At 33.4% G+C, this 57671-nt stretch carries 47 protein-coding genes, 1 tRNA gene and 1 pseudogene; 17 read left to right on the top strand and 32 right to left on the bottom strand.

What is annotated here, in order from left to right; all coding sequences use genetic code 11:
* Positions 1 to 132 precede the first annotated feature (132 nt).
* Positions 133 to 1200 (bottom strand): 3-dehydroquinate synthase, encoded by a 1068-nt coding sequence (gene aroB, locus CLV00_RS13075; protein ID WP_099715597.1) that lies wholly within the window; start codon positions 1198 to 1200, stop codon positions 133 to 135.
* 92 nt (positions 1201 to 1292) lie between these two features.
* On the opposite strand from aroB, the gene CLV00_RS13070 reads away from it, so the two are divergent.
* Positions 1293 to 2462, top strand: a complete 1170-nt coding sequence (locus CLV00_RS13070) for a proline dehydrogenase family protein (RefSeq protein WP_099715596.1) — start codon at positions 1293 to 1295, stop codon at positions 2460 to 2462.
* A 99-nt stretch (positions 2463 to 2561) separates the two neighbouring features.
* Here CLV00_RS13070 and CLV00_RS13065 read toward each other — a convergent pair whose 3' ends face one another.
* On the bottom strand, positions 2562 to 4349 hold the full coding sequence (locus tag CLV00_RS13065) for an ABC transporter ATP-binding protein (protein ID WP_099715595.1): 1788 nt from the start codon (positions 4347 to 4349) through the stop codon (positions 2562 to 2564).
* Positions 4350 to 4560: 211 nt separating this feature from the next.
* Here CLV00_RS13065 and CLV00_RS13060 point away from each other — a divergent pair.
* Positions 4561 to 4635, top strand: a tRNA-Val gene (locus tag CLV00_RS13060).
* Here CLV00_RS13060 and CLV00_RS13055 read toward each other — a convergent pair.
* From CLV00_RS13055 to mobA, 4 genes are all read right to left on the bottom strand, one after another.
* Complete coding sequence (locus CLV00_RS13055; RefSeq protein WP_099715594.1) at positions 4626 to 6149, bottom strand: recombinase family protein; 1524 nt, start codon at positions 6147 to 6149, stop codon at positions 4626 to 4628. The two genes, CLV00_RS13060 and CLV00_RS13055, sit on opposite strands and share 10 nt — an antisense overlap.
* The gene (locus CLV00_RS16415) at positions 6133 to 6288 is read right to left on the bottom strand and encodes a hypothetical protein (protein ID WP_158234603.1); all 156 of its coding nucleotides are present in this window, start codon (positions 6286 to 6288) and stop codon (positions 6133 to 6135) included. The genes CLV00_RS13055 and CLV00_RS16415 overlap by 17 nt, the downstream gene beginning before the upstream one ends.
* A 280-nt stretch (positions 6289 to 6568) precedes the next feature.
* On the bottom strand, positions 6569 to 7858 hold the full coding sequence (gene mobB / locus CLV00_RS13050; protein WP_099715593.1) for a conjugal transfer protein MobB: 1290 nt from the start codon (positions 7856 to 7858) through the stop codon (positions 6569 to 6571).
* On the bottom strand, positions 7855 to 8286 hold the full coding sequence (mobA, locus tag CLV00_RS13045) for a conjugal transfer protein MobA (RefSeq protein WP_099716346.1): 432 nt from the start codon (positions 8284 to 8286) through the stop codon (positions 7855 to 7857). The genes mobB and mobA overlap by 4 nt, the downstream gene beginning before the upstream one ends.
* Positions 8287 to 8502: 216 nt before the next feature.
* Here mobA and CLV00_RS13040 point away from each other — a divergent pair, with 216 nt between their 5' ends.
* Both CLV00_RS13040 and CLV00_RS13035 read left to right on the top strand, forming a co-directional pair.
* Positions 8503 to 9183 (top strand): nucleotidyl transferase AbiEii/AbiGii toxin family protein, encoded by a 681-nt coding sequence (locus tag CLV00_RS13040; protein ID WP_099715592.1) that lies wholly within the window; start codon positions 8503 to 8505, stop codon positions 9181 to 9183.
* A gap of 39 nt (positions 9184 to 9222) precedes the next feature.
* Positions 9223 to 9540, top strand: a complete 318-nt coding sequence (locus CLV00_RS13035) for a hypothetical protein (RefSeq protein ID WP_099715591.1) — start codon at positions 9223 to 9225, stop codon at positions 9538 to 9540.
* Positions 9541 to 10377: 837 nt separating this feature from the next.
* On the opposite strand, the gene CLV00_RS13025 is transcribed toward CLV00_RS13035, so the two are convergent.
* The 3 genes from CLV00_RS13025 to CLV00_RS13015 are packed head-to-tail and all read right to left on the bottom strand — an operon-like array spanning position 10378 to position 17387.
* Entirely contained in the window at positions 10378 to 12960 is a 2583-nt protein-coding gene (locus CLV00_RS13025; protein WP_099715589.1) for a prolyl oligopeptidase family serine peptidase, read from the bottom strand.
* Positions 12961 to 12964: 4 nt separating this feature from the next.
* Positions 12965 to 14374 (bottom strand): RagB/SusD family nutrient uptake outer membrane protein, encoded by a 1410-nt coding sequence (locus CLV00_RS13020; protein ID WP_099715588.1) that lies wholly within the window; start codon positions 14372 to 14374, stop codon positions 12965 to 12967.
* Positions 14375 to 14393: 19 nt separating this feature from the next.
* The gene (locus CLV00_RS13015) at positions 14394 to 17387 is read right to left on the bottom strand and encodes a SusC/RagA family TonB-linked outer membrane protein (protein ID WP_099715587.1); all 2994 of its coding nucleotides are present in this window, start codon (positions 17385 to 17387) and stop codon (positions 14394 to 14396) included.
* A gap of 852 nt (positions 17388 to 18239) precedes the next feature.
* Here CLV00_RS13015 and CLV00_RS13010 point away from each other — a divergent pair.
* The 3 genes from CLV00_RS13010 (at position 18240) to CLV00_RS13000 (ending at position 20273) form a co-directional block, all read left to right on the top strand.
* Positions 18240 to 18566, top strand: coding sequence for a helix-turn-helix transcriptional regulator (locus CLV00_RS13010; protein ID WP_099715586.1), 327 nt, complete (start codon positions 18240 to 18242; stop codon positions 18564 to 18566).
* A 377-nt stretch (positions 18567 to 18943) separates the two neighbouring features.
* On the top strand, positions 18944 to 19543 hold the full coding sequence (locus CLV00_RS13005) for a hypothetical protein (RefSeq protein WP_143394897.1): 600 nt from the start codon (positions 18944 to 18946) through the stop codon (positions 19541 to 19543).
* A 4-nt stretch (positions 19544 to 19547) separates the two neighbouring features.
* Entirely contained in the window at positions 19548 to 20273 is a 726-nt protein-coding gene (locus CLV00_RS13000) for a superoxide dismutase (protein WP_099715584.1), read from the top strand.
* A gap of 373 nt (positions 20274 to 20646) precedes the next feature.
* Here CLV00_RS13000 and CLV00_RS12995 read toward each other — a convergent pair whose 3' ends face one another.
* The 13 genes and pseudogenes from CLV00_RS12995 to CLV00_RS12935 all read right to left on the bottom strand — a co-directional run bounded on the left by CLV00_RS12995 (position 20647) and on the right by CLV00_RS12935 (position 35775).
* The gene (locus CLV00_RS12995) at positions 20647 to 21423 is read right to left on the bottom strand and encodes a phosphatase PAP2 family protein (protein ID WP_099715583.1); all 777 of its coding nucleotides are present in this window, start codon (positions 21421 to 21423) and stop codon (positions 20647 to 20649) included.
* A 38-nt stretch (positions 21424 to 21461) separates the two neighbouring features.
* On the bottom strand, positions 21462 to 21887 hold the full coding sequence (locus CLV00_RS12990; RefSeq protein ID WP_099715582.1) for an EamA family transporter: 426 nt from the start codon (positions 21885 to 21887) through the stop codon (positions 21462 to 21464).
* A gap of 19 nt (positions 21888 to 21906) precedes the next feature.
* Positions 21907 to 22788, bottom strand: coding sequence for a diacylglycerol kinase family protein (locus CLV00_RS12985; protein WP_099715581.1), 882 nt, complete (start codon positions 22786 to 22788; stop codon positions 21907 to 21909).
* Entirely contained in the window at positions 22788 to 24749 is a 1962-nt protein-coding gene (locus tag CLV00_RS12980; RefSeq protein WP_099715580.1) for an LTA synthase family protein, read from the bottom strand. The genes CLV00_RS12985 and CLV00_RS12980 overlap by 1 nt, the downstream gene beginning before the upstream one ends.
* A 96-nt stretch (positions 24750 to 24845) precedes the next feature.
* Entirely contained in the window at positions 24846 to 25277 is a 432-nt protein-coding gene (locus tag CLV00_RS12975) for a PepSY-like domain-containing protein (protein WP_099715579.1), read from the bottom strand.
* Between the two features lie 175 nt (positions 25278 to 25452).
* Positions 25453 to 25542, bottom strand: a pseudogene (locus tag CLV00_RS16680) (hypothetical protein); the annotation flags it as partial.
* Positions 25543 to 26033: 491 nt separating this feature from the next.
* Positions 26034 to 27440, bottom strand: coding sequence for a DUF5982 domain-containing protein (locus tag CLV00_RS12965; protein ID WP_099715578.1), 1407 nt, complete (start codon positions 27438 to 27440; stop codon positions 26034 to 26036).
* A gap of 101 nt (positions 27441 to 27541) precedes the next feature.
* Positions 27542 to 28570 carry an AraC family transcriptional regulator gene (locus CLV00_RS12960; RefSeq protein ID WP_233206905.1) on the bottom strand — a complete coding sequence of 343 codons (1029 nt, stop codon included), beginning with the start codon at positions 28568 to 28570 and terminating at the stop codon, positions 27542 to 27544.
* Positions 28571 to 28634: 64 nt separating this feature from the next.
* Positions 28635 to 29258: a hypothetical protein gene (locus CLV00_RS12955; RefSeq protein ID WP_099715577.1), complete on the bottom strand. Its 624-nt coding sequence runs from the start codon at positions 29256 to 29258 to the stop codon at positions 28635 to 28637.
* 10 nt (positions 29259 to 29268) lie between these two features.
* Complete coding sequence (locus CLV00_RS12950) at positions 29269 to 31683, bottom strand: outer membrane beta-barrel protein (RefSeq protein ID WP_233206904.1); 2415 nt, start codon at positions 31681 to 31683, stop codon at positions 29269 to 29271.
* A 61-nt stretch (positions 31684 to 31744) separates the two neighbouring features.
* Positions 31745 to 33034, bottom strand: coding sequence for a HAMP domain-containing sensor histidine kinase (locus CLV00_RS12945; protein ID WP_099715576.1), 1290 nt, complete (start codon positions 33032 to 33034; stop codon positions 31745 to 31747).
* Positions 33003 to 33680, bottom strand: a complete 678-nt coding sequence (locus CLV00_RS12940; RefSeq protein ID WP_099715575.1) for a response regulator transcription factor — start codon at positions 33678 to 33680, stop codon at positions 33003 to 33005. Before CLV00_RS12940 ends, CLV00_RS12945 begins: the two co-directional genes overlap by 32 nt.
* A 637-nt stretch (positions 33681 to 34317) precedes the next feature.
* Positions 34318 to 35775 carry an NAD(P)/FAD-dependent oxidoreductase gene (locus tag CLV00_RS12935; protein WP_199074798.1) on the bottom strand — a complete coding sequence of 486 codons (1458 nt, stop codon included), beginning with the start codon at positions 35773 to 35775 and terminating at the stop codon, positions 34318 to 34320.
* Between the two features lie 388 nt (positions 35776 to 36163).
* Between CLV00_RS12935 and CLV00_RS12930 the strand changes: the two genes are divergently transcribed.
* A complete protein-coding gene (locus CLV00_RS12930; RefSeq protein WP_099716342.1) occupies positions 36164 to 36601 on the top strand; it encodes a PepSY-like domain-containing protein in 438 nt (145 codons plus the stop codon).
* A gap of 94 nt (positions 36602 to 36695) precedes the next feature.
* Here the strand turns inward: CLV00_RS12930 and CLV00_RS12925 are convergent, their stop codons facing one another.
* From CLV00_RS12925 to CLV00_RS12890, 8 genes are all read right to left on the bottom strand, one after another.
* Positions 36696 to 36986 (bottom strand): hypothetical protein, encoded by a 291-nt coding sequence (locus tag CLV00_RS12925; protein WP_099715574.1) that lies wholly within the window; start codon positions 36984 to 36986, stop codon positions 36696 to 36698.
* Positions 36987 to 37243: 257 nt separating this feature from the next.
* Positions 37244 to 38176 carry a transglutaminase gene (locus tag CLV00_RS12920; protein ID WP_099715573.1) on the bottom strand — a complete coding sequence of 311 codons (933 nt, stop codon included), beginning with the start codon at positions 38174 to 38176 and terminating at the stop codon, positions 37244 to 37246.
* A 21-nt stretch (positions 38177 to 38197) separates the two neighbouring features.
* Positions 38198 to 39049 carry a substrate-binding domain-containing protein gene (locus tag CLV00_RS12915; RefSeq protein WP_099715572.1) on the bottom strand — a complete coding sequence of 284 codons (852 nt, stop codon included), beginning with the start codon at positions 39047 to 39049 and terminating at the stop codon, positions 38198 to 38200.
* Positions 39049 to 39576 carry a GNAT family N-acetyltransferase gene (locus CLV00_RS12910; RefSeq protein WP_099715571.1) on the bottom strand — a complete coding sequence of 176 codons (528 nt, stop codon included), beginning with the start codon at positions 39574 to 39576 and terminating at the stop codon, positions 39049 to 39051. Before CLV00_RS12910 ends, CLV00_RS12915 begins: the two co-directional genes overlap by 1 nt.
* 114 nt (positions 39577 to 39690) lie before the next feature.
* Entirely contained in the window at positions 39691 to 40815 is a 1125-nt protein-coding gene (locus CLV00_RS12905; RefSeq protein WP_099715570.1) for an SDR family oxidoreductase, read from the bottom strand.
* 94 nt (positions 40816 to 40909) lie between these two features.
* Positions 40910 to 41779 carry a nucleoside phosphorylase gene (locus CLV00_RS12900; RefSeq protein WP_099715569.1) on the bottom strand — a complete coding sequence of 290 codons (870 nt, stop codon included), beginning with the start codon at positions 41777 to 41779 and terminating at the stop codon, positions 40910 to 40912.
* Positions 41780 to 41851: 72 nt separating this feature from the next.
* Positions 41852 to 42181 carry a translation initiation factor gene (locus tag CLV00_RS12895; protein WP_099715568.1) on the bottom strand — a complete coding sequence of 110 codons (330 nt, stop codon included), beginning with the start codon at positions 42179 to 42181 and terminating at the stop codon, positions 41852 to 41854.
* 147 nt (positions 42182 to 42328) lie between these two features.
* Positions 42329 to 43279 carry an isopenicillin N synthase family oxygenase gene (locus CLV00_RS12890; protein ID WP_099715567.1) on the bottom strand — a complete coding sequence of 317 codons (951 nt, stop codon included), beginning with the start codon at positions 43277 to 43279 and terminating at the stop codon, positions 42329 to 42331.
* A gap of 172 nt (positions 43280 to 43451) precedes the next feature.
* Here CLV00_RS12890 and CLV00_RS12885 point away from each other — a divergent pair, with 172 nt between their 5' ends.
* Positions 43452 to 45428 (top strand): thiamine pyrophosphate-dependent enzyme, encoded by a 1977-nt coding sequence (locus CLV00_RS12885; RefSeq protein ID WP_099715566.1) that lies wholly within the window; start codon positions 43452 to 43454, stop codon positions 45426 to 45428.
* Between the two features lie 214 nt (positions 45429 to 45642).
* Here the strand turns inward: CLV00_RS12885 and CLV00_RS12880 are convergent, their stop codons facing one another.
* Positions 45643 to 46536 carry a LysR family transcriptional regulator gene (locus CLV00_RS12880; protein WP_099715565.1) on the bottom strand — a complete coding sequence of 298 codons (894 nt, stop codon included), beginning with the start codon at positions 46534 to 46536 and terminating at the stop codon, positions 45643 to 45645.
* Positions 46537 to 46633: 97 nt separating this feature from the next.
* Here CLV00_RS12880 and CLV00_RS12875 point away from each other — a divergent pair, with 97 nt between their 5' ends.
* On the top strand, positions 46634 to 47227 hold the full coding sequence (locus CLV00_RS12875) for an NAD(P)H-dependent oxidoreductase (RefSeq protein WP_099715564.1): 594 nt from the start codon (positions 46634 to 46636) through the stop codon (positions 47225 to 47227).
* Between the two features lie 2 nt (positions 47228 to 47229).
* The gene (locus CLV00_RS12870) at positions 47230 to 47520 is read left to right on the top strand and encodes a putative quinol monooxygenase (RefSeq protein WP_099715563.1); all 291 of its coding nucleotides are present in this window, start codon (positions 47230 to 47232) and stop codon (positions 47518 to 47520) included.
* Positions 47521 to 47614: 94 nt separating this feature from the next.
* Here CLV00_RS12870 and CLV00_RS12865 read toward each other — a convergent pair whose 3' ends face one another.
* Complete coding sequence (locus CLV00_RS12865) at positions 47615 to 49159, bottom strand: hypothetical protein (RefSeq protein WP_099715562.1); 1545 nt, start codon at positions 49157 to 49159, stop codon at positions 47615 to 47617.
* A 154-nt stretch (positions 49160 to 49313) separates the two neighbouring features.
* Between CLV00_RS12865 and CLV00_RS12860 the strand changes: the two genes are divergently transcribed.
* From CLV00_RS12860 to ilvC, 6 genes are all read left to right on the top strand, one after another.
* Complete coding sequence (locus tag CLV00_RS12860; protein WP_099716341.1) at positions 49314 to 50489, top strand: 2-isopropylmalate synthase; 1176 nt, start codon at positions 49314 to 49316, stop codon at positions 50487 to 50489.
* Between the two features lie 38 nt (positions 50490 to 50527).
* Complete coding sequence (gene leuB, locus CLV00_RS12855) at positions 50528 to 51643, top strand: 3-isopropylmalate dehydrogenase (protein ID WP_099715561.1); 1116 nt, start codon at positions 50528 to 50530, stop codon at positions 51641 to 51643.
* 273 nt (positions 51644 to 51916) lie between these two features.
* A complete protein-coding gene (ilvD, locus tag CLV00_RS12850; protein WP_099715560.1) occupies positions 51917 to 53590 on the top strand; it encodes a dihydroxy-acid dehydratase in 1674 nt (557 codons plus the stop codon).
* A gap of 80 nt (positions 53591 to 53670) precedes the next feature.
* Entirely contained in the window at positions 53671 to 55365 is a 1695-nt protein-coding gene (ilvB, locus tag CLV00_RS12845; RefSeq protein ID WP_099715559.1) for a biosynthetic-type acetolactate synthase large subunit, read from the top strand.
* A 73-nt stretch (positions 55366 to 55438) separates the two neighbouring features.
* Positions 55439 to 55963 (top strand): acetolactate synthase small subunit, encoded by a 525-nt coding sequence (gene ilvN, locus CLV00_RS12840; RefSeq protein WP_099715558.1) that lies wholly within the window; start codon positions 55439 to 55441, stop codon positions 55961 to 55963.
* Between the two features lie 65 nt (positions 55964 to 56028).
* Positions 56029 to 57498, top strand: coding sequence for a ketol-acid reductoisomerase (gene ilvC, locus CLV00_RS12835; protein ID WP_099715557.1), 1470 nt, complete (start codon positions 56029 to 56031; stop codon positions 57496 to 57498).
* Positions 57499 to 57671: the final 173 nt, after the last annotated feature.

Here is a 57671-nt window from a genome sequence, read left to right as displayed (position 1 = left end):
TCAATATTCTTAGAAAAGACATATTGTTTCGGGTTTTATTAGAACTATAATTTCGCTTGTTTTGACTTTTTTTCATCGATGCAAATGTAAAAAATATTATATACGCAATGCAATCCTTTTTATAAAAAATAATTAAGATTTATAATCTTGAAACGCTTCAAGAATTAATTCATTTTCAACAGATTGATTGATTTTTATTTTTCCGATACCTTCTATTAAAGCAAACTGTATGTTTCCGTACTCGTTTTTTTTGTCGTGTATGAGTAATTCCATGATAGGTTCGATGTCATTTTCATCAAAAATAATGTCGTCATATATAGACTTTATGCTTGATTTTATCTGAAAATACTCTTCTTGACTGATGAGTTTTTTATGTAATGAAATGTAGCTTTCCAATATCATCCCAACGGCAATAGCTTCTCCGTGCAATAAAGTGGTTTTATTTTCATTTTCTAGAAAATAACTTTCAATGGCATGACCTAAAGTATGACCAAAATTCAATGATTTCCGAATGTTTTTCTCAGTAGGATCTTGAATTACAATTTCATTCTTTATTTCGACAGAACGGTAAATTAATGCATCAAAATCAGCAAAATCTATAGATTTTAAATCTAAAAATTGCTCCCAATATTCCTTATCATATATTAAACCGTGTTTTAGCATTTCGGCAAGACCGGAACGCATTTCGTTTTGTGGTACTGTTTCAAGATATTGGGTATCGATAAGCACCATTATTGGAACATTAATAACACCAATTTGGTTTTTTAAATTTCCTAAATCAACCCCATTTTTTCCGCCTACAGAAGCATCAACCATGGATAGTAGCGTGGTAGGAATGTGAATAAAATCAACTCCTCGCTTGAATGTTGAAGCAACAAATCCGCCTAAATCAGTAACAACACCGCCACCCAGATTAATTACAAGACTTTTTCTGTCAGCACCTAGTTCTGTTAATACATTCCAAATTTGGACGCAAGTCTCAATATTTTTATTCTCTTCACCGGCATCAAATTCAATGATTTCAATAGTAAGATCCGTTTCTAAAAAAGGGAGAAATTTTGGTATGCAAAATTCATTTGTATTACTGTCTACAATAATAAAAAGTTTGGAATACTTATTTTCTGTCAAATGAAGGTTTAAGGCTTCATATCCTTTTTCGTTGAAATGAATCGGATAACTGTTGGCTTGAATTGATTGCATCTGTATTGATTAATTGGAACCGCAAAATAAGGCAATTTTTGCTAAATAATATTCAAAACTCTGTCTATATTTGTACAAAAATTTAACAAATAATGGAAAAAATATTCAATAATACGCAAGTTGCCTTTTCATTAAAAAGTGATACGGAACTTGATAGAGCTTATTTTCTTTTCAAAATGATTGATAATCAACCTCTAGTTCGAATAGGAACTGCGGTTACTAATTTTGCCCTAAAAGCGAATCTTCCTGTGGAAGGTTTGATACGTGCTACGGTTTTTGACCATTTTTGTGGCGGAGTAAACGAAGTGGACTGTCTTTCGGTTGTTGATAAAATGTACACTAAAGGAGTTTCATCTGTTTTGGATTATTCTGTAGAAGGAAAAGAGGAAGAAGATCAGTTTGATGCTGCACTTGAAATGACTTTAAAAACCATTGAATTTGCCAAAGAACGTCAAGCAATTCCTTTTGCAGTTTTTAAACCAACCGGTTTCGGTCGTTTTGAATTGTATGAGAAATTGGGCGAAAAACAAACGTTAACTCCTGAAGAGCAGGCAGAATGGAATAGAGTAGTGGCTCGTTTTGATTTGGTTTGTAAAGATGCTCATGCAAAAAATGTTGCCTTACTCATTGATGGTGAAGAAAGTTGGATGCAAGATGCGGCGGATGATTTAGTGACCGAAATGATGCGCAAATACAATAAAGAAAAAGCCATTGTTTTCAATACGTTGCAAATGTATCGCTGGGATCGTTTGGATTACCTGAAAAAATTACACGAGCAAGCCAAAAAAGAGGGATTCTTCATTGGTATGAAATTAGTTCGTGGTGCTTACATGGAAAAAGAAATTGCACGTGCAGAAGAAAAAGGATATCCATCGCCAATATGCGCTTCAAAAGAAGCTACCGATGAAAATTATGACGCTGCAGTTCGCTATATGATTGAACACTTAGATACAATGTCTATTTTTGCAGGAACCCACAATGAGTTAAGTACCTATACGTTGATGGAATTGATGCAGCAAAAAGGGATTAAAACAAACGATGATAGAATTTGGTTTGGTCAATTGTATGGAATGAGTGACAATATAAGCTACAATTTGGCCGCTCATGGCTATAATGTTGCTAAATACCTGCCTTTTGGTCCTGTAAAAGATGTGATGCCGTACTTGATTCGTCGTGCTGAAGAAAATACTTCGGTAGCGGGACAAACCAGTCGAGAATTGACATTAATTAAAACAGAACGTAACAGAAGAAAAGGGAAATAAAGTTCTCAGTGTTCAGTTTTTAGTATTCGGTTATATTAAAATCTATAAAAAAACTCCATTAGTCCTTTGATTAATGGAGTTTTTTATTGGAATTAAAATTTAAGAATTGCTAAATTGTAAATTGCTTAAATTTTTATAAATACCATTTTCTAAAGCTATTAATTCTTGATGCGTTCCTTGTTCAGTAATTTTTCCTTTATCCAAAACCAAAATTTGATCGGCACTTCGAATGGTCGAAAGACGGTGTGCTATAATGATGCTGGTTCTTCCTTCCATCAAAATTTCCAACGCTTCTTGAACTAGTTTTTCACTTTCACTGTCTAATGATGATGTGGCTTCATCCAGAATCAATATACTTGGGTTTTTCAATAAAGCTCTCGCAATTGCAATACGTTGTCTTTGTCCTCCGGAAAGTTTAATTCCTCTTTCTCCCACAATAGTTTCAAATTTTTCAGGAAAACTTTCGATAAAATTATAAGCATTTGCTTGTTTTGCAGCTGTAAGAATTTCTTCTTCGGTTGCATTTGGTTTACCATACGCAATATTTTCTCTGATGGTTCCTCCAAATAGAATAACATCTTGCGGTACAATACTCATGTTTCCGCGAAGGTTTTCTAAATCAAAACCATAAATATTTTTTCCGTCAACTAATATTTCTCCTTCATCAATATTATAAAAACGTAATAATAGGGAAGCAATAGTCGATTTTCCAGTTCCACTTGGACCTACAATAGCAATTTTTTGGCCAAAATTAGCCGTAAAACTGACGTCTTTCAATACTTTAATTTCTTTTCTGGAATGGTAACTGAACGCTACATTGTTGAACGTAACATTACCTTTTATTTTCTGGGTTTCAGCAGCCTCTTGAACTGAATTAATTTTTTCAGGAGTTTCATCCAATAATTCAAAAACTCTTTCCGTGGCACCAATCGCTTTTTGGATTTGAGCATAAAGTTCTGCGATTCCTCCAAAAGAAGCTCCTACAAATGTAGAATACAATACGAAAGAAATCAATTGTCCCACGCTCATTTCGCCGCTAATGCTCAATCGAACACCAAACCAAACTACGGCTACAATAGCTCCAAAAAGACAGAAAATAATGAAGGAAGCAAAGTATCCTCGGTATTTTCCACCTTTGATGGCTAATTTCACAACTTCTTTAATTTTACCATTATAGCGGGCAATTTCATACCATTCATTGGCGAAAGCCTTAACAATACTGATTCCTTGCATGGTTTCTTCAACAATTACCTGGCTTTCGGCAACTTGATCTTGTACTTTTTTAGAATATTTCCTGATAAATCGTCCAAAAATAACGGCAGCAACAGCCACAAGCGGAACTACTGATAACATCAACAATGTCAATTTGATGCTTTCATTTGCTAATAAAAGAACACCTCCAATGATTAGAATAAATTGTCTTAAGAATTCGGCAATTGTAGATGTTAATGTGTCTTGTATTTGTGTTATATCAGAACTGATTCTACTGTTTAATTCTCCAACACGCTTTTGTGAGAAGAAAGACATGGGTAGTTTTACTAAATTACTGTAAAGCGATAATCTAAGATTAGCTAAGGTGTTTTCAGTGAAATTGACAAATAAATACAATCTGAAAAACGAAAATATTGATTGAAGAAATAAGATTATTATTAAACCTCCTGCAATCATGTTTGCCTGAGCGTTATCCTTATTTTTCACGCAATCGATAAGCATCCCCATCAATTTTGGAAAAGCTAAAGCAGTAGCACCGGTAAATAATAAAAAAATTAAACCTACATAAAATTTCCAACGATGATTTCCAGCATACTGAAATATTAGAATTGCTTTATTGAGTGAACTTGCAGTTATTTTTGATTTTGGTAAATCATTTTCTTTGAACCTTGCCATTATGTATTGTTTATGTCACAAATGTAAGACTATAACGAATCAATACAAAAAAATAGTAGTGTTTCATGCGAAACATAAAGTACTATGATAGAGCGTAAAAGCAAATAGGCTCAATATTTTATTCATTTTTTTTACAGTTTTGCTTGCAGATACGATTTCTAGCTGTATATTTGCACTCGCAATAAGGAAATGAAAATGACTGCATTGTTTAGGGCGATTAGCTCAGCTGGTTCAGAGCACCTCGTTTACACCGAGGGGGTCGGGGGTTCGAACCCCTCATCGCCCACTTTGAGGGATAATCTTTAGATTATCCCTCTTTTTTTGATATATAAGATATCCCTTTTCCTCCATTTTACTGGCATTATGAGATAACAGATCTAACATTGTAGGTGTTCGATATATACCCTTTTCATAGTACAAATTGCCATCGAACACCATGTTTACAAACTGACGTTTTTGCAAAACATCTGACTTTGTATATATGTGTCTGATATCACCCAATAAATCCAGATTGCTGTCCAAAACCTCGAAAGCTTTACCTTTATTTGTACTGAATCTTTCTATTGCAGCTGTAAGGTTTAATATATGATCACTGTAGGTAGAATACCATCTGTCGTAAGTATCTTTGTTTATCTCGTCCCTAAACCATTTTTCTTCTACCGCATTTAATCGCTGCTGAACTTCTTCCAGTTCATTTTTTTTGTCTGCTGCCTTTTTCCTGTTTGCTTTTACTTCCTGTTCAAGTGAAGCGTAACAGCCATTTCTTATATCCTTAATCTGTCTTTCGGGAACGCTCATAAGGTCACAGGCATTTAAGAACTGCTCATGTGCTTTGATTGCACTTATATTGTTATGTTTTGAATGCTTGCATTTATAATAGTAGAAGTATTTTCCAGATTTACCACGAGAAGGCGCACCAGTAAGCGGAGTTCCACAATGGCATTTTACAACTCCTCGTAGCGGTATTTCATCATCGATAACTACCTTTACTTTATCAACTTTCTTCATTTTAGACTGTACCATTGTCCATGTTGTCTTATCAACTATTGGCTCATGAATGGCTGGGAAAAGACCTCCCGGCAAATCTTTGAACGGCTCAACCCTTACAAGCCCTGCATAAACGGGATTTGCAAGCACACGATCAATAGCCATGTTGCCTTTCCTGTCAAAACCTGATTGATAAGCTATTTCTTTGATTTTATATAACGGCACATCACGCAGATACATATCATAAATTGTTTTGACAATTTTAGCTTCTATCTCATTTACTTCAAGGTGGCGCTGTTTTCCTTCTCCAACCTTGCTGTAGCCGAAAGGTTTTTCTCTAGTAAGGAAACGACCTTCTTTAGCACGGGCGGTATAGAGTCCGCCACGCACTTTTATACTCCTGTTGATATTGTCTTCTTCAGCTAGCAACAATTGTAAGCCTGCTCGGAAAAAGCTTCCCGGTGTATCATAATCAAAAACTATCCCTTCGGTCACGCTGATAATCTGAATACTGTATTTTTTTTGGAATTGTTTGACCAAACTCATAGCTTCACCCGCATCCCTGCTGAAACGGTCAAGCTGGTCTACAAGTAGGTAATCCACTGATTTATAATGTTTGGCAATGAATGCCTGTAATTTTATAAAATCGGGACGGTCAAAAGTCTTGGCACTTTTACCCCTGTCGATAAAGGAATCTACCAACTGTATATTATTATATTGCAGGTATTGGTCGGTATACAATTCCTGTCTTTCAATCGAGCCATTACTTTGCCCTAATTGACTAAATCTTAAATATCTAATCGCCCTCTTCATATAATTCTTTCAATGTTAATGATACAATAATTTCAATCATTAAATCTACGAATTTTTGTTCTTTTTCCTGTTCTATATCTTCATAATTTTTCAATATATATTCTTCTATATCAGTCTGTTTGACATCTTCATGCTTCATTTTGTACCTCCTTTGCCTTTTGTTAAAACAATGTTTGTTTTTAAGTCTTATGAATTTAACCCATCTGAAAGCTTAGGAGTAATTACAGTCTCACCGAGGAACTCTTTGGCTGTATTAGTCTCAAGACAACATTGAATACAGTTATAAAAAAACAAAGACAATCCCTCCTTATCGTCGGGACAGTCTTTGTTTTTAAAAATTGTTGGTACAGCCAATTTGATGAATCACTCCTTTGTCGTGAATCAACAAAAAGGCTGGCGATTAAAATTGATAGTATGCACTATCTTTTTTTGCGTCTGGCTTTCTTTTTCATTTGGTTGACAAATAATTCTTCATCATAGTCTTCTGCTTTTCCATTGGATAATAACCCTCCAAAGACTTCAATAAGGTTGTTTTCTTCATGGCTATAGGACATATTTTCCTTAACCAAAAAGTCAAACAGCTTGTGTGATTGTTTGATATCTTCATTTATAGTGGCATTGTTCTTTGAAGCAAGATTTCCTTGTACTGGCTGCTCCATTTTATTGCCATTATTCCACCAGTCATTGAATACGTTAGCCGAAAGGTTTTTGCCTAATTGCGAACCATTCCACACGGATTTTGAACTATGGTCAATAAAGGTTATTCCATAAACTCTGCCTTCGGTATTTCGTCTTACAACGGTATTAATACCTCGTTCCAACAACCTTTTTTTGAATTCTTTTTCATCCGATGCCGTCTGTAAGCACATCTCAATGGTTGTCTTAAGCAAAGCTTTGGATGGCTCATTTTTCAACAATTCTTTGGACTTCCCATAGTGTTGTTGAAGCTGAACATATCCTGCCTGTTTACCGAATAGCGAAGCCTTAAAAGGATTGCTTGCTTTTTCTCCCTTTTCATTTAATGCAAAATATACCAGTCCTTGTTTTGGGATTCCATTAAATTCCCCCTTGACTTCTTCGGCGGTAATATTGAAAAGGGAAAGCAGGGCATTGTAGGTGCCGAAACCCTCAAATTTGTAGTACTTTGGCAAATGACGGATTACCGAAGCCATCTGGCTCTTTATGTCCCCAGCCTTATAATCAACGGGTTTGAATATTTGATTTTGTGGATTTTGCTTTTTCTCGATAGCCGATATCAGGCAGTATTCTTTTTCCAATTCACGACAGACATCCATCGAACGCCTTTTTTCAAATTTATCAGATATTTTTCTTCCCTCTTCATCCACGCAAACCGATACAATATGAATATGGGTACGGTCAATATCAGTATGCTTGAATACCACAAAAGGCTGTTCAGCGTAACCCATTTTCCGCATATACTCCTGAGCCATCAGTTTGAATTTTTCATCACTTACCTTATCCTTCGGATCAGGATTGAGAGAGACATGTAATATTGGTTTTTCAGTCTTTCGATTGGCCAGCAGGTACGGTTCAAAAGAACGCAACAGTTGACCGACTGCATAACTGCCATCAGGAGTTTCAATTATCTTATTGGTATACAAAACCTGCCCGTTTTCCTTTTCCACTTTGAGCTGATTGTACACCAACGCACCATACAGATTGTTGCCTCTTCCGATTTTCGCTATCATTTTTTCAGGTATTTTGCTTCAAACTCCTCAGTTAGTAGAATGATTTTTTGGCACAATACCGCCATTTCTGCTGTCTGCTTTTCCAATTTATAGAGATAGGCTGCGGCTTTCTTTTCAGAAAAATTGCGGTAAAGTATTTTTACTACTTGGTTATAATTGGTTCCTACAGCCCTGAACTGGCCGAATAAAGTGGTCAGGCGCATATAGTAATCCATGGTTGCCTTGTCAACCGTTATGGTCGTAATTCCTTTTTGGAAAATACATGCCGTAATAAAATGCGCCATTACATCCATGCGTGAAGCTTCATAGAGAGAAAGGAAACATGCATTTTCCTCAGCACTAAGGCTTATAGAATAGCGGTGAACGGCGGGATCTTTCTTGGGATTCCTGCCTCCTTTATGCGGGGTGGTTTTGCCGTTGTCTTCCATAACCATTTTTACTGGTTTCGTCTAAATAATTTTAAAACCAATATACTTAATCATTAGTGATCGCTTCTGGATATTGCAGAATATGGAAGCATTTGGCTTATTATTTCCGCATGTGGATTTTCGCTTTAAGGACAACTCCCGTCAAATAAAGCCACGACAGGACAGTATGTAAGAGTGCCCCGCTTTCGGAATTAATTTCATGAAAAACGTGAAATTATGCTCTACAAAGAAACAGTCAGCAAGGAGATGTGGGAACTTCTCCAGAAACTTATGAAAGATGAAAAGCTGAAAGACTTCAGCCTTGTTGGAGGCACGGCTCTTAGCCTTATGATAGGCCATCGGCTAAGCATAGATATTGACCTGTTTACAATTAGAGATTTTGATGAACTGGCAATGCTTTCCCATCTTAAAGATCAACATCCGGTAAAAATCAGGGAGATACTTGAAAACACCATGCTTTTAGATATAGGCCTGGTTAAGGTAGATATCATTGCCCACCGATATCCGTGGCAGGAACCAATTCGGACTGAAGAAGGTGTACGTCTGGCATCTTTATATGACATCGGTGCTATGAAGCTTCATGCGATTTTCCAAAACGGCACAAGGATAAAAGACTTTGTTGACATGTATTTTCTTTTGGAACACCATTCCCTTAAAACCTATTTAGAAACTTACCAAAACAAATATAATGGAAATCCGAGACTAGCTGCTCTTGCATTAATGGATCATAGAAATATAGACAAAGAAGAAAAAGTCAAACTCCTGAAAGGCAAAGAAACCAATTGGAACAAAATGACCCAGCGACTAAAAAAAGCAGTTTTCAATCCTTCCATTTCATTTTCTGAATCAAAAAATCAAATTCCTCCACCCAATAAAGGAAATGGATTTAGACGCTAAGCGTTTGAATAAGAAGTTAAAAAATCGTATATTTACTTCATGGCACGAGTTAAAAAAAATAAGGCATTCCCAAATCTAAACCCAGTATTTTTTTGGGATTTCGATATAGATGCAATGGACTTTGAGAGAGCCTATAAAACTATTATTGCCCGTATCGTAGAGCGTGGAGGAAAAGAAGAAATCGACGAAATTGTTCGTTTCTACGGCCTTGAAAAGGTGGTGAAAGCGATTCGTGACGAAATTTATTTTCTTCCAAATTATGCCATTGACAAGGCTTTAAAATTGTTTCCTGAACTTAAAAAGGAAGAGATGTACTGCTATCTTAACCGTAAAGATAAACCCTACAGCTGGATCTAGTTTTTATACTATAAGCCATTCTTACGAACAAATAAATAAAAAGAAAACGAAGTTAGGCCAAGCATTAAACTTAGCAAAAGACTACGGCATAATGTCTTGCTCGTTCCTCACAATCCACCCTTACGGGACTTATTCCGTTTCCTTTTGCTAAGTTTACTGCCAGCCCTGTGAAATTGCTTTCTTTTTCTTTTTTACGGTTTTTCTGTTTTCTTTTGAATTTATATTTATGCCTTTGCATATGCACATACAGCAATATTTGAAAGCTTAAATATTTACTCATGTCCACATTCATATTTATATGTAAAAGCGTATATACATAAATACAGTTTTAAAAGCATATGTATATATTTCAATCTGTAGCTATTAACAACTATGCTTACATGTTTACTTTTGTAAAGTAGTGCGTTGCTACAGAGCTTTGTGCTTATGGGGTGACAAGCGTAAATACATAAATACGTAAATACATAATTAGGTAAGTTTGATTTCCAAACTTGATTGTGATAAACAATCATAATCCTTATACTTCGATGATTATACTGGTCTGAGATTTGAAATCGAACGCTTTTTAAATTAATTTATTGAATTAATTTACCTTCCAGTTTAGCTATATCAAAAAAAGGGCATCAAGCCCTTTCAATTAAAACCATCGGTAAGAATATTTTCGAGAGAAAATAGCAAGTTGTGTTTTGAACTGCTTGAAATACTTTCCGCAGCTCAAAACCACTTGCCCTTGCAGGGGGCTGGAAAACGTCTCCAAAGTCGGCGTTTTATCAAAATTCTAAATGGATTTACGATTAACGAATAAGTGCAGTTTGAAAAAACTGCACTTATTTATTTTTATTCCTTTAAATATCGGTCAAACCAATTGGTAATTCGTTTTGTAAGGTCCATTTTATTCTCCTTGATTACAATTACATGCTGGTCTTTTGGATATACTAATAAAACATTCTTTTTCTTGGCTCTCCTCAACGCATTATAAAAAAGTAAACTCTGTTCGTAGGGTAAATTAGTCTCCATTTTACCCACCCAAGACAGTAATGGTGTAGTAACATTATCTGCATAAAGTATTGGTGAATTTTTTAGGTACAACTCTTTGTCTTTAAAAATAGACTTTCCTATTCTCCATTGTTGCGTTTCACTTCGCCATAATTCTGGAATATTGAGACTTTTTGAGTTACTAAAATACCAACTTACCATGTCTGAAATTGCTGCACCCGATACTGCAGCTGCAAAAATTTTCGATTTTGTAATGATGTAATTTGTTTCATAACCTCCGAAAGAATGCCCTATTAAGCCAATATGTTTTGCGTCAATCATTCCTGTTTTTACAACTGCATTGTTTGCAGCAACAACACAATCCAGTGCACTATTGCCGGTTTCTCCTTCATAATATTTCACATCAGGCATTAGTACAAAATAATTCTGTTGCACAAAATGTTTCACATTAAAACCGGTATCGTTGTATAAAGTCGGAATGCAATATTCATGCAATGAGTTAGTGATTTGTGAGTACACATTGATTATCATCGGATATTTTTTACCTACTTCATAATTTACTGGATAATATAATAATCCTTGCAGTTTGTCTCCTTTTGAATTTGAAAATGAAATTAGTTCTACCTTTCCTTGATTAAAGTTTTTATCATGGGTATTGCTTTCAAACAGAACCTTATTTACACCGTTTTTAAATGATACAATTCTTGGAGACTCATTATGCGATTGTTCTCGATAGACATAGACTTCATTATTGGCTCTACGCAATTCATCTGATTTTGTAGCATTATTTGCTAGTGGAATTAAAGTGTTGGATGTAGAAACTAATTTGAATTGTTGTGCTTTGGTGGTCGCATTTCTTGCTGAAACAATTAAATCATTAGCTGAATTAATTTCAGTTAGTGCCCAGCCATTGTAATTATCATTTCCTATTTGCTTGATATTTGAACCATCTACAGTGAAGTAAGTACCGCTTTCTCGACCTTTTGTAATCCGTTTTAGTTTACTTGTTTTGATATCAAATTTAAAAATATCAAACTCATCTTGTAGCAAAAGGTATTCTCCATTATCACTCCATCCTTTCATTCCAAAAACATGTGGTCTTGTTATGTACTTTAAATCATTTGAAACCCATTCGGAGCCTGCAGGTGGCACAATTGACACCGTAGATTGTTTTTTTATATTGTAGAGCCACCAATTTTTATCTTTAAAATAGCATATGTATGCTCCATTTGGAGAAAAAGACAATAAGTAATTTTCACTAGGTTGCTTTTCCAAAAATAGCTTTTTGGTACCATCAGCCAGATTGTACAAGAAATAGTCAACCTCACCATAGCGCTTAAAATGAGGAGCATATGCCGTTGGATTGTAAAGTAATGCAACTGATTTACTGCCGTTAAGCTGTACAAAAGGGAGTTCTTTACTTGTAATCGTATTCCAGCGCTTTTCTTCAATAAACCAAACCGATAAAGTGGAATACCCTTCTAAATTTTCCCTACTTGCTTTTGGATAAATCCATAAATCTTCTGTATCCCAAACCTCGACATCGTCTTTTTTTGGTGTTGCCTCTTCTTTGACTTTCGCGATTCCAAAAAATACCCTTTTACCATCACTTGAAATTTTGAAAGATTTTGTGGTAACAATTTCATGCTTTTCTGGAAAATTTGAGAATGATTTTGGTTCAAAGGTTTGAATACTGTTATCTTGGTTTTTGTAGAAGTTCAGTTTTGTGTATTTCCCGTTGATGCCCTCTTCGAGCCAAAAAACACCTTTTCCATATTCTGCCAATGTAAGACCAAATAACTTGTGTGGCGTTGTGTGATATTCTGTTTTTTGGTTTGTCCTAAGATTTATTGTTCCGAAACTACTTTTCCCATTATTGTTAGTGAGATAAGTCAGGATATTGTTAGGCTGGTCCAATTGGTATTCTGTTACATTTGGAAGTTGGATGATTTCTTTATTTTTTATGATCCTCACCATTAATTCCCCATCATTGGAAAAGCTCACAATAATTTTTCCGCTGTTGGCAAATTCAAAAGCAGTACAATTTGATATACTAATGTTTTCACTATTTTCTAAGTTAGTTACTATTACTTTATCTCCTTGAAAGGCACCAAATGCAATTTCACCACCAAATTTGCCTTGTGTTCCTTGTGGAAAACTAAATCCAATATTTTTCTGCGTATGTTTCACAAAGAGTGTATCTGAACCATTGCTGTACTGCATATCAAATGATATCCAGTTTCCCTTTTGGGAAATAGCTCTGTTTTCTAATTTGCCCCACCTTTCATACTCTGCTGCAGCAATATTCTTTTTGGAATGATCCTGCCCGTAAATAGAGCAGGATAATACTATCCAAAATGACAAAATTGTTTTTTTACAAGAATAACCTAAAGCAGTATTACTATGGTTTTTTAATAGCTTCATAACTTTAATAACCTGTGTTTTGTGGTTGTAAATTTGGATTTGCGTTCAATTCTAGCTCTGGAATAGGCCACAAAATATCTGAACTATTCCAACCTGGTTTTGAAACAGATAATACTCCATCAGCTGTTCCACTGCGCTTTAAATCAAAAAAGCGATGCCCATGTTCCGTAAAAAACTCAAATCTTCGCTGTTTTTGAATTTCAGACAAAATTTCAGAAGTGATAGTTGATGTAATTATTGGTAAACCAGCGGTCGTTCTTATCTTATTTAAATCTTCTTTTGCGCCTGCTAAATCGCCTTGTTTTGCTCTTGCCTCGGCTCTGATCAAATATTGTTCTGCTAAGCGCAACACAATAGAATATTCCTGCGAACTTGTTGTTGCGGTGCGCAGTTTGTATTTATTGGGATGATACCAAGTATTCAGTCCGGTGGTAACTGACTTTGTCCAATTCACTTTGCGTTGGTCGCCCGTTTCAAATGCATTCATAAAATCGGTACGAAGTGCACAAACTGGTGGCGGTCCTGATACGAAAATAAAAGTTGTACCTTCATTACTATTTCGTACCGCTGTTGCTGATGCTAATTGCCAAATAGTAGTTTTACTATTTCTTAGAAAAATTTTGTTTAAATCCGTTTCCCAAGCATAAAGTGGACTATTGATAACCGTAGTTGCTTCATTTGCTGCTGCTGTATTTTTATTCATGTATAAATATACTCTGGCCAGCATGGCTTTGGCCACCATTTTATTGGGTTTGGCGCGATCCGAAGAACTATAATTTTCAGGCAATCTAGAACTGGCAATTTCTAAATCCTTCGCGATTGCTGTATATACTTCATCTGCAGAACTGCGCGTAACTTTTCTATTAATTTCATAATTGGTTCCTGTAATATAGGGGATGCTACCATAAATTTGCAACAGATAAAAATGCACGAGAGCACGAACGAATAGTGCTTCACCCGACACTCTGTTTTTAACCGCAATAGGTAACCCGGTCGAATTTTCAACACCTTGAATAACTGAATTTGCGTTATATATTTGACTATAGCTTGAAGTCCAAAGTGACGCCACAGTAGCATTATCAGCCGTAAGCGCATTGTTGTAAATAGGTAGGGCAATTGTAGAGTTGGTATAATCTTGTAATTCATCCGCATACAATCCCATTCTAACAGATGCACCAGTAGGTAATCCAGATAGGATGCCGCCGTCACGAAGTTGTGCATAGATTTGTGCCATTGCTGCATTTGCTGTCAATTCACTTTCAAACACTGTAGTTCCTGTAAGCTGAGAATTAGGTAATGGAACCTCTACAAAATCACTACAGGAACTTGAAAAAAGTATCACTGTCAAAACCAAAAGAATGCGATACACCTGATATGGCTTTGTTTGTACCGTTATAAATTGTAAATTTTTCATATTACTATTTTTTTGAGGATTAAAAGTTTAATGTCATTCCGCCACTGATCACTTTTAGCGGAGGGAGGAATCCTGAGAACTTAAACTCGGGATCACCTGCTTTGTAAGATGTAAATGTCAGTAGGTTTTGACCTTGAATAAAAAGTTTACATTTTACATTAGTGGTCGCTTGTAACGGAATATCATAGGAAAGTGAAATATTTTTTAGTCTGATAAAAGAGCCGTCTGTAATTACAGCATCGCTTTCTATGTACCTATAATAAGTGCTTACCGCTGCACCATTTAGTCCCGTAGTGTGCAGTTGCGAACTGCTTTGATCCCCAATTTGCTGCCAAGCATCACCACTAGTGTTGCTTTGGTTTACTTGACCACCTCCCGGAACATTTGAAATGTAATCGTAATTATCTCTTTTTACGAACTGCAATAAAAAATCCAATTGCCAATTTTTATAGTCCAATTGGTTTTGGATGCCTCCAAAATATTTAGGAGATAAGTCCTTGCTAATTTGCTTGTCGCCTGCTGTTATGCTTCCATCCCCATTTAAATCTTCAAAATCGTATAATCCTGTTTGTGGATTAACACCTTTACTTTGGTATAATTTTACAATATCAATGGATTGGCCAATCACATACCGATTTGCAAAAGTAGAACCTGAAAGATTCGGGAAAGAAAGTAATTTATTTTTTGCAACGGCCACATTGAAGTTTGTTGACCATTTAAAAGAGTTTGAATCAATATTTAGGGTTCTTACGGAAAATTCAAAACCTGAATTTTCAACGGTAGCATCAAGATTCGCATTCAATGACAAGAAACCTGTTGTAGCTGGCATAGGAATACCCACCAATTGATCCGACGAACGATTTCTATACAAAGCTAGCGTACTAAAAATTCGGTCTTTAAAAAAACCAGTTTCTAAAGCTAATTCTAGTTTACGATTGGTTTCCCATCCAAAATCGGCATTATAAAGTCGTGTAGGTTGTAACCCAATTATGCCCTGATAATTTGCACCAGTTGTACCGTAAGTATCATAAAACTGATAATCTCCAATTTGATCATTACCTGTAGTTCCATAACTAAAACGGAGTTTTCCAAAACTCATTTTACTATTTTCTGGATTGAATTTTTCTTTGCTAAAAATCCATGCAGCTCCAATAGCACCAAAATTAGCATATTGTTTGCCTGGTCCAAATCGGCTGGAGCCATCCCGACGACCTGTAAAGTTTAAAAAGTATTTTTCGTCGTAACTGTAATTGATGCGACCAAAAAAAGCTTGATAACGGTACAAAAAGGTATCGCTATTGGTTGTGTTTTTTGTAATTGCAGAAGCTAAGTTGTTAATCAGATTGTTGTTTGCAAAACCAATACCCGATTGGAATAGGCGTTCTGTACGTTGCTGTTGGCTTGTCATCCCCACTAGTACATCAAATTTGTGGTTTCTAAAATTTTTGAAACCTCTTAGTTGTGGCTCTATAATCCATGATTGTCTGCTGGTAAGGTTTAAGTACATTAAGGAATTGTCACTCCCAACTTCGTAAACGGGATTGTAAATGGTGGATGGTATTGTTCGAACTTCTTCGGTTTTTAAATCGGTAAAACCAAAATTTGATTTTATTTCTAAACCTGGAATTAGTTCATAAGACAATACGCTGTTGGCCACCAAGTCATTAGTATTTGCACGGTAGGTACTTTTTAGAGGTGCCAAAGGATTTTCGAAGGTATCATTTTCCCAATTCAGATTTCCATTTGAATCGTACAGTGCGGGAGCGTTTGGTGCCAAATAACGCGCTGTTAACGTCAAATCTGTCGCTGCTTGTAGATTATCTTGTGCCGTGTAATTTCCCGAAAAAGAGATTTTGAATTTCTTATCTAAAGAAGTGTGGTTTATTGAGCTAAGAATCCCTCCTTTAATGTACCTGAAATCTCCCGGAAGGACTGTTCCCTCGGTTCTGTAGTTCCCACTAATCAAGAATTGTGTTGTTTCACTACCACCAGAGATACTGGTTCTAAAGTCATTGATTGTTGCTGAACCGCCTAATAATTCCTTTTGCCAATTGGTATATCGAGTTTGATCCCAAGTTCCATTTATATCATAATCGGTATCCGATATTGGAATTCCATCATTGATAAATGCTTGTTTACGCATCGACAGATACTGCTGCGTATTCATCAGCTCTACAAATTTAGTAGCTGTACCAACGGCCGTTGAGGCCGTTACTGAAATGTTTGTTTTGCCTGATTTTCCTTTTTTTCGGGTAATTAATACCACACCATTTGCTCCCCTTGAGCCATAAATTGCCGTTGCATCGGCATCTTTTAATACTTCGATGCTTTCAATGTCATTTGGGTTAATACTGTTGAGCGGGCTGGCTTGGCTTGGTAATGCCGTTGAAGTATTCGTGCTTCCTATGGACTCGTTTGAATAGGGTACTCCATCAATAATATATAATGGTTCATTTCCATCAAGACGAATACTATTGCGACCTCTAATTTTAATTTGGAAACCACCGCCGGGAGTTCCTCCATCTTGAATGATATTGACACCTGCCAATCTTCCTTGCATTGCAGCTAGTACATTTGTGACAGGTTGCTTGTCGATGTCTTTTGCAATCATTCTTACAATACTACCGGTTTGCTCTTTTTCTTTAATAGAATAATATCCGGCATTTATTACGATTTCCTTTAAAGTCGTTGCATCTTCAGTCAATTTTACATTGATAGTTACTTGATCTGCAACTACAATTTGAATCGTTTTATAGCCTAGATAGGAAAAAACCAAAACATCATTCTCCGCTGCTAGTATGGTGTAATTTCCATTTTCATCAGAAAATGCTGTTGGTGGCTTATTTTTAACCTTTATGGTTACACCAGGAACTGTGCTGGTATCATCGGTAATTATACCTTTGATAGATCGTGTTTGCGCATTTAATCCTGTTATGAAGCACAGGAAAAGGATGCAGGACAGTTTGGACAGTTGTGTTGTTGTCCAAAACTTCAAAAATGATTTTTTTTTCATACTTTTGAATTGGTTTAGTTAGACTTCGGTTTAGTTTGCTTTGGTCCTCTATTCGTCCGCCAAGAAGAGTTAGAGGGCCTTTTTTTTCTGATTAGCCTCGAAAGCGCTAAGGCATAGATTTTTATTTTTTAAGTCATAGGCGTTATCAGTATTTTATTAGGTGTTGTCACATCGAAGCAAGCCGTGTGATGTGAAAATAAATAGTTAGTTTTCTTAGTTATTGCTGTTTATATAAAAGCATTGGAACCATAAAGCCAACAAATTATCAGTGTAATTAAAGCTAGAATTAAAGTAACTTTTATAGTTTTATAGTATTTCATCTATTCGTTGTTGTTTCCTGTTTTTCAATTTATTATTTCGATTTGCGCCATTGCTGTTACCACAGATCTTGAGAACACTCTTTTTTGGGTACAAAGGCTTTTGAATTTATATTGTTGTTTTTTTAGGAAAGTACACTGCCGTTGCCAGTTGCAGCCCAACTCAGGCAGTGCGTTTCCAAACTAACTAATTCAATTAATTGATTTACGATACTGTAAAAAAGAAGATTTGCTAAGAATAAAAGGGAGTAACTTTTGCGCATAAAAAATGGCATGGAACTCAGCTTATTGCATCAGAGGCATTGGCATACCTTAACCACAAATAAGTGAGCCCACGCCATGGGACGTGAGCATCTTACTTATCATCTCGTGGTTATAAAACGCCAATTTTCTGATACGAGATTCTAAGCGAATGCTTCAAATATTTTATATGAAGGATCGCAAATATATAAATATGTTACAAATATAACAAACTTATTCAAAACTAGCACTATCGTGCCAATAAAATTCGTAAATAATATTTTCTTTTGCCATAATGGGTAATAAGAATAGTGATAGCAATAAAAGTAACGAAGCAAAAATATTTTTGCTCGATAGATTTGTTTGTAACTACATTAAAAAAGAATGGATTTCAGATACTAAATCAAATTTATCTCAAAGCCAAGAACTTGGTATACATCCTCATGTTCTAACTAAGATTAAAAATGATGATGGGTACCGAATACCTTTATCAACACTAGCAATTATCTGCTTTTACAAAAAAATTGATTTATCTGAATTTTTCAAATTAATTGAAAAACAATATGGTTCTAAGATTAATGATGATTTTGTTTTGAAAACGAACACAAAAAAAGATGCCTAAGCATCTTTTTTTATTGCCTTTAAGGACAACCATAAAGAATTTTAGAAAGGATTTTGTATGGTAGTTATTGCGTATAAATTATCGAAATGAACTTTCTGTAATTTAACCAAAAAGGATTCAACAAATAAAAAGTCCATTTGATGATTTGTAAGATAATAATTAAAATGTATATTTGAAAGTAATACGCTACTCAGTAGCGCCTATCTACCCCAAATAAGGTGTATATGCGCTACTTTGTAGCGCATATATACAAGTTAGTGGCAAGCGTCCGAGAACCGAAAACTAACGAGAAACAAATCTTAAAAATGCCGAAAACAGCTTCAATATTTTTAATTTTCTTTGTATTTGCAGGATGCAAATACAAAGAAAATTCTTGGTTGAATAATTACAAAGAAATTAAGTGCAAATACGCAAAAATCGAAGAATTAAGAAGTAATGATAGTTTAAATAAAATCAATAAGTTAGGAAAAGAATTATCCGAAATTAAAACTGAAATTAGCAAAATAGACAAACCAATTATTGAACAAATAACAAAATTAGAAAATTCAAGAAGTGAAATTGTTGTTGAATATTTAAGTAAAAGTAATCAAATTACAGACCAACAAACTGACAAATTTGGTCATAACTCAACACCTGAATTTGAAAAGAAACTTTCCCAAAATGAAAAAGAAGCAAATTCAAAAACCAAAGTTTTTGAAAACAAAATTGAGTTTTTATATCAAAAATTAGCTAAAAACAATAAATATCAAGAACTAAAAGCTAAAGAAAGTAAAATTAAATCCGAAATAGACGAAGAATATATTTCTATAAAAGAAAAATATTCAAAGCAATTAGAAAATTTACAATACGATTTAAATTATCTGAATGCTCAATTCAAAGAATTAACTGCAAATTTAAATACTCAAGAATTAAAAACATTAACTAAAAACAGAGATAGCATTAAACAAAATCCGTGTAACTTTACAATCAAAAATTAACAAAATGAACAGAAAAGATTTTTTAAAAAGTGGATTAATATTAGGCGGAGCAACATTGTTACCAACAAATTCTGTTTTTAGCCAAAGTCTAATTGAAAACAAAACTGATTTGTTAGTTGACAAAGACGGAAATTTTTTTCAACAACCTTTACTTTATACTGAAAGTTTTCTTGAACCTTTTATGGACGCAGAAACTTTACATTTGCATTACACTTTTCATCACGGAGGAGCTGTAAAAGGAGCAAACAAAGATTTGCAAATGATAAAAAAATCTTTAGAAGAGAATAATCTTGAAACTGTCGATTATTGGACAAAAAAATTATCGTATCATCTTTCTTCTCACATTTTACATTCTATATTTTGGACAAACTTAACCAATAAAGCAAATTTACCAAAAGGCGATTTATTAAAACGAATAGAAAAAGATTTTGGAAGTTTTGATAAACTAAAAATGTATTTAGCAAAAACTTCAAAAGACGTTGATGGAAATGGTTGGGGAATTTTAGGTTATCAACCTTACACCGATAAATTGACAATTTTACAATGTGAAAATCACGAAAAACTGACACAATGGGGCGTAATTCCATTGCTTGTAATTGACGTTTGGGAACACGCATATTATCTGAAATTCAGAAATAAGCGAACCGATTTTGTTGACAATTTATTCAGCATTATAAATTGGGATAACGCATCAGAAAGATTAGAAAACGCATTAAAAATGATGAAATAGAAAACGGAAAAACGAAACCGCCCAAAACGCCAGCCACCAACAGCAGTTTGGCAATATGGCGGGTTTTGGCTTAATTTGAAGTTGGTTTTGTACTTGAAAGTTAGTGTTAAACCGAAAGTTTTGGCTTCCTTAATCCGCCACATCGCCAAGCTGCAAAACGTCAGGCTGTGAAAAAACCTCTTTTTTGCGATAGTGTCCAGAATTCCATTTATATCTGAATATTTAAAAAAATATTGCTTTCAATACTAAGTGTCAATTATACTTATACATTAGAAACCAATTAAAATTAGTATTTTAGGCTAAATCAGATAATAATCTAAAAAAAAACCACTTCTCTTTAACAAAAAGTATCTTTTAAAAATAATTACAAATATTAAAACGTTTTAATGAAGCCTACACCTAATTGTTTGCCATTATAGAAAGGTGCTATAGCTGACATACTATTTTTTTCTTTGGATTTGAATATTTTTTCTTGTATCCATGGATTGATCCAATAGGCAACTTTTGTACTTAAAATTCCAATTCCAGCACCTGCAACCACATCTGTTAGCCAATGTTTGTCGTTGTAAATTCTGAATGCTCCTGTACCAGTAGCAATTATATATCCTGAAATTCCATACCATATTGAGACATCTTTATACTCTTGCCAAAGGAACTCTGCGCCTGCAAAAGCCGTGGCTGTATGTCCAGATGGAAAAGAATTGAAACCACTACCATCAGGTCTTTCGACTTGTGTAATTGATTTTAAACTTAAAACTGATGCTGAGATAATTAAATAAGAAGTACCGAGTATTATGGTTCTGTCTTTAAAATTATGTTTTCCTTTTATGCCCAAAGCATTTAATCCGTAAACTGATAAAGCTGGTGCATATTGCGAGAAATCGTCAATGGTTACTTTTTTATCGATATCTTCATTTACTTCTTCTTTTATTTGAGTATTGAAGAGTTTTAATTGATCACTTTCAATACCAATTACACCATAACCTATTAAAACGGACGGAATGATTAGTTGTTTTAATTTGAATTTATGCGTGCTGTCGGTTTTCGGAATAGTATCTGTATCAATTTTCTTCTCTTGAACACTTTCAATCTGGTTCTGTGCATGCAATGTAGCTATACTTAATAATGAAAATAAAATGGTTTTAAACATGGTAAATAATTTAAAAGGTTACGCGTAGTTTTATACCATTATGATTTCATTGTTAAGATTAGTATTCCGCCTATAATCATCAAACCACCCAAAGCTATGCGCCAAGTAAATTGTTCGTTTAGAAATATAAAAGAAAGTACTAGTGTGATAATTATACTTCCTTTATCGATTAATGCCACTTCGGAGACTGTGCCTATTTTTATTGCTCTATAATAAAAGACCCAAGAAATTGCCGTTGTTAGAGCCGAAACACCTAACAACAAAACATCTTTTTTGGTAAGATTAGAGAAATCTTTATAATTATTAAAAACTATGATGTTAAACCAAATAAAAATAAATACGAATGAAGTCCGAATAGCCAAGCCTGTATCGGAAGCTACATTCTTTAAACCTGCTTTAGCAACTACCGATGTCAAACCAGCGAAGAACATCGATATTAGAGCAAAAATTTGATACTGTTTCATAACTTAATTAGTTTAAATTTTATTCTGTCAAAACTTCTAATCCACTTTTTATTATTGTAACTTCTATTTTATTTGTTCTCAAATTATGAAATTCTCCGTCAATTTGCGTGTCTACGAAGATTTTCTTAGGCATTTCTATATTTATTTTTTCGATTAATGTGTGTCGTGCTTTTTCGAATTTTTCTATTTTATTTGATATTACTCTCATACCTAAAATTAGTTTATCAAATAAGTTTAGTTTAGAAATTACAACTAAATCTAATAGACCATCATTTAAACTTGCTTTAGGTGTTAAACTCATTCCATATCCCATTTCATTTGAATTAGAAATAAAAATCATGAAGGCATTTGTATTGACAATATGATTGTTAAATGAAAGTATCGTTTCCATCGGATTAAATTGAATACTTGATGCTATAGAAGCCCGAACATAAGAAAACAATGTTCTCTTACTGTAACTCTCATATTTTTTTATAATCGTTGCATCAATTCCAACCCCCACATTGCTAAAAAAATAATGGTCGTTTACTTTTCCAACATCAATAAATTGTGTGTTGCCTTTACGTATAATTTCCGTTGCTTTATCCAATGATTTTGGAATGTTTAGATTAGAAGCTAAACCATTTCCAGAACCAACTGGAATAATTCCTAATTTTATTTTGGTATTAATTAAACACGACGCCACTTCATTTATGGTGCCATCTCCGCCACATACTACAATACAGTCCGGATTGTTAGAAATTGCATTTTGGGTAAGGATGATTGCGTGTTTTTTATAATTTGAATAGTCAACTGCAATCTTATAAGTTTCCTTTGGAAAATGCTTTTCTAATTCGGTTTTGCCAATATTATGTTTTCCACTACCTGATATTGGATTAACAATAAAATGAATGTAAACCATTATTCAAGCAGCTTATTAGTAAATAAATAATCAGCAGTTTGATACCAAGAAATGGTTTCATTTAGGAAATTTTTGTCCAATGGCAATGGTTTTAATCTATTATCGGTTTTATTCCAAGTATAAAATGCTTGCTTCTTTTGGTCAGACAAAATCATTACTTTTTCTTTTTTCATCAATACTAATTTTCTGTATGTTCCTACTAATGCGCGTTCTTCAAAGTTTGGATTAAATACATTTTTACCAAAGAAATTGCTTTCGTAACTCCAATTCATCATTGAAAAAAATGTTGGAAAAACATCTATTTGAGAGCATTGTTTTTTTACTTTTTGGTTTATTGCTTCTGGAAAATTTATTATAAATGCCGGGATGTGATAATTGGCAACATCAATTTCATCTTTACCTGCACTACTAGCGCAATGGTCGGCAATAATTATAAAAACAGTATTCTTGAACCAAGGTTTGTTTTTGGCTTTTTGAAACATTTTTTTTAAGGCATAATCAGTATATTTTACAGCTCCTTCACGACCAGTTCCTGATGGAATATCAATTGCATTGTCAGGATAAGTATACGGTCTGTGGTTGGAAGTTGTCATTACAAAATTGAAAAATGGTTTGTTGTTTTTGTAATGTTCATCAGCCACTTTAAGCATTTTAGAGTAAATGTCATCATCACAAATACCCCAAGCATTTTCAAAAGTCACTTCGTTATCATTAATATTATTTCGTACCGTTTTAATTTTATCACTTAAAACGCTACCTCGTCCACGATCATAAATTGTAAATCCGTTGCCACCAAAATACGCGTTCATATTATCAAAATAACCATCGCCGCCATAAAAGAAATTTGAGTTATATCCTTTGGTTTTAAAAACATTTGAAACGGTATATAGGTTTTGATTTTCGGGACGTTTTACGATACTTTGTCCCGGTGTTGGTGGAATACAAAGTGTCATTGCTTCCATACCACGAACGGTTCTAGTTCCTGTGGCATATAAATTGTCGAAAAACACACTTTTTTGAGCTAAACTATCTAAAAAAGGTGTAATATTTTCTTTATTTCCAAACTCGTTCATAAAACTACCACTAAGACTTTCAACCAAAATAAATACTACATTCTTTTTACTTGGCTCTTGGTTAGTTGTGTCTGTTATTGTTCTGTGAATAGATAATCCTTCTGATTGGTATTTACTGTTTTTATCGCTCAATTTATTTCTAATAATAGCAAAAGCCGATTTGTTATTTACAGAAGTATAAAACTCATAGTATGCCATTTGATTGTTTCTGAAAGCTGCAAAAAATGAATAAATTCCCGATTTTGATATTTCAGCGTTGTATCTATTTTTAGACCATTCCGCCTGATTATTTGTTATAAATGTTGTAAAAAACAAACAAGAAACTACACCAGTACCTAACACAATACTTTTTTCTTTTAAAGTTGTAGTTTGTGAAAATGTGTTTTTGAAGGCATTTCTTTTATAAAATAGAAATAAGACTAAAAATACAATTAATGATACTCCACTAATTAATATTGGTAGAGGATATGATTGTTGAATGTTTGAAATAACTTCGTGAGTGTATATTAAATAATCTACTGCAATGAAATTAAATCTCGTTTTGAATTCGTCCCAAAAAGTAATTTCGGCAAAAAAGGTAAATACTAATATAAAGGTTACTACTGTGGTAAAAAACCAAATGAATATTTTATCAACCAACGAGCCAACCCATTTATTTGGAAAAATGAAGTAATAAATAATGGCAGGAAATACAATAAAACTAATTGTACCTATATCGAAAAATAATCCTGTTAGTACTGTTCCTAAAACAGTGAAAATGTTAAACGAAACTTCGTCGTATTGCCATATAAAAAAAATAATTCTTACTATCTGAGAGATAATAACAAACCATAATACAAAAGTAAGTAACAATGCGTATCTGGTTGATAAGTTGGTTTTTTTGAACATAATAGTTGGTAAATAATATTTTGAAAGAGAGTGAAATAGTGATTTGTAAACAGAAAAAAACACCCACACATACTGTCTAGATGCTTTAAAAAAAATCTAACTAACCTTGTCTTTAGTGATGAAATTACCGTTCTCGTCAAAAAGCAAATCCTTGCCTTTAATTTCGGCTTCGTATATTATAGTACCTTCTTCAGTAACAATTTTTGCTGCTTCTTTTACTTTTTGATTTTTATAATTATCCTTTAAGTATTGCAACGCATTTTTAGGCAATTGACTGACTTTAATTTCAATTTCTGTTTCAACAATTTTTCCATCTTGACTTAACAAAACCGAATTATCTACATTATTCAAATCAAAACTTGCTTCAAAGTTTTTCCCTTCCTTATCCCATTTTACTTCTTTTGCTTTTGGAAATTTTTGAAGAAGCGCATTTTTGACTACTTGAGGCACATTTTGCTCTTTCGTTTTTTGAGCAAACGACACTAATGATACCATTATTAAGGTTATCACAATTATTGATTTTTTCATTGCTATTCTATTTTATAAATTAATAATAGTCAAAGATGAAAACCAATTTAGAAGAAATATTGAATTTTGGGCTTGGGACTGTTTTTTATGAAGTTTTTATGATATTACTTTCCAATAATCAGTTTTTGTTTTTCTATTTTATTGTTTTTAATAATGGCAACGGTTATTAATAGCATTAAAATTGTAAATAGTATAGCTGACGACAAGTAGTTCCAAAATTTAGACCGCCTTTTTCCAAAGGTTTTGTAAGTAAATCTCCAAAAGTTGCTCCGAATGGTCGTGTTAAAACAAATGCTAACCAAAACGTTTCTTTGCTAGAGCTCGTGGCGACTTATGGAAAGCTTTTTTTCCATAATTGCCCGAGAGAAGTTATGAAAAGTAAATGAACAATTTACCGAAAAACTAGCCATGAGTTTTAGCAATTGTTGGCAGATGCCCTTTATTCTTCTGTTTCCGTTCTGTTTTGTAATCCTTTCATAATTAGGTTTCGGGTTTCAATAAATTTAAGTCTGATAGGTATAAATACAAATCGGATTACAAAAAATATAAGTCACACATAAATAAATATAAATTGGATTGATATAAATAGGACAAACAGAAATGTAAATGCGAAACATATTTATATAAATGCGGAGCAGATATATATAATTGCGATAGCAATAAATATAAATCCGCTAGTTAGTTTTATATTTCTGTTTGTAACATACACTATTTTTATATCTCCAAAATCTTTACAAATAATACCAAACTAATTTGTTAAAAAGCTTGACCTATGCCGATGTAGAAGAGTTTATCTTCTTTTGATATTCCGTAATCAAATGATAAAATTGTGGACTGATTCCAAGCAATTCTTGCACCTAAACCATACGAGTAACGAATGTTTTTAAAGTTTAGATTTTGCCATTCGTCTCTTACTGTTCCTGCATCAAAAAATGGTGCGACACCGAAAGCAAATCTTTGTTTTCCTAATTTTGTTTCTGCAATTCTATATCTTATTTCAATATTTGTGAACCACATAGAACGTGCTAAAAACCGATTTGCTCGATAACCTCGCAATGATTGCTTTCCACCAAGTGCATTGATGCTACCTTCTGGACTCCATTGGTCTTGAAATTCAAAAAATGGGGCATTCGAGCCAAAAATGTTACCAACTCCAAATCTTCCAGCGATAACAGTTCTTTTTCCAAAAGGCAACTTTTGATATGCTCTTGCTTGAATAAAAAGTTTATTGAAATCAAATTGTGAGCCAATATATTTGCCAGAATATTCATTTGCTATTTCAAAATAGTAACCTTTGGTTGGGTCGGGTTCAAAATCTCTTGTGTCATAAATTAATGCGGTTTGTAAAATTGAAATCCAACCACCATTTAAGCCAGATATTAAGCCTTGATTAAAATCTCTTTGCAAAAGTGAAAATCCATTTGGAGCAGTAGTTTCTTCTCCTGAATTTGGATTTATTGCCTCTGCTTCCTCTCCCTCAAAAGTTTTATAACTTAAATTTTGAATTTCATAACCACCCATTACTCGCCATTTTCCGTTTCCTATTGCGTAATCTCCTTTTAGATTAAGCATATATTCTGTTTCTCTAAATCGGTTTGACAAGGCATCTGTCACAAAACTTGCTTCGCCAATTCCACCTGGTCTCAGCGTTTTTCTTGCTTTGTCAAATGCTTCATATGTTGAAAAAGTAATGTTTTCATTGGATGGCAATCGTAGATTGCCCAACGTTGATTCTGTTGAGCCAAAATATAAATTTGCTGGATTTTGTTGTGCTTTAAAATCAATTTTAAATCTCCAACGTGTTCCTTTATAATATGGTACATCTAAAGATAAAATTAATTCTCTTGCGTTTGAAGTGTAATATGCTGCATTAGCTTTTAGTTTTGCCAAGTAAGGTGTGTAGGCAAAAAGTGGATTTGTTCGTTCGCCGTTCCAATAGACATTACTTCTAAGACCAAAACCAAAACCTGTAACAGGATCTGATGAAAAGTCAGGCAAACCCGTTATGAAAGTTCCTTCTCGTTTTTTTGCAAGGTCATCATCTGACATTCGTTTTGATTTTACAAATGAAAGTGTATCGTTTACTTGTGCGTTAATCGAGTACGTTGAAATAGTTAAAATAAAGCAAAAGAGAATCTTTTTAATTAATTTAAGTTGCGACATAATTTTGGGTTCTTTTAATTATTTCGCAAATATCGTAAGTGATTGTGTTTTCATAAAAATGAAATAAGTGCAAAATGATTGATTTGTACCAATTACTTTTTTTACAAAAGATTTTTCTTGAATTGTGTTGGTGTTAAGCCTTTGAATTTCTTAAATGTAGCATTAAAAGAAGATTTAGAATTAAAACCTACATCTGTAGCGATTCCTAAAAGTGTAAGATTATTGTTTTGGTCGTTTTTTAGTCGGTTTACAAATTCTTCCACTCTATATTCATTTATGAAATCTTGAAAATTGGTATTCATATGTTCGTTTAAAACTTCAGAAATGTATTGACGCGGAATATTTAATTTATCTGAAACATCTTGTATGGATAATTTTCCATCAAGATATATTTTATCAATTTGCATTGCATTGATTAAAGCAGTTTTATATTTACTAATTGTTTCATCGTTTAGATTTGAGTTTTTGTATTTACCGATTTCTACTTTAGGTAAAATTTCTTTATTACCATTAAACAACTTAAAAGTTATAAAATAGAATAAAAACGCAACAACTATTAAAAGATATGAATTGAAATTTTGGTCGTATAAAAACGGTAATTCTGATAATCCAACGATTTTAAGAATATCATTAATGAGTGAAAAAACGAACAAAATAATGATTGGAATGATGAAATATATAATCCAATTTTTTCTTTTACTTGAAATTATGGAAAATAAAATTAGTAATAAGTAGATGATAAAAGTTAATTCGCAGAATACTTCTAAAACTTCAATGACTATATTAGTTTGAATTAATTTTATTTCAATTACTTCAAGAATTAGATAAATGATATTTGGTATGAAAAAACAGTAATCTGATTTTATAAACTTTTCTTTATTGCTTTTGAAATACCTAAAAAACAAAAATAGAAATGTTATAAAAAGTGTGTTATCGAAAAGAAACCAATCGGTGTTATTAACAAATATATTATTCTTGTCATCTCCAATAATGTATAAAACGATAGAAAATAAACTTCCGAATAATAACCAAAAAGTTGTGTTCTTATAACTATTGCGATTGTTATATAAAACAAAAAGGACGAAAAGTCCTTGAAGTAATGCAATAATTTGAATTGTTTTAAGCATCATTAAAATTTACTGTTTGCAAGATACAAAATTTGAAAAATATTTAATAGTGCGAAATATCTTTATATTATTTTAGATAATGTTTCTTTTTATCGAGGTTTTTATGCGTTTCGTGCAGCTCGAGGGTTTCTGCCATCAATAGTACTTCCGAAACTTTCAAAAAATAGTGTGCTAAAATTAGTAGCAGTAATAAACTTCCAATAAGCAACGCACCACCAAGAAACCCAAGACCTGAATTATCGGCTAAAAAGTCGCCTAACGCTGTACCCAATGTATTAGAAAATAAAATAGCTATCCAATAGAATGTTTCACCATGAAATGTATTAATATCGTTTACGGATACTGATTTCTCCGTTTTTTTCCATGCTACAAATGTTGCAATCAATATTGTAATTAGAAGTAATGAACCGGTGGCATATCCTAAGCCTAATGTGCGATCCATAAAATCTGACATTGTAGTTCCAGCTGTGCTTGTTGCCAAAATTACTGACCAATATAGCATTGGTTTGTACTTTGTAGCATACAATTGCAATTGAAGAGTAACAATGAAAAAACCAACTAAGATTAATGAAATCAATGCATAACCAATATTTAATGTCATTGAAAATAAATCTCCTGCTGTTTCACCTAAAGTGGTAGCGCAAATTTTCATTATCCAAAACGCCATTGTAATTTCTGGTAATTTTTTCATTAGAACTAATTTAGAATTTATAGTTGTAACCCAGTCTTATTACTTGTGTTTCGTAATAGTCATTGCTAGTATAACTAAAATCTTGTCCTTGAATTTCTTTTTTAATTACCAAAGTATTTAATAGGTCAGTAGCATTTATAAAAAATTCTCCTTTACCATTTTGAACTGATTTTTTCAATCCTAAATCAATAGAAAATCTTGATTTAATTTTGCCTTGCGGAATAATATCTGGTGCTAAATAAACAGCCGTTAGTTGCGCATCCACTTTTTTAGTTAAGTGCAATGTGTTGTTCCACTTTATATTTCCTGAGAAAACATCTTGTTTTGCTGCCGAAAAAGTATTTGGCTGTGGATATAAATTTTGAACTGTAAACGCACCGATTTGATTATAATAGGCATTAAGATTAATATTGGAAGAATACCATTTTACAATATCTTGTGAAATGACCATTTCAACACCTGTATTTGAACTTTTATTTACGTTTTGAAAAATGGCATAAATCAGATTACTACTAGGAACTGTAGAAGCTATTCTTGTTATTGTAGCATTGGTAAAGCGATGGTAGATAGCGGAATATAAATAGCCTTTTTTCAAATTTCTTTTGAAACCTAATTCCACTAAATTAGTGAATTGTGGTCTTAGTCCAGGATTACCAACTTTGATAATTTCGGCATCGTCGTACTTTGGAAATATTCTAATATCTACTTCGTTTGGTCTGTCAATTCTGCGGTTGTAGAACAATGATATTTTGTTGTCATCATTGATTTTATAAGCAAAACGGAAATTAAGAAATGGTTCGAAATACGAATATCCATCAGTTCTATAGGTTGGATGGTTTGGATTTACCTCGTATTCTAAATCTAAGTATTCTAGGCGTAATCCGATTTCGGCTTCGATTTTATTGGTTTCATAAATGTAGTTTCCATAAACTGCTGGAATAATTTCTTCATAGGTTGCTTTACCACCTGCACTTGCATCCAAAGGCGAATTATTTCCTGGAAAGAATTGCATGTTTGTTGGAATAATACGGTTTCGAAATTTGAACCCTGTTTCAATTCGTCCGTATTTTAAAGGTTTTATGTAATCGATATTTAGATCTATTACACTTTCATCTGATAATAATTTGAAGGAATCTTTACTCGAAAAACTTGGCAAAATGTTATCGAAGAAATATTTTTCATCTTCTCTATGAAAGGTATAATTGAAGCCAATATTTAACAAATGTCCGGCTTGCTTGAATTTATGTTGATATGCAGCAGTTCCCATCACTGTTGTTTTTAATTCATCCTCTAAAAATTGCCAAAGTCGTAATCGTTCGGAATAGTCTGCATTAAAAAAAGGTTGGTCGCCGTTATCAATAATTTTTTCTGAACCAAATAAACCCGAAACGGTTAGCGTATTGTAATCATCGATATTCCAATCAATTCCCGATTTAATTGTTGAAAAATGGGTGTTTCGATTTCTTTTTAATTGTTGGCTAATTATTGTGCCGTCATTGTATGTTCGTGTTACAAATTCATTTTTATTTAGGGTTTCTGTGTATAGATAATCGCCTTGAAAAAACGCATTAATTTTATTTTTGCGATAATTGAGTGATAGTGTAGGATTGATTTTTGGTGTTAATGAATATTGTGGTCTTATTGTAGGCAAATTTTCTTTTCGTTCCCACAAAGCACCTAAACCCGACGTAAAACCCACTTTACCATTAAAGCCTTCTTTTTTGTTTTTCTTATAGATGATGTTAATAATTCCAGCATTACCATTGGCATCGTATTTTGCAGATGGATTATTAATGATTTCTATTTTATCTATTGCTGAAGCAGGAATATTATCTAAACCCGATTGATTTCCGAAGCCTGTTAAAGCAGTTTGCTTACCGTCAATCAATACGGTCACTTTATCATTGCCTCTAATTTGTACTTTTCCGTCTTGGACTGTAACCCCTGGTAAGTTTTGCATGGATTGTAAAACAGAGCCGCCACTTTGACTAATATTGTCAGCCATAGAAAAGGTTTTTTTATCCATTTTCTCGCTGACAGTATTTGTTTTTGATACTACTACTACTTCTTGTAAGGTTGTGGCATCTTCTTCTAATTCGATAGTGCCTTGATCTAAAAACTCGGAAAGGGATCCAACATAAACTGATTGTGTCTTGATTTTGAACCCAATAAAGGAGAATTCTAAAATATAGTTTCCAGATTTGATATTGGCCAATGAAAATCGACCTTCCTCATTTGTTATTGTTCCGGCAATTAAAGTAGCATCTTTAGAAGTTTTTAATGCCACATTTACAAATGGTAATGCAAGTTTAGTTGTTTTGTCTTTTGTGTTACCCGACACTGTTACTGATTTATTTTGTGCCCTTAAATTTGCTACCGATAATAGTAGCATTGTTACTAATAGAACGTTTTTAATTCGCATCATGCTTTTTCCTTTTATTTTTTTTGAACAAAGTTCTGAATGGAATTTGAAGAAATATTGAATTTTAAAAAACTATTTCGAATTTATGCATTCTATCCATAAAATAGTAGTTAACGGACCAATGGTTTGTATCCGCAATTTTTTTAATGATCGATAATCCTAAACCATTTCCTTGAGAGGATGGATTGGATTTAGAAAAACGCTCAAACATTTTTTCAGTCTGTAAAGCTATGAGTATTCCTGTATTTGCGAAAGTTATACTATGATTAGTAAGTTTGATTATAACTTGACCATTTAATACATTGTGATTTATGGTGTTTAAAAATAAGTTACTGATTATCATTTCTGCCAGAAAATGATTTGATTTGGCTTCAACTTCATTTGATAATTCTGTTGTAATATCTATTTTTTTTGAAAGTGCTTGTTCATTAAAAAAGGTTAGTTGATTATTGATAATATCTTTTATGTTTATTTTCTCAATCTCATTGTATGAATTGCTATCAATTTTTGATAACACCAACAGATTTTTATTAAGTTTAACCAACCTTGTGGTAGTGTTGTTTAAATCATCAATCAATTTAAATTGTTCTGAGTTTAGGTCATTTCTTTGAAGTATATTCTCTAATTTACCTTTAAAAATTGCAATTGGTGTTTGCAACTCGTGTGCTGCATTTTCTATAAACTCTCTTTGACTTTGATAAATGCTAGAGTTTTTATGGATTAAGCTATCGATGGCACTATTTAATCGGTTGAACTCTTCGGTTGTGTTTTTAATTAATTTTACTGAAGTAGATTTGTCAATTTCAAATTGTTCCATTTTGTCTAAAGCTGCATAAAATGGTTGCCATAATTTTTTTGAAATTATTTTGGTGATAATGAAAAAGCCTATAATTAAAAGTACTAATAGTGAAATGAAAAGAATTACAGTACTTCCAATTAGATTTTCTTTTTCGACCATATTTATTTTGGCAGAAAAAGTGAACCATTTGCCTTCAATTTTTACTGGAGCGTTGAGCACTCTAAATGGTTCGTTTTCTTTAGTTAATGCATCGTAATAACTATGATCAAATAAACTGTCTTTTTGTATGCCATTGAATTTTTCGAGATTTACATCGCGATTGAACTTGTTCCAAAGCGTTATGTCCATTATAGTTAAATCATCTTTAGTAAATTTATCAAATTGCTTTTTTATCGCATATAAATCCTCATTAGCATCGTCTTCATATAAAATATTAGAAATAATATAAAATACAGGACCAACTGTGATTAGTATTACTAGCGCATAGATAAAATAATAATTTAGTGTTTTTTGAAGTAGTTTTTTATTCATCTTGCCATTTATAACCTGTTCCATAAACTGATTTTAGATAATCTGTTGCGCCCATTTCTTTGAGCTTCTTTTTCATGTTTTTAATGTGCGCATATACAAAATCATGATTGTCTAACATGTCCGCCATATCACCCGATAAATGCTCGGCAATGGCACTTTTGGATAAAACTTTATTTTTATTACCAATCAAAAATAGTAATAAATCCATTTCCTTTTTGGTAAACTCGATTTTCATGCCTTTGATTTTGACCGACTTGCTTATTGTATCTATTTCTATTTCATTAAAGGAAATCACATTTTTTCCATTGAATTGTTTTCGTCGAACTAATGCTTGAATGCGAACTAATAATTCTGATAAGTGAAATGGTTTTGTTAGGTAATCATCGGCACCAAGTGTTAGCCCTTCAATCTTAGTTTCTAGAGTGTCTTTGGCAGAAATTATAATTACTCCATCTGTTTTGTTTTGCTTCTTTAGGGCTTCTAAAATTTTAAATCCATTACCGTCAGTCAACATTAAATCTAAAAGAATACAATCGTACGAATATAAAACTATCTTCTCGATAGCACCTTTTAAGGTAGTTGCTGATTCACAAAGAAAATCGTTACTGCTCAAGTAATTTATGACACTTGTTGCAATTTCGATTTCATCTTCTATTATTAAAATTTTCATATCACAAAGAAACTAATCAATTTTGAATATAAATTGAATTTTGCTAATATTTCAAACTCATACCTACACAAAATCCCATATCGTTATCATAATGTATTCATGTACTTAGGTTTCTTTTCATAATATATTTCAAGCCAAAAATGTATAATTTGTCAGTATTCCACATTAAATCCATTCTTATACTTTTAGAAACTGGAATGTCCATTGGTTCTAAGTGAAATCTGAAATTACCATCGGTAAAGACTTCAGCTTGTTCTTTTATAACCATTGGTATTGTATTTTAAAGACATTTGCTAAAAACGGAACGATTGTCTTTAGCATTGGACTGCTTTAAAAGGTTTTTTTCCATTTGGCCACCTTCCATTCCTCTACAAAGCCAATCAAAGCAAATGAATGGCATTAACATTGTGTTTTGCCAATATATCTACCAATATTTGTTTCTGTTCCAAGACCACGTTGGAATTCGAAACAAAAGTGAAATTATTTTATATTCTCGAAAAATGTCAAGACAGGTATCAAGAGTTCGATTTCAAACCCTGACAGCCCACAAGAAACTCCATTAGAAATAATGGAGTTTTTTATGTCTTGACTTTTTTAAAATCTCTGAGCGATAAAATGGCAAATTCACAGGATTATGCTATGCGTCCTTTTTCTTCAAAATTCGTCCTCTAGGCTCATCACCCTCATGAAGCACAATATCGGAATGTAGAAACTGTGCGGCAGCTGCAGAGTCATTCACTTTTGTAGCACTGCGTGCTAACATTTCTGATTCAAACTCCGTCAATACACTTTTCCTTATTCCAGCTTTTCGCCATTGAGAAAAAGGTCTGCATCCTCTTGATATCACGCGAGCCAATGATAGTGCATCCAGCAGCGCTTGATTTGCACCTTGTCCTTTGAATGGACTCATAGGGTGAGCCGCATCTCCAATCAGGGTTACTTGCTGTCCTTTTGCTAATAATTCTGGTTCAAGTAATTCTCGGTCATACACGGGATAACCAGAAATCTGAGCTTCCAGGGTTGCCGCTAAAATCTGAGGAATAGGGCTGTGCCACAGAGTTCTACGACAGGCTTCTTCCTTGAGTGCTTGAGGTCCTTTAGCACTTAATGCCTTAGCCTCTTCTTCTGGCATTGGAAAACTCAATTGCCACATTACGGAGTCTGAAGTATAAGGCATGATGTAGATTCGTTCATTGCCATTGGCGGTCTGAAATACAGTGGCCGAGTCCAGTAAAGAACTGTCAAGATTTTCGAGTGCTTTCAAAGGACAAATACCCAATATCACTATACAATCCAAGTAACGTAAAGGGCTGATATCGGCACCAATTAGTAACCTCCGCACTGAACTGCGAATACCATCCGCACCAACTACAAGATCCGCTTTGGTATGCTTGATTTCCCCATTCACTTGAAAGCTTAAATCAACACCGTTACCATCACTTTCCTTATAATCTAATAACTGATGTCCCCATTGTAGCGCATCCTGTCCGCCGAGTTGTTGAATTAACGCTAAGCGTAAAGATTGTCGTGCAATATGGATATTAGTACGTTTTTGAAAAGTTTTCGTATCTGACTGTATCCATTTTCTGACTCCCCATTCACCGATTATTTTCCCTGCTGTTGTATGAACCAAATGTCTGGTTGAAATTACTCCTTCTTCCAGCGAGAAAATACCCAATCCCTCAATCGCTTTACTAGCTTGCTGCAGAGTGAGTCCGTAGCCCTGAGACCTGGCTTCAAAATTATTATCGCGTTCATATAAGGTAAAAGAAATTCCGCGGTGCAAACAAGCCACAGCAAGAGCCACACCGCCAATACCGCCACCAATAATGGCTAGATGTGGATAGTTTTCTTTATCCGCTATAGTTGGACTGGAAGAACGAAGCAGCCCAGATCCGGAACATTTTGGGCAGGAGTGAAGGTGGCCTTTAGGAGGAACTGGAGCCGTTCCTTCACCATTCGTCTTTTTAAATTGTTCTAATGCTAGCTGGTGGAGTAGTCGTGCTTTCTTAGTTAGTCCTCGACTTTTCTTGCCTCTTCCTTGACATTCTGCGCACATAGTCCAGCTTACTTCTTCATTTTCCACTTTTTTCACTTCAGTATTGATTTAACTAATGCTGGTCAAATTATTAACTTCTATATGATGTAACGACAGAAACTTACATTTTTCAGCTTTTTGCCGCTTATGGCAGTTGCGTAAGTTTAGGATAAAAGATTTAAAGCACAAAACTACTTTATCAAATTGAAATAGAAAGGATTTCTCAGCGCTATTTTATTGAAATCTTGCAAAAAAAGGGTGTAAACAGGTCCACAAGGAGGACAAGACAAACTTCATTAGAAACAATGGAGTTTTTTATTTCTTAGAGTTTAGCAGATATAAGTATTAAAAAAAAGTATCATAAAAATTAAAGGTTTCTTAAATTGATTTGAATGCATTTTTACTTATCGTAAATTAGCAATACGATAACCTAAATATGGAAACCATGAAAAGGAAAATCACTTTAGTCGCATTATTACTGGGTTTTGTATTATCGGCGAGCGCTCAAAAGAGAATAGAAATCACTGAATTACCAATAGCAGCACAGGATTTTCTTCAAAAATATTTTAGCCATACATCAGTTAATATCGCCAAGAAAGATGCGGAATATGGTGAAAAAGGCTATGAAGTCAAGCTTAAAGATGGTACTGAGGTAGAATTTTGGAAAGATGGTTCTTACCGTGAGGTAGATGGTGGCAAGAAACCGATTCCAACCGCATTCATTCCCGCAACAGTCAAAGATTATGTGGCAAAAAATTATCCGAATGAAAAAATTACACACATTGATTATGGGCACAAAAACCTCGACGTTGATTTAACGAATAATATTGATTTAGAATTTATCAAAGAAGGACAAATTTTAAAAGGAAAAAAGCTAAACTAAAAAAATGGTTTGTAATTAACCTTGTTTTGAATGTATAAAACTCCATTAGTAATAACGGAGTTTTTCATTTCTTTTAGTTTATGATTTGCGCGGTTTATTCTAAATCCATCATCATTAATTCTATTTTATTGAACAATTCACCCACGCCTAATGCCGCCCAAATGATAAAAAGACCCAATAGAATTTTTATTACAAGCGGAATTGAAAAACCAGTTATTTTCTTCAAAATTACATTTGTCGGTGGAAAATAAACGACAGAAAGTATAATGAGGAAAACTCCAAAACCTAGATCATTTCCCCAAAAAGTATTTATAATCCCGATTACCAAAACAACTATTCCAAACCCCCAACTTATTATATTCCAAAAATTTGATTTACTATCCATATTTTTAATGTTTAAACTTTTTTTAATTACTTGTTTAATGCTATTTTTTTAAAAGTACTTTGTAATTCAAAGTTAAATAAAATATTTTGTTTATTGAACTTTTTTAAAATATTATTTTTAAATTGAAAATACATTTAAGACTACTTTAAATAGCTAACATTTTAAATCTAACATGAAATAGTGTTTAATATAATTCCGTTTTGATTTTAAAAACGCGTCATTTATTTAAAGATTTTTTTAATGCTTTTAAAGTGTTATTAATCCAATGTCAAGGCACCTAAAATTTCTTCAGACATGAAAGGTCCTCCGGGATATTTGGCAGTATAATCAAGATTCATCCAGATTTGACCGCGCTCATCAACGTGATAATGAAGTTTTTGTTCATTGCTTTCATTGACAAATAATACATTTTTAATTAGAAAATTTACTTTTTCTAAATCAGTCAAAGAGCCTATCAGTATTTCGGGATAAATATGTCCAGTAGTATGGATTAATCGGGGAGTTCCACCGATAGACTTGATACTGGCAGCCATTAATATCGAATGATCATCACAGTCACCAGAAAAATAAAGCAGTGATTCTGTAGCTGTAGCGATATAATCACGTGCTTTTGGATCGCTTACATAGTTCCATCTGCTGTTAATTTCCTTGAAAACAGCAAAGCATTGTATAATAGTTCTGTAATCAGAATATCCTTTTATGTCTTTGAAATGTTTTGATGTTGCCATAATCGCAAAATTCCTGATTTTTGGATTTTGATATTCTATGGCATTGATGATTTTTGATTTATTGGGAAACGGAAGCAATTTTGCAATGATAATATCTTGTGGATATGGATTGTCTGACATTGTGTACATAATTGAATTATAATCTTCAAAAACGCTGTTAAATCCATAGTTTCCAATAGTGGAACCATAAACTAAAACCAATAAATATAGAATGATACAAAAGAGAATAATCGTTCTCAAGAATCGAAGGATAATTTGAATAACAACAATCATTAATAGAAACAAAACCACTCTGTCTATATTCAGAAACCAATTGGGATTGATTAAGTTTTGATGTACAATAATAAAGAGAGGAATAGCAATTAATATGTTCAGGATAAAAATAATAACGTCATCCCAAGGTTTTTTGACCTGAAATCGCTGTTTAATACCCTGAAAATTAATTTCTTTTATTTTTATCATAGCAAAAATAAAAACAGCAATCTAGACTGTTTTTACAATATCCTCAAAAGTACCTTTTTTATCGATAATTTTAAGTTGAAAAAGTTGATTTTGAACTTTGTTTAACATTTCTGCTATTAATGGTTTTTGTGACCATTGCGTTAATGACAACCATTCTTGAATATCTTCAATTTTTTGATGGTAATTTGAAGCCAACGTTTTGTCAATACTTGGAATATCTTTGAATTCAAGCGTAGTTTGATTAATGATTGCAAGAATTTTTGAAATAACGGCTGGATTTTTTTCCAAAACTTCCTCACGAACCGCAATTACAAAACAAGGCCAAGGCGTAGGGCAATCAGCAATTCTGCGGAAAATACCTTTGTCTACAAGTGGTTTGGTCATGAAACGCTCCCACATAAAATAATCGGCGGTTCCATTTGTCAAAGCTTCGACAGCTCCATCAATGGTATTTATAATTTCAAACTGAAGATTATCTGTTTTCCAACCTTGATTATCAGCATTTACATACGCCATTAATTGCGAACCGGAACCTAATCTGGAAATCGCCACTTTGGTGTTTTCTATGTCAGCCAATGTCTTGTAATTTGATTTTGCTGCTACGTGAATTCCCCAAATCAAAGGACTTTCTACATAAACCTGAACTATTTTACTCGGGTTTCCGGCAACAATATCTTTTACGATTCCTTCCGTTAGGATTACGGCAATATCCGTTTCGCCATCACGAAGCATTTGACACATTTTTCCGGTTCCTTCAGGAACGTCAGTCCATTGCAAATCGATGTTTTCTTTTTCGAAATCTCCGTTTTCTATTGACAAATGCCAGGGAAGATTGAAATGTTCCGGAACTCCAGCTATTTTTATTGTTTTCATTATAGGTTAGGATTTTTTAATTCGTACCAATTCCAAGAAACGCCGTCTTCCAAGTATTGTTCGGTCATTTCCAGTCCAATTTTTTGTAATATTCTGTTTGATGCGATATTGGCAGTATGCGCTGCGGCTTCCATAATTTTGATATTCATTACATTAAAACCATAATCCAGCCAAGCAAAACTGGCTTCACTTGCATATCCTTTGCCCCAGAATTTTTCGTTTAACCGATATCCAATGTCGTAGAAATGAATTTTATTATTCACCATTTCTGTGTTGTATTTTAATCCGGCCCAACCAATTAATTCATTTGTTTCTTTCAAAATAATCACAAATCGTCCAATGTTATTTTGGATGTATTGTTCTCTGACAAGCTTGATATAGGCATGTACTTCGCTAATATCTGTCAATGGTTTGTTCCAAAGATATTCATGTACATTAGGATTGCTGTCCATTTCAAATAATGCTTCGGCATCTGAAACTAGCATTTCTCTTAAAATTAATCGGTCGGTTTCTAAAATAAGATTCATGTTTTACTAAAATTTGATGGTTCCCGATTTAGCCCTGATAGCAGTGAAAATCCTTTTCCTTTTTTCTTTGAAAAGGAAAAGATTGCAACGTATAGCGGGAAATAGCTCCTAAAATTACACATTAATATCTTTAAAATTATTCAATCTCGCATACCGAATCATATTGGTAAATGCCTCCTGGTCCAGTTTTGGTATTTCAAGAATAGAATTCAACAAAGTGGTATCGTATTCATTGGCAGCTGTTGTAAAATAAGGGTTTAAATGTTTTCCAATACTTTCATAATACAATTTTTCGATAGTGTTTTTGTATTTGAAGTCTAACGAATTTTGTATTAAGGTAAAATTGGTATAACCAACTTCCTTCATAATTAACTGCAATCCATTTACCATATTGAAACTTTTATGATGTACAATATTAAGCTGTTCAATATCTTCTCTTTCAAATGTATTTACAATCACTTTTGCCACATAATCGACAGGAATAATGTTCAAAACGGTGTCTTCATTGACTATAAAACGCACATTTTCTTGATCTCCTTTTCGTTGGGAAGTGAAGTGAAAGAATTTAGCCAAAAGATAAAAAACCATATATTTCGAAATAAAATACTGGTTTTCGTTCCCCAACATTTTGCCTCCAATCACACTTGGGCGCAGAATTTGAAAGGGTAAGCCTATTTTTTTACATTCTTCTGCTATAAAATTTTCTGAATGGAATTTGGCATTTTCATACGCATTACGATGCTCCGGTTTGAATCCTAAACTATGAAAATCATTGTCAATTAATCCTTTTCGATTTCCAGATGAAAAAGCAGTACCAATGTAAATGAACTTTTTTATAAAAGGATGAAATAGATTGAAAAGGGATTTTGTGATTTTGGTATTCTCTTCAAAAATCTTTTCGCGTTGTTCTTCATCGGTAGATAAATTCACGAATCCCGCCGAATGGATAAAATAAGCACCTTTTATTTGACTTGAAAAAGTATCTTGAATTACATCCAAATCGGTATCAATGATTTCAATGTATTCATGCAGTTTTGCGATGCCTTTTTCTTTTATGATTTTAGGCGTGTAACTACTTGATAGGAGTTCGTTTATTCGATCTAAAGCGGAGTTTTTTCCTTTATTTCGTGCAATAATAAATAGTTTTCCATCAATTTTAGTGTTGATGAAAAGCTCTAGAATTTCATACATAATATGAGATCCTAAAACTCCTGTTGCACCTGTAAGTATTATTTTCATTATCGTTTTGTTCTAAAAACAAATGTAGTTTTAAAAAAATTAAAGAGCACTTTTTTAAAACTACAAATGGGTACGGTTTTGAAAATTAATTTTGCTATCCTAAAGCTATTTTTTCTAAAGTATACGCAATCAATTCATCAACGGCTTTGTACGGATCCTCGCTAAATGTTCCCGAAGCACGATTGGCAATGATAGCGTTCAATGACAATGCGTTATGTCCTAAAAGAGTCGAAAGTCCATAAATTGCTGCCGTTTCCATTTCTAAGTTGGTGATTTGGTTGTCACCAAATTCAAAATTATCCATTTTAGAATTTAGCGCTTCATCTTGAATATTCAAACGCAACACTCGACCTTGTGGACCGTAAAAACCACCTGCAGTTGCGGTAATTCCTTTGTGCATTTTGTCGCTTTCAATTATTTTTTCCAATTTTTCAGAACAAGCAATCACGTATGGTTTTCCTTTTCGTAAATCCCAATTGGTGTGTTTCACAAAAGCATCTTCCATTTCAAGATTCGAAACTTCGTCAATCAAATAGGAGCGTAGCATGTTATCCAGTCCTAATCCAAATTTTGACATCACAAAACTATCAACAGGAATATCGGCTTGTAAAGAACCCGAAGTTCCAATACGGATGATGTTCAGTGAAGTTAAATTTTCTTTTGGCTGACGTGTTTTCAAATCAATATTGACCAAAGCATCCAGTTCGTTGATGACAATATCAATGTTGTCAGGACCAATTCCTGTAGACATTACTGTAATTCGCTTGCCTTTAAAAATCCCGGTTTGGGTTTTGAATTCTCTTTTTTGAGTCGAAAATTCAATGCTGTCAAAAAATTGTGTGATTTTTTCCACGCGATTTTGATCTCCTACAAAGATGATATCGTGTGCAATATGTTCTGGTTTTAAATTCAAATGATAAACGCTACCGTCTGGATTTAATATTAATTCTGATGATTGTATCATTATTTTTTTTGTTTAATATTTAAGGTTTCAAGTTGCTCAACTGAATACTAATAACTGAACACTGAATACTTTTTACCCTCCAACACGTTTTACTTTAAATCCTTTTTCTTTTAAAATAGTCATTATTTTATCACGATAATCACCTTGAATGATAATGGAATTATCTTTGAAAGTTCCACCAACACTCAATTTGGTTTTGATTTCCTTGGCAAGAATTTTAAAATCCTCGTCAGTACCTTCATAGCCTTCAATTATGGTAGTCGCTTTTCCTTTTCGTTTTTCGAATTTACAAATCATAGGTTCTTTTTGAACGTATAATTCGTGAGCCACTTCTTCAATTGGATCTTCAGGAGATGGTTCGTGATCTGGAAAAAGGTTTTTTAATTGGTCTTGTAAGTCCATGTTTTAAAAATTAATTAATTATTAAACCATTAAGAAGTTAAGAAAATTAAGTTTCACTGCTCTTAATCTACCTTAATTTCTTAATGGTAAAAAAACAAAAAGACATCAAGCGAACTCGATGTCTTTCTTGAACTATAAAATTATGAATTATTTTTTAATAAGCCCTAAATCTACTAAACGCTCGTATAAATAAGCTCCCGCAGTAATATCTTCGAATTTTTTTGGATGTTCTGCATCAATACAGTTTTCCAAACAATCCAATTTCATATCACTCACTGGATGCATAAAAAACGGAATAGAATAACGTGAAGTTCCCCATAATTCTCTTGGTGGGTTTACCACTTGATGAATAGTAGATTTTAATTTGTTATTCGTATGACGCGATAACATATCACCCACATTAATAACTAATTCATCCGGTTCAGCAATGGCATCAATCCATTCTCCGTTGTGATTTTGTACTTGCAATCCTTTTCCTTGTGCACCCATCAACAAAGTAATCAAGTTGATATCACCGTGAGCAGCAGCACGAATAGCGTTTGCTGGCTCAGATGTAATCGGTGGATAATGAATAGGTCTTAAGATTGAATTTCCGTCTTTGGCATATTGGTCAAAATAAAATTCATCTAAACCAAGGTGTAAAGCCAAAGCTCTCAAAACATAAACTCCTGTTTTTTCCAGCATTTGGTAAGCCTCTTTACCTACAACATTAAAACGGGGAAGTTCTTTAACTTCAACGTTTTCAGGATACTCTGAAGCGTATTTTGAATCTTCAGACACGTATTGTCCAAAATGCCAAAACTCCTTCAAATCACCTTCTTTTCTGCCTTTGGCATGCTCTGTTCCAAAAGAAACATAACCTCTTTGTCCGCCAATTCCAGGGATTTCATAACTGTGTTTTGTTTCTAAAGGTAAAGCGAAAAAATTTCTGATTTCACCATACAATTCATCAACCAGTTGGTCGTTTAAAAAATGCCCTTTGAGTGCTACGAAGCCAATATCTTCAAATGCACTTCCGATTTCATTTACAAATTTTTGTTTACGTTTCGGGTCGTCCGAAAGGAAATCACGCAAGTCAACACTAGGAATGTTTTGCATACTTTTAAATATTTTTTAATAACTTGTAAGGCTAAAAACCTTGCAGATACAAATGTAAAGAATAATTTTATATCTGAATTTTAAAACTTATAAACAATATAAAAAAATATAACAAAATAATACTAAACTGTTATATTTTTTTATCTTTGAACCATACAATAAAACCGAAAAAATGATCTTCGACAGAAAAAATCTTACAGACAACCAATTATTAGATTTATATAAAAGAATACTGAAACCAAGACTAATTGAGGAGAAAATGTTGATTCTTATTCGTCAGGGAAAGGTATCCAAATGGTTTTCTGGAATTGGTCAAGAGGCTATTTCTGTTGGAGTCACAGCAGTTTTAGATTCAGATGAATACATTTTGCCAATGCATAGAAATCTTGGTGTTTTCACCGGAAGAGATATTCCGTTATACCGACTTTTTTCACAATGGCAAGGCAAAGCCAATGGTTTTACGAAAGGGCGTGATCGAAGTTTTCACTTTGGAACACAACAATACAAGATTATAGGAATGATTTCGCATTTAGGTCCGCAATTAGGCCTTGCTGACGGAATTGCTTTGGCCAATAAACTAAAGAAAAACGGAAAAGTTACTGCCGTTTTTACAGGCGAAGGAGCAACAAGCGAAGGCGATTTTCATGAAGCGTTGAATATTGCTTCCGTTTGGGAATTACCGGTGCTGTTTGTGATAGAGAATAACGGTTATGGACTTTCGACTCCTACAAATGAACAATACCGTTGCGAAAACCTGGCCGATAAAGGGAAAGGTTACGGAATGGAAAGTCATATTGTTGATGGAAATAATATTCTGGAAGTGTTTAATTTATTATCTGAATTGAAGGCTTCGATGAAAGAAAATCCACGTCCGGTTTTATTGGAATTCAAAACCTTCAGAATGCGCGGGCACGAAGAGGCGAGTGGTACCAAATATATTCCACAAGAGTTAATGGATATGTGGGCTATTAAAGATCCAGTAGAAAATTACAGAAAGTATTTGGCAGAAAACGGAGTTCTTACAGCTGATTTTGATGCGGCTTTACATGCTGAAATAAAGAAGGAAATTGATGAAAGTCTGGCTATTGCCAATGCTGAACCAGAAATTGAAGCTTCTTTAAGTGAAGAGCTAAATGATGTTTACAAACCTTATGTATTCGAGCAAGTTAATCCATCTGAGGAAAAAGAAAATATTCGTTTCATAGATGCGATTTCTAACAGTTTGAGACAATCGATGGAACGTCATGAAAACTCCGTAATCATGGGTCAGGATATCGCTGAATATGGTGGTGCTTTCAAAATTACAGATGGTTTTGTAGCGCAATTTGGTAAAGAGCGTGTCATTAATACGCCAATTTGTGAAAGTGCAGTGGTTTCGGCAGGAATGGGATTGTCGATTAATGGCTATAAAGCGATTGTGGAAATGCAGTTTGCTGATTTTGTTTCGACAGGTTTCAATCCAATTGTGAATTTATTAGCCAAATCACATTATCGTTGGTTAGAAAAAGCTGATGTTGTAGTTAGAATGCCTTGTGGCGGAGGAACACAAGCGGGCCCTTTTCATTCGCAAACCAATGAAGCTTGGTTTACCAAAACACCGGGTTTAAAAGTAGTTTATCCGGCATTTCCGTATGATGCGAAAGGATTATTGAATACTTCCATAAACGACCCGAATCCGATATTATTCTTTGAACATAAGCAATTGTATAGAAGCGTTTACCAAGATGTACCAACCAATTATTATACCATTCCATTAGGAAAAGCGGCGTTGTTGAAAGAAGGGGCTGATGTTACTATCATTTCGTTTGGAGCAACGGTGCATTGGGCTTTGGATACTTTATCAAAAAATCCTGAAATTTCTGCTGATTTGTTGGATTTGAGAACTTTACAGCCTTTGGATACTGAAGCTATTTTTGCTTCGGTAAAGAAAACAGGAAGAGTGATTATTTATCAGGAAGACAGTATGTTTGGTGGTATTGCTAGTGATATTTCGGCAATGATAATGGAAAATTGTTTCAAATATCTTGATGCGCCAGTAAAACGCGTAGCAAGTTTAGACTCGCCAATTCCTTTTACAAAAGCTTTGGAAGATCAATATTTACCGAAAGGAAGATTCGAAAGTGATTTGAAAGAACTCTTGGCTTACTAATATTTGAATTTGTAATTGGGTTATTTTTAGCGTTATGATTCTAAAAATAACCTAATATCCAATAGATTATTATGAAAATAATAATTGTTCCAAAACAGCCGCCACCTAATTTTTTGGCACCGTAACCTGCAAGTATTGTTTTAAAAAATCCATTCATAATTTTAAATTTTTAAGTATCCTTTAAAAGTAATGAATATTTTTTAGACGGAGTGTTTTAGTTTAATTCCAAAAATATTTTCTTAATCAGAGTTATTTCTTCCTGATACATTGTTTTTTTTCTGGTTGCAAAATAGAGCGTATTTTTTAGTGGCGTATTTCCTTCCCAAATCATTTTAATCGAACCATTGTCAATTTCTTTTTTGCAAAGAAAATCAGGAACAACAGCCAATCCCTTGCCACTGCTCAGACAGCGTACGATAGAATTTAGATTTGGCACAATATAGTTAGGTCTGAAATCAGGGTGTTTATTGAAATTTAATTGCCAAAAACGACGTAAATGTTCCATATCCCCAGTAGTTCCATACCATTTTTGTTGTTTTAACCAAAGTTCGATTTCTTCTAAATTCTCATTTTTTTCTATTGAATCGAATTCCAAATCGTCAATTTCGCTTCCGCCAACAAGTACAATGGTTTCTGAAGAAAAGGCTTGGTAATCAATGGTATTTTTAACCACCATTTGTGGTGTGATGATTAAATCAAGAATTCCTTTTTCTAGACTTTCGACCATTTCAGGATATTCACCAAACTGAATAATAACATTAAATGGCAAGCTTGAAATATACTGTTCCAGAGTAATTTGGAAAGTTTCAAAACACATTCCAACACTTATAGTTGGCGTATTTTTTTCGGTGCTTCTTTGAAAATTTTTCTCGGCTTCTTCCAGTTTAGTCAATGCTTCAATGATAAAATTGTAGAGCACTTTTCCTTTTTCGGTGGGAACCATTTTTCGACCGGTTCGGTCAAATAATTTATAGCCCACATAATTTTCCAAGGAGCTCAAATGCAGACTCACACCAGGTTGAGAAATAAATAATACTTCTGCCGCACTAGTCAAGGTTCCTGTTTTGTATACCGCTTTAAACGTTCGATACCATTCTAAATTTATCATAACTATTATAATTATAATACAAAGGTATGAATTAAGTTATTTTAATAATAGACTTTTTCGTTATAACTTTGCACCATCAAATTAAAAAATACAAATCATGACAAAAATATTTATAATAAATGGGGGGCAAAAGTTTGGTCATTCCGGAGGACGATTTAATGAAACCATTTCGAACGAAACTTTGAATTTTTTCAAAAAAAACAGCAATTTTGAAGTAAAAACAACCAATATCAATGACGATTATAATTCTGTGGCTGAAGTTGAAAAATTTGTTTGGGCTGATGTAATCATCTATCACACTCCAATATGGTGGTTTCAGTTGCCTCACGGATTTAAAAAATACATTGATGTGGTTTTTACTGAAGGCCATGCCAAGGGAATTTACAAAAGTGACGGACGTTCATCTGAAAATCCAACTATTAATTACGGAACAGGAGGAATGCTTCACGGCAAAAAATATATGGTAACTACCTCTTGGAATGCCCCAAAAGAAGCTTTTACTTTACCGGGAGAATTTTTCAATCAGCACAGTGTGGATGAAGGACCGTTATTTGGTTTTCACCGAATGAACGCTTTTACAGGCATGAAACCGTTACAAAGTATTCATTTTCATGATATTGAAAAAAATGCTGATGTTGTAAATGATCTTAAAGTGTATGAAAACCATTTAACACAATTATTTTTAAATTAATTATGCCAATAAATCTAACCGTTATCCTAAAAAGTAAACCGGAAAGTTGCGAGACATTGAAATCGCTTTTGCTGGATTTAGTTCAAAATTCGACTAAAGAAGCGGCTTGTTTGCAATATGATTTGCATCAAAGTCTTGAAGAGTCAACTATTTTTATTTTTCATGAAGTATGGGAAAATGAGGCTGGATTGAAGCTTCATGATGAGAAAACGTACCTTATTTCTTTTTTCGAAAATGCAAAACCATTGTTACAAGAAGCGCCTATTGTTTATAGAACAGAAAAATTAGCGTAATAATTGGGGTGTTATTACTCGATATAAAAGAGGAAGAAAAGAATTATAGGTTAACAAAAAGGAGGTGTTGAACCTCCTTTTGTCATATAAAATGTTATCGATTGATCAATTTTGCTTTCTCCTTAATAATATCACTGATTTTTCGGTTTTCAATTTTGCTTTCGAGCCAAGAAATAATGTCCAAATAAAGGAAAGCTCTTTTCTCATAAGTATTTTTTTCCAATTCAATAAATCGAGCTCTCATTTTTATAAACTCCTTTTTGATATCTGTTGGATAAATAGAGTTTAAGTTTTTCAAAAATCGAATAATTTCTTTTTGCACTTCATGTAAATCATTCATTTTGATAAGGAATTTATAAGTGTTTTTCAACTGATTTTCCAGATAATAATCCTTACCTAATTCATAATGAGCAATTAAACACAAAATTCGAGCAAAACACATCAAATCTTCTCGCATCGAAAGATTTTTGTTGTTTATGATTTTCTCTAAATAAAAGATACATTCCGCATATTTTTCGTTCCCAAAATAAATTGAGGCAAATTTATAATAGAACAACATTTCGTGATGCTCATCAAGATGGTCCGTATGAAGTTTTAATTTATTTAATACTTCGGGAATTAAGTATTCGCTTTCGGCAAACGTTCCTTCCAGAATGTGGTAATTCAATTTATTGTTATACACATATAAGAATGATAGTGACGCAATATTGTCATTCACGGGAAAACGTGGGTCTTTTATGGTATTTTCCAGCAGTGATAAATACTTTTTGAATTTTGATTTGTATTTCAACATGTATAAAGATTCCAATAAATAATGGTTTCCTTTTAAGAAAAATACAGGGTTTAAATAAATCATATTAGGGTTGTCATAAAAAAGCGTCACCCATTTTAAAGAATATTTATAGCAGGAAAGAAAATCCTGTACTAAGAAACTTCGCCATAAATACGCATTATAAAACCAATATTTTTCTCTAAAACCAAACTTTTTATCATCAAATTTAGAAATGTGCTTATTGAAATAGTCGTCTATATAGGTATACTCTTCATCACTTTTTACATAACCGGTTTTAAGCATAATCCCATACAGTTGCAGGGATAAATTAGATAATTTACTGGAAATGGTATTACGATAATTTAATTCTTTGGCCTGAATAACCAATTCATCAGCCCGTCCTTGAATACTTCGTGTGATGTATTGTGATTCAATAAGTTTTTCGAATTCTACGATTTCATACGCCATGAGTTTTTCATCATTCTCTAAAGCTAAAATTTTTGTTTTATCCAAAATTTTTAAACTCTGCTTGTATAACCCTTTATTGTACAATATAGCAGCAAAATCGATTTGTTCTCTAAGCTGATATCGAATGTTTTGACTGGGAATATTCAATCGGATGCTCACTAAAATTTGCTTGTACAAATATGATTTAAGATTCGATAATTGTACTTTTTTAATGATACCGCTTTTCAGAATGAGTTTCTCATCATAGACTTCTGATTTGTCTAAAATGTTGAATAATTCGATGAATTTTGTATTGGAACTGGTTTCCAATCGGCTTGCAAAAATCTTAAATTGTCTTTTTTCAGATTTTGAAAGCGATTTTATTAATACAAATAAGAAATCTTTTTGATGGTTAGCCATTGTAAAATATAGTAGCTTAATTTGTTGTTTTTCAGTAGCTTACAAAGTTATTATTTGTTTTATAAGCAGTATATTTCATTAAATTGAGTTTTATATTAAAGTAATGAAAGATATTTTTGTTATCAAGATGTGAAATTACATTAAATAAATGAAAATGAATAGAGAGAAAGTTCAAATTTTTGATACCACTTTAAGAGATGGCGAACAGGTCCCAGGATGTAAATTAGATACCAATCAAAAACTCGTTATAGCAAATCGACTGGACGAAATGGGTGTTGACATTATAGAAGCTGGTTTTCCTGTTTCTAGTCCGGGTGATTTTTTATCTGTTTCAGAAATAAGTAAGGTGGTAAAAAATGCAGTTGTCTGCGGATTAACAAGAGCGGTGAAAAATGATATTGATGTTGCTGCAGAAGCTTTAAAACATGCAAAAAGACCTCGTATACATACTGGAATTGGAACTTCTGATTCGCACATAATACACAAGCTAAATACAACTAGAGAAGATATTATTGCAAGAGCAAAATTTGCCGTTTCACATGCTAAATCGTATGTTGAAGATGTTGAATTTTATGCTGAAGATGCTGGTAGAACAGATAATGAATTCTTGGCGCGAGTCTGTGAAGAAGTAATAAAATCAGGTGCTACCGTACTTAATATTCCAGATACAACAGGGTATTGTTTGCCAGAAGAATATGGTGCAAAAATTAAGTATTTAAAAGAAAACGTCAAAGGAATTGAAAACGTAATCTTGTCTTGTCACTGTCATAATGATTTAGGAATGGCTACGGCTAATTCAATTGCAGGAGCTGTAAATGGGGCCAGACAAATTGAATGTACGATAAACGGGATAGGTGAAAGAGCAGGAAATACAGCTCTTGAAGAAGTAGTGATGATTTTCAAACAACATCCTTATTTGAATTTAGACACGAATATCAATACACGTCAGCTGAATGAAATGAGCCGATTGGTTTCTGAAAGTATGGGAATGATGGTGCAGCCTAATAAAGCGATTGTTGGTGCTAATGCTTTTGCACACAGCTCCGGAATTCATCAAGATGGTGTGATAAAAAATAGAGCGACTTATGAAATCATGGATCCTTTAGAAGTAGGTGTAAATGAATCATCTATAGTACTTACGGCCAGAAGTGGTAGAGCAGCATTGGCTTACAGAGCCAAAAAAGTTGGGTACGAACTTACAAAAGTGCAATTAGATGTTGTCTATGTTGAATTTTTAAAGTTTGCTGACATTAAAAAAGAAGTGCTGGATGATGATATTCATCAAATAATTGAAGCCTGTAAAATGAATAAGGAATTAATCCTTAACTAAAATATTTTGATTTCTAATAAAATCTAAATCCTACTATTATGAACTTAAAAATAGCAGTACTTTCAGGAGACGGAATAGGTCCGGAGGTAATCTTACAAGCAAAAAAAGCATTGTATGCAATAGGTGTTGTTTTTGATCATGAGTTTGTTTTTGAAGACGCGCTTATTGGTGCTATTGCTATTGAGAAAACAGGAAATCCTTTACCGGAGCAAACATTGAACCTTTGTTTGAATACTGATGCTATATTGTTTGGAGCCGTTGATGATTCAAAATATGATACCCATTCAGATTCAAAATCACGCCCTATACAAGGATTATTAAAATTGAGACAAGCACTAGGACTGTATGCAAATATAAGACCTATAAAACCATACAATGACTTATTGGATTTATCTCCTTTAAAAAGAAAAATAATTGAAGGAGCTGATTTTATAATTTTCAGAGAAATTTCGGGAGGATCTTATTTCAGTGAAAAAAAGATCAATGAACAAGGCACTTTAGCATCTGATTTATGTGAGTATTCCGAAGAAGAAATTATTCGTATCAGTCATTTAGCTTTTAGAACTGCACAAAAAAGACAAAAAAAGGTGACTTTGGTAGACAAAGCCAGTATCCTTGAAACGTCAAGATTATGGAGAAAAGTGGTATCAGAAATCGCAGAAGGATATCCTGATGTAACCTTAGATTTTCTTTTTGTTGATAATGCTGCGATGCAAATAATCATTAATCCAAAACAGTTTGACGTCATTTTGACTGAAAATTTATTTGGTGATATTTTATCAGATGAAGCGAGTGTAATTACCGGTTCAATAGGATTATTGCCATCAGCATCTTTAGGAAATTCAAATGCACTTTTTGAGCCTATTCATGGTTCTTATCCAGAAGCAAAAAGAAAAAACATTGCTAATCCTATTGCTTCAATAGTATCTGCTGCGATGCTTTTGGAACATTTTGGTCTTCATATGGAATCCCAAAAAGTATACGAAGCAGTGCATAAAGCAATCGAATTAAATGTCGTCACGGCAGATTTGAATCCGTATTCAAAATTTGGAACGAATGAAGTAGGAGACTTTATCTCAAATTACATTTTAAGTAAAGATGACTTATATTTTAAAAGTGACAATGTCTACATAGGACAATCGACTATTGTTTAAAAAGCAATAATCAAAATGCATTAAATAATTGAAAATGCATATAATATTGAGGTTATATTTTTTTAGTACTATTTGTTTTTATACTTTTGAAGCAAATAAAAATAAAAAATGCAAATCGTATCTATTATTTCTTCAATTATTAATGTCAATGTGATTATCACATGTGCAGAGGGAATGGTATAGATATAATTAAAAAAAATATTTAAAACCTCCCAATTATTTTGGGAGGTTTTTTTTTGGAATAAATTTAAAAAATAGAGAAACAATCATATAATGGAATTAAATAAATACAGCAAAATAATTACGCAAGATGAAACACAACCAGCTTCTCAGGCCATGTTGTACGGAATTGGATTAACTGAAGAAGATCTTAAAAAAGCGCAAATAGGTATTGTGAGTATGGGTTACGATGGAAACCCTTGTAATATGCACTTAAACGATTTGGCTAAAGATATTAAGACTGGCGTCTGGGCAGTAGATTTAGTTGGTTTGATTTTTAATACTATTGGTGTCAGTGATGGAATTTCAAATGGTAATGATGGAATGCGTTTTTCTTTAGTTTCCCGTGATGTAATTGCAGATTCTATTGAAACGGTTATGGGAGCACAATGGTATGATGGAATGATTGCTGTTCCGGGTTGTGATAAAAATATGCCAGGAGCGCTAATGGCTATGGGTAGAGTAAATCGCCCTTCTATTATGGTTTATGGAGGATCTATTCACCCAGGAAAATGGAAAGGAGAAGATTTGAATATTGTTTCTGCTTTTGAAGCTTTAGGTAAAAAAATTAGCAATACAATCACTCCCGAAGATTTCAAAGGAGTAATTCAAAATGCTTGTCCAGGTGCAGGTGCTTGCGGTGGAATGTACACAGCTAACACCATGTCATCAGCGATTGAAGCATTAGGAATGAGTTTACCTTACAGTTCTTCTAATCCTGCTTTGAGCCCAGAAAAAAAACAAGAATGTGTTGATGCTGGTAAAGCGATCAGAATATTATTAGAAAAAGATATTAAGCCAAGAGACATTATGACTCGTAAAGCATTCGAAAATGCAATTACAATCGTAGCTGTTTTAGGAGGTTCTACAAATGCGGTTATGCACTTAATTGCAATGGCTCACTCGGTTGGTATTGAATTGACATTGAAAGATTTTCAAGATATTAGTGATAAAACACCTTTATTAGCAGATTTGAAACCAAGTGGAAAATACTTAATGGAAGATTTACACAATGTTGGTGGTGTTCCGGGAGTAATGAAATATTTATTAAAAGTAGGTTTATTGCACGGAGATTGTTTGACTGTAACCGGAAAAACAATTGCAGAAAATTTAGCTTCAGTTCCTGATTTGCATGATGGTCAACAAGTGATTCATGAAATTCAAAATGCTTTAAAAGCAACTGGAAATATTCAAATTTTATACGGAAACATTGCAACAGAAGGTTGTGTGGCTAAAATTAGTGGTAAAGAAGGAGAATTTTTTGAAGGTACAGCTGTAGTTTTTGAAGGTGAAAAAGATGTAATCAGAGGAATCCAAGCTGGTGAAGTAAAACCAGGAAACGTAGTAATCATTCGGTATTGTGGTCCAAAAGGTGGTCCTGGAATGTCTGAAATGTTAAAACCAACTTCTGCTATTATGGGAGCTGGTTTAGGAAATTCAGTTGCTTTGATTACTGACGGACGTTTCTCTGGAGGTTCACACGGTTTTGTGGTAGGTCACGTTACACCAGAAGCGTATGATGGTGGCGGAATTGCTTTAATAGAAAACGGTGATGTGATTTCAATTGATGCTGTAAAAAACACCATTAATATGAAAATATCTGACGAAGAATTTGCAAAACGTAAAGCCAATTGGAAAAAACCGGAATCACCAATTAAACAAGGAGTGTTACTTAAATATATGCGTTCGGTCTCAAGTGCCTCTGAAGGATGTGTAACCGATAAATAATTTTCAAAAAAGAAGGAATAGAAACAAAACAAAATATTTTAAATATATGTTTCTATCTCTAAAAAATAATAAACGTACCCATGGGAACAAATAAAATATCCGGCGCCGAAGCCGTTATAAGATGCTTATTAGAAGAAGGAGTAGATTTGGTTTATGGCTATCCAGGTGGAGCTATAATGCCAGTTTACGACGAATTATATAAATTTCAAGATCAATTACACCACGTTCTAGTTCGTCATGAACAAGGAGCAACTCATGCTGCACAAGGTTTTGCAAGAGCAACAGGAAAAGTAGGAGTTGCAATTGCAACTTCGGGTCCGGGAGCAACAAATTTAGTTACAGGAATTGCAGATGCGCAAATCGATTCGACTCCTATGGTTTGTATCACAGGACAAGTAGGAAAACATTTATTGGGCTCCGATGCGTTTCAAGAAACTGATATCATTGGAATTTCGACTCCGGTAACCAAATGGAATTACCAAATTACCGAAGCTTCAGAAATTCCTGAAATCATTGCAAAAGCATTTTATATTGCCAGATCAGGTCGTCCGGGTCCAGTATTAATTGATATTACAAAAAATGCTCAGTTTGACGAAATTGAATTCAGTTATAAAAAATGTACCAGTATTAGAAGTTATAATCCGAAACCAGTTTTAAATCTTGAAAAGGTTAAGGAAGCGGCAGCATTAATTAATACTGCTAAAAAACCATTCATCATATTTGGTCAAGGCGTAATTCTTAGTGAAGCAGAAGCAGAGTTAAAAGCTTTGGTTGAAAAATCAGGAATTCCGGCTGCTTGGACAATTTTAGGACTTTCGGCAATGCCAACAGATCATCCATTGAATGTAGGAATGGTGGGAATGCACGGAAATTACGGTCCTAATGTTTTGACAAATGAATGTGATGTTTTAATTGCGCTTGGAATGCGTTTTGACGATCGTGTTACAGGAAATTTAGCTACTTATGCGAAACAAGCCAAAGTAATTCATTTTGAAATTGATCCAGCGGAAGTAGATAAGAATGTAAAAACTACTGTAGCAGTTTTGGCTGACTTAAAAGAGTCTTTAACAGCTCTACTTCCTTTAATCGAAAATAACTCTCATGAAGCTTGGCACAATGAATTCAAAGAGAAATATGAAATAGAATTAGAAGCGGTAATCAATGACGAGTTAAAACCAAAGAAAGAAGGAATTTCTATGGGAGAAACGATTGAAATGATTAACAAACATTCTAAAGGAGATGCCATAATGGTTTCGGATGTGGGTCAACACCAAATGTTTGCGTGTCGTTATGCCAAATTCAATTCGACCAAAAGCAATGTAACATCCGGTGGTTTAGGAACTATGGGATTTGCTTTACCGGCAGCGATTGGAGCCAAAATGGGAATGCCAAATCGTGAAGTGGTAGCCATTATTGGTGATGGAGGTTTTCAAATGACTATTCAGGAGCTAGGAACTATTTTTCAAACTAAAGTTCCAGTGAAAATTGTGGTCTTGAACAATGAATTTTTAGGAATGGTACGTCAGTGGCAACAATTGTTTTTTGACAAAAGATACGCTTCTACAGAAATGATCAATCCTAATTTTATAGCTATTGCTGAAGGCTATTATATTAAATCAAAAAAAGTAACTAAAAGAGAAGATTTAGATGCTGCCGTTGCCGAAATGATGGCTTCAAAAGAATCGTATTTCCTTGAAGTTATGGTAGAAAAAGAAAATAACGTATTCCCAATGATTCCTACAGGAGCATCGGTTTCTGATATAAGATTGAGTTAGAAAAAGTTTAAGGTTTAAGGTTTGAAGTTGTACAACTTTAAACTTTAAACAAAAAAACTTTAAACAAAAAAACATGGAAAATAAAACATTCACCATTTCTGTTTATTCAGAAAACAACGTTGGCTTATTAAACAGAATATCTGGAATATTCTTGAAACGCCATATCAATATTTTGAGTTTAAATGTATCCGAATCTGAAATTGAAAATGTTTCCAGATTTATCATTGTAGTTAATACTACTGAAAAATGGGTGCAAAATATAGTAGGACAAATCGAAAAACAAATCGAAGTCATCAAAGCATTTTATCATATTGACGAAGAAACTATTTTCTTGGAAAATGCACTATTCAAAATTGAATCGAGCTTGCTTTTTGATGAGAAACAAATTCAGAACATAATTAAAGAAAGCCACTCTGAAATAGTTACTGTTGCGAGAGACTTTTTTGTGATTTCAAAATCAGGACAACGTGCTGAAATAGAATCGTTATACGAAAAATTAAAACCTTTTGGAATCATGCAATTTGTTCGTTCCGGAAGAATATCGGTTTCCAAAGCAAAAATGGAGATTTCAACATTATTAGAAGAACTTAAACAGTAATTCGTTTAATTTTCAATTAGTAAACCTATCAATTATTAAATTTTACAATCATTAAATAATAAAAAATGGCAAATTATTTCAATTCATTACCACTTAGATTACAATTAGAACAATTAGGCGTTTGCGAATTCATGGATCAATCTGAATTTGTAGACGGAATTAAAGCTTTAGCAGGAAAAAAAGTAGTCATTGTAGGATGTGGAGCACAAGGTTTGAACCAAGGTTTAAACATGAGAGATTCTGGTTTAGATATTTCTTATGCATTGCGCGCAGATGCAATTTCAGAAAAAAGAGCTTCGTTTAAAAATGCTTCTGATAATGGATTCAAAGTGGGAACGTATGAAGAATTAATCCCAACGGCTGATTTGGTTTGTAACCTTACACCAGATAAGCAACATACAGCTGTAGTTACAGCTATTATGCCTTTGATGAAAAACGGTTCAACTTTAGCATATTCTCACGGTTTTAATATTGTAGAGGAAGGAATGCAAATTCGTAAAGACATCACTGTTATTATGTGTGCGCCAAAATGTCCAGGATCTGAAGTGCGTGAAGAATATAAAAGAGGATTCGGTGTACCAACTTTAATCGCGGTTCACCCAGAAAACAACCCAAATGGAGAAGGTTTTGCACAAGCAAAAGCGTATGCTGTAGCAACAGGTGGTCATAGAGCAGGAGTATTGAACTCTTCATTTGTAGCTGAAGTAAAATCGGATTTAATGGGAGAACAAACCATTCTTTGTGGAATGTTGCAAACAGGTTCTATTTTATGTTTCGATAAAATGGTTGAAAAAGGAATCGAGCCGGCTTATGCGTCAAAACTAATTCAATACGGTTGGGAAACAGTAACTGAAGCTTTGAAACATGGTGGAATTACTAATATGATGGATCGTTTGTCAAATCCTGCAAAAATTGAAGCGTATGAATTAGCAGAAGAATTGAAAGATATCATGCGTCCATTGTTCCAAAAACATCAAGACGATATCATTTCTGGAGAATTTTCAAGAAACATGATGATTGACTGGGACAATAATGATGTTAATTTATTGACTTGGAGAGCTGCAACTGCAGAAACTAACTTCGAGAAAACGGCTCCAACAGCAGCTCATATTTCAGAACAAGAATATTTTGACAATGGTGTTTTAATGATTGCCATGGTTAAAGCGGGTGTAGAATTAGCTTTTGAAACAATGACACAATCAGGAATCATTGAAGAATCAGCGTATTACGAATCTTTACATGAATTGCCTTTAATTGCTAATACAGTAGCAAGAAAAAAATTATATGAAATGAACAGAATCATTTCGGATACAGCAGAATACGGTTGTTATTTATTTGACCATGCTTGTAAACCGTTATTGGCTGATTTCATGAAAACGGTTGATACAAATGTAATAGGAAAACCTTTTTCAACTTCTAATGGAGTTGATAATGCGGTTCTTATTGCTGTAAACAAAAGTATTCGTCAACATCCAATTGAAGAAGTAGGTGAGTGGTTGAGAGAATCAATGACTGCCATGAAAAAAATAGGATAATAAAAAATAGGAATTACCACACAAGAGGGTGTGTTGGGATTAGCTCTATATCATTTGATTTCATAATATTTTGAATTAGTTAAAACTTATTAAAAAGATAAATGGATATGGATGCTTGTACATTCACTTAACTTTAAACGAGCTTAAAGTTGAGTGAAGTAGTCCCTATTAAA

The sequence above is a fragment of the Flavobacterium sp. 11 genome, assembly GCF_002754315.1.
GTDB lineage: Bacteria > Bacteroidota > Bacteroidia > Flavobacteriales > Flavobacteriaceae > Flavobacterium > Flavobacterium algoritolerans.
This window is presented reverse-complemented; position numbering and strand designations above follow the sequence as displayed.

Excerpts from the sequence above, each read along its gene's own strand:
- aroB (WP_099715597.1), bottom strand. The coding sequence starts at position 1,200 with ATGCAATCAATTCAAGCCAACAGTTATCCGATTCATTTCAACGAAAAA.
- CLV00_RS13070 (WP_099715596.1), top strand. The coding sequence starts at position 1,293 with ATGGAAAAAATATTCAATAATACGCAAGTTGCCTTTTCATTAAAAAGT.
- CLV00_RS13065 (WP_099715595.1), bottom strand. The coding sequence starts at position 4,349 with ATGGCAAGGTTCAAAGAAAATGATTTACCAAAATCAAAAATAACTGCA.
- CLV00_RS13055 (WP_099715594.1), bottom strand. The coding sequence starts at position 6,149 with ATGAAGAGGGCGATTAGATATTTAAGATTTAGTCAATTAGGGCAAAGT.
- CLV00_RS16415 (WP_158234603.1), bottom strand. The coding sequence starts at position 6,288 with ATGAAGCATGAAGATGTCAAACAGACTGATATAGAAGAATATATATTG.
- mobB (WP_099715593.1), bottom strand. The coding sequence starts at position 7,858 with ATGATAGCGAAAATCGGAAGAGGCAACAATCTGTATGGTGCGTTGGTG.
- mobA (WP_099716346.1), bottom strand. The coding sequence starts at position 8,286 with ATGGAAGACAACGGCAAAACCACCCCGCATAAAGGAGGCAGGAATCCC.
- CLV00_RS13040 (WP_099715592.1), top strand. The coding sequence starts at position 8,503 with ATGCTCTACAAAGAAACAGTCAGCAAGGAGATGTGGGAACTTCTCCAG.
- CLV00_RS13035 (WP_099715591.1), top strand. The coding sequence starts at position 9,223 with ATGGCACGAGTTAAAAAAAATAAGGCATTCCCAAATCTAAACCCAGTA.
- CLV00_RS13025 (WP_099715589.1), bottom strand. The coding sequence starts at position 12,960 with ATGAAGCTATTAAAAAACCATAGTAATACTGCTTTAGGTTATTCTTGT.
- CLV00_RS13020 (WP_099715588.1), bottom strand. The coding sequence starts at position 14,374 with ATGAAAAATTTACAATTTATAACGGTACAAACAAAGCCATATCAGGTG.
- CLV00_RS13015 (WP_099715587.1), bottom strand. The coding sequence starts at position 17,387 with ATGAAAAAAAAATCATTTTTGAAGTTTTGGACAACAACACAACTGTCC.
- CLV00_RS13010 (WP_099715586.1), top strand. The coding sequence starts at position 18,240 with ATGGGTAATAAGAATAGTGATAGCAATAAAAGTAACGAAGCAAAAATA.
- CLV00_RS13000 (WP_099715584.1), top strand. The coding sequence starts at position 19,548 with ATGAACAGAAAAGATTTTTTAAAAAGTGGATTAATATTAGGCGGAGCA.
- CLV00_RS12995 (WP_099715583.1), bottom strand. The coding sequence starts at position 21,423 with ATGTTTAAAACCATTTTATTTTCATTATTAAGTATAGCTACATTGCAT.
- CLV00_RS12990 (WP_099715582.1), bottom strand. The coding sequence starts at position 21,887 with ATGAAACAGTATCAAATTTTTGCTCTAATATCGATGTTCTTCGCTGGT.
- CLV00_RS12985 (WP_099715581.1), bottom strand. The coding sequence starts at position 22,788 with ATGGTTTACATTCATTTTATTGTTAATCCAATATCAGGTAGTGGAAAA.
- CLV00_RS12980 (WP_099715580.1), bottom strand. The coding sequence starts at position 24,749 with ATGTTCAAAAAAACCAACTTATCAACCAGATACGCATTGTTACTTACT.
- CLV00_RS12975 (WP_099715579.1), bottom strand. The coding sequence starts at position 25,277 with ATGAAAAAATCAATAATTGTGATAACCTTAATAATGGTATCATTAGTG.
- CLV00_RS12965 (WP_099715578.1), bottom strand. The coding sequence starts at position 27,440 with ATGTCGCAACTTAAATTAATTAAAAAGATTCTCTTTTGCTTTATTTTA.
- CLV00_RS12960 (WP_233206905.1), bottom strand. The coding sequence starts at position 28,570 with ATGATGCTTAAAACAATTCAAATTATTGCATTACTTCAAGGACTTTTC.
- CLV00_RS12955 (WP_099715577.1), bottom strand. The coding sequence starts at position 29,258 with ATGAAAAAATTACCAGAAATTACAATGGCGTTTTGGATAATGAAAATT.
- CLV00_RS12950 (WP_233206904.1), bottom strand. The coding sequence starts at position 31,683 with ATGATGCGAATTAAAAACGTTCTATTAGTAACAATGCTACTATTATCG.
- CLV00_RS12945 (WP_099715576.1), bottom strand. The coding sequence starts at position 33,034 with ATGGAACAGGTTATAAATGGCAAGATGAATAAAAAACTACTTCAAAAA.
- CLV00_RS12940 (WP_099715575.1), bottom strand. The coding sequence starts at position 33,680 with ATGAAAATTTTAATAATAGAAGATGAAATCGAAATTGCAACAAGTGTC.
- CLV00_RS12930 (WP_099716342.1), top strand. The coding sequence starts at position 36,164 with ATGAAAAGGAAAATCACTTTAGTCGCATTATTACTGGGTTTTGTATTA.
- CLV00_RS12925 (WP_099715574.1), bottom strand. The coding sequence starts at position 36,986 with ATGGATAGTAAATCAAATTTTTGGAATATAATAAGTTGGGGGTTTGGA.
- CLV00_RS12920 (WP_099715573.1), bottom strand. The coding sequence starts at position 38,176 with ATGATAAAAATAAAAGAAATTAATTTTCAGGGTATTAAACAGCGATTT.
- CLV00_RS12915 (WP_099715572.1), bottom strand. The coding sequence starts at position 39,049 with ATGAAAACAATAAAAATAGCTGGAGTTCCGGAACATTTCAATCTTCCC.
- CLV00_RS12910 (WP_099715571.1), bottom strand. The coding sequence starts at position 39,576 with ATGAATCTTATTTTAGAAACCGACCGATTAATTTTAAGAGAAATGCTA.
- CLV00_RS12905 (WP_099715570.1), bottom strand. The coding sequence starts at position 40,815 with ATGAAAATAATACTTACAGGTGCAACAGGAGTTTTAGGATCTCATATT.
- CLV00_RS12900 (WP_099715569.1), bottom strand. The coding sequence starts at position 41,779 with ATGATACAATCATCAGAATTAATATTAAATCCAGACGGTAGCGTTTAT.
- CLV00_RS12895 (WP_099715568.1), bottom strand. The coding sequence starts at position 42,181 with ATGGACTTACAAGACCAATTAAAAAACCTTTTTCCAGATCACGAACCA.
- CLV00_RS12890 (WP_099715567.1), bottom strand. The coding sequence starts at position 43,279 with ATGCAAAACATTCCTAGTGTTGACTTGCGTGATTTCCTTTCGGACGAC.
- CLV00_RS12885 (WP_099715566.1), top strand. The coding sequence starts at position 43,452 with ATGATCTTCGACAGAAAAAATCTTACAGACAACCAATTATTAGATTTA.
- CLV00_RS12880 (WP_099715565.1), bottom strand. The coding sequence starts at position 46,536 with ATGATAAATTTAGAATGGTATCGAACGTTTAAAGCGGTATACAAAACA.
- CLV00_RS12875 (WP_099715564.1), top strand. The coding sequence starts at position 46,634 with ATGACAAAAATATTTATAATAAATGGGGGGCAAAAGTTTGGTCATTCC.
- CLV00_RS12870 (WP_099715563.1), top strand. The coding sequence starts at position 47,230 with ATGCCAATAAATCTAACCGTTATCCTAAAAAGTAAACCGGAAAGTTGC.
- CLV00_RS12865 (WP_099715562.1), bottom strand. The coding sequence starts at position 49,159 with ATGGCTAACCATCAAAAAGATTTCTTATTTGTATTAATAAAATCGCTT.
- CLV00_RS12860 (WP_099716341.1), top strand. The coding sequence starts at position 49,314 with ATGAATAGAGAGAAAGTTCAAATTTTTGATACCACTTTAAGAGATGGC.
- leuB (WP_099715561.1), top strand. The coding sequence starts at position 50,528 with ATGAACTTAAAAATAGCAGTACTTTCAGGAGACGGAATAGGTCCGGAG.
- ilvD (WP_099715560.1), top strand. The coding sequence starts at position 51,917 with ATGGAATTAAATAAATACAGCAAAATAATTACGCAAGATGAAACACAA.
- ilvB (WP_099715559.1), top strand. The coding sequence starts at position 53,671 with ATGGGAACAAATAAAATATCCGGCGCCGAAGCCGTTATAAGATGCTTA.
- ilvN (WP_099715558.1), top strand. The coding sequence starts at position 55,439 with ATGGAAAATAAAACATTCACCATTTCTGTTTATTCAGAAAACAACGTT.
- ilvC (WP_099715557.1), top strand. The coding sequence starts at position 56,029 with ATGGCAAATTATTTCAATTCATTACCACTTAGATTACAATTAGAACAA.